This window comes from Brevibacterium casei CIP 102111 (assembly GCF_900169275.1).
GTDB lineage: Bacteria > Actinomycetota > Actinomycetes > Actinomycetales > Brevibacteriaceae > Brevibacterium > Brevibacterium casei.
This window is the reverse complement of sequence record NZ_FXZC01000006.1, coordinates 1-57,671: the sequence shown is the minus strand read 5'-3', so window position 1 is coordinate 57,671 and position 57,671 is coordinate 1. Positions and strand designations below refer to the sequence as shown.

At 67.4% G+C, this 57,671-nt stretch carries 47 protein-coding genes; 19 read left to right on the top strand and 28 right to left on the bottom strand.

Annotated elements, in window-relative coordinates; translation table 11 throughout:
* Positions 1 to 2: 2 nt before the first annotated feature.
* Complete coding sequence (locus BC102111_RS13765; protein ID WP_101624628.1) at positions 3 to 194, top strand: hypothetical protein; 192 nt, start codon at positions 3 to 5, stop codon at positions 192 to 194.
* A 177-nt stretch (positions 195 to 371) separates the two neighbouring features.
* On the opposite strand, the gene BC102111_RS13760 is transcribed toward BC102111_RS13765, so the two are convergent.
* The 7 genes from BC102111_RS13760 to guaB form a co-directional block, all read right to left on the bottom strand.
* A complete protein-coding gene (locus tag BC102111_RS13760) occupies positions 372 to 1,583 on the bottom strand; it encodes a sugar ABC transporter permease (protein ID WP_101624627.1) in 1,212 nt (403 codons plus the stop codon).
* Positions 1,580 to 2,401: an ATP-binding cassette domain-containing protein gene (locus BC102111_RS13755; RefSeq protein WP_063249377.1), complete on the bottom strand. Its 822-nt coding sequence runs from the start codon at positions 2,399 to 2,401 to the stop codon at positions 1,580 to 1,582. The genes BC102111_RS13760 and BC102111_RS13755 overlap by 4 nt, the downstream gene beginning before the upstream one ends.
* Positions 2,402 to 2,421: 20 nt before the next feature.
* A complete protein-coding gene (locus BC102111_RS13750) occupies positions 2,422 to 3,540 on the bottom strand; it encodes a substrate-binding domain-containing protein (RefSeq protein ID WP_009376209.1) in 1,119 nt (372 codons plus the stop codon).
* A 118-nt stretch (positions 3,541 to 3,658) separates the two neighbouring features.
* Positions 3,659 to 4,726: a LacI family DNA-binding transcriptional regulator gene (locus BC102111_RS13745; RefSeq protein ID WP_101624626.1), complete on the bottom strand. Its 1,068-nt coding sequence runs from the start codon at positions 4,724 to 4,726 to the stop codon at positions 3,659 to 3,661.
* A 126-nt stretch (positions 4,727 to 4,852) separates the two neighbouring features.
* Entirely contained in the window at positions 4,853 to 7,447 is a 2,595-nt protein-coding gene (locus BC102111_RS13740; RefSeq protein ID WP_101624625.1) for a GNAT family N-acetyltransferase, read from the bottom strand.
* The gene (locus tag BC102111_RS13735; protein ID WP_095376411.1) at positions 7,444 to 9,153 is read right to left on the bottom strand and encodes a lysine N(6)-hydroxylase/L-ornithine N(5)-oxygenase family protein; all 1,710 of its coding nucleotides are present in this window, start codon (positions 9,151 to 9,153) and stop codon (positions 7,444 to 7,446) included. Before BC102111_RS13735 ends, BC102111_RS13740 begins: the two co-directional genes overlap by 4 nt.
* A gap of 476 nt (positions 9,154 to 9,629) precedes the next feature.
* On the bottom strand, positions 9,630 to 11,156 hold the full coding sequence (gene guaB, locus BC102111_RS13730; RefSeq protein WP_101624624.1) for an IMP dehydrogenase: 1,527 nt from the start codon (positions 11,154 to 11,156) through the stop codon (positions 9,630 to 9,632).
* A 391-nt stretch (positions 11,157 to 11,547) separates the two neighbouring features.
* On the opposite strand from guaB, the gene BC102111_RS17585 reads away from it, so the two are divergent.
* On the top strand, positions 11,548 to 11,757 hold the full coding sequence (locus BC102111_RS17585; protein ID WP_146001431.1) for a hypothetical protein: 210 nt from the start codon (positions 11,548 to 11,550) through the stop codon (positions 11,755 to 11,757).
* 78 nt (positions 11,758 to 11,835) lie between these two features.
* Here BC102111_RS17585 and BC102111_RS13720 read toward each other — a convergent pair whose 3' ends face one another.
* Both BC102111_RS13720 and BC102111_RS13715 read right to left on the bottom strand, forming a co-directional pair.
* Complete coding sequence (locus BC102111_RS13720) at positions 11,836 to 12,498, bottom strand: GntR family transcriptional regulator (RefSeq protein ID WP_009376224.1); 663 nt, start codon at positions 12,496 to 12,498, stop codon at positions 11,836 to 11,838.
* Between the two features lie 46 nt (positions 12,499 to 12,544).
* The gene (locus BC102111_RS13715; RefSeq protein WP_101624623.1) at positions 12,545 to 13,711 is read right to left on the bottom strand and encodes a pseudouridine synthase; all 1,167 of its coding nucleotides are present in this window, start codon (positions 13,709 to 13,711) and stop codon (positions 12,545 to 12,547) included.
* A gap of 39 nt (positions 13,712 to 13,750) precedes the next feature.
* On the opposite strand from BC102111_RS13715, the gene BC102111_RS13710 reads away from it, so the two are divergent.
* Entirely contained in the window at positions 13,751 to 14,149 is a 399-nt protein-coding gene (locus tag BC102111_RS13710; protein WP_009376229.1) for an SRPBCC family protein, read from the top strand.
* A gap of 2 nt (positions 14,150 to 14,151) precedes the next feature.
* On the opposite strand, the gene BC102111_RS13705 is transcribed toward BC102111_RS13710, so the two are convergent.
* The 9 genes from BC102111_RS13705 to BC102111_RS13665 all read right to left on the bottom strand — a co-directional run bounded on the left by BC102111_RS13705 (position 14,152) and on the right by BC102111_RS13665 (position 24,289).
* Positions 14,152 to 14,796: a TetR/AcrR family transcriptional regulator gene (locus tag BC102111_RS13705; protein ID WP_180960651.1), complete on the bottom strand. Its 645-nt coding sequence runs from the start codon at positions 14,794 to 14,796 to the stop codon at positions 14,152 to 14,154.
* A gap of 247 nt (positions 14,797 to 15,043) precedes the next feature.
* Positions 15,044 to 16,636 (bottom strand): chaperonin GroEL, encoded by a 1,593-nt coding sequence (gene groL / locus BC102111_RS13700; protein WP_009376235.1) that lies wholly within the window; start codon positions 16,634 to 16,636, stop codon positions 15,044 to 15,046.
* A 33-nt stretch (positions 16,637 to 16,669) separates the two neighbouring features.
* Positions 16,670 to 16,963 (bottom strand): co-chaperone GroES, encoded by a 294-nt coding sequence (groES, locus tag BC102111_RS13695; protein ID WP_009376237.1) that lies wholly within the window; start codon positions 16,961 to 16,963, stop codon positions 16,670 to 16,672.
* 446 nt (positions 16,964 to 17,409) lie between these two features.
* Positions 17,410 to 18,630 carry a resuscitation-promoting factor gene (locus BC102111_RS13690; RefSeq protein ID WP_101624621.1) on the bottom strand — a complete coding sequence of 407 codons (1,221 nt, stop codon included), beginning with the start codon at positions 18,628 to 18,630 and terminating at the stop codon, positions 17,410 to 17,412.
* Positions 18,631 to 18,870: 240 nt separating this feature from the next.
* Positions 18,871 to 19,869, bottom strand: a complete 999-nt coding sequence (locus tag BC102111_RS13685; protein ID WP_101624620.1) for a TatD family hydrolase — start codon at positions 19,867 to 19,869, stop codon at positions 18,871 to 18,873.
* On the bottom strand, positions 19,869 to 21,584 hold the full coding sequence (metG, locus tag BC102111_RS13680; protein ID WP_063249389.1) for a methionine--tRNA ligase: 1,716 nt from the start codon (positions 21,582 to 21,584) through the stop codon (positions 19,869 to 19,871). Before metG ends, BC102111_RS13685 begins: the two co-directional genes overlap by 1 nt.
* A 275-nt stretch (positions 21,585 to 21,859) precedes the next feature.
* Complete coding sequence (gene rsmI / locus BC102111_RS13675; RefSeq protein ID WP_101624619.1) at positions 21,860 to 22,810, bottom strand: 16S rRNA (cytidine(1402)-2'-O)-methyltransferase; 951 nt, start codon at positions 22,808 to 22,810, stop codon at positions 21,860 to 21,862.
* Positions 22,807 to 23,241 (bottom strand): DUF4190 domain-containing protein, encoded by a 435-nt coding sequence (locus BC102111_RS13670; RefSeq protein ID WP_101624618.1) that lies wholly within the window; start codon positions 23,239 to 23,241, stop codon positions 22,807 to 22,809. The genes rsmI and BC102111_RS13670 overlap by 4 nt, the downstream gene beginning before the upstream one ends.
* A gap of 400 nt (positions 23,242 to 23,641) precedes the next feature.
* Positions 23,642 to 24,289, bottom strand: coding sequence for a DUF4190 domain-containing protein (locus tag BC102111_RS13665; RefSeq protein WP_232252494.1), 648 nt, complete (start codon positions 24,287 to 24,289; stop codon positions 23,642 to 23,644).
* 231 nt (positions 24,290 to 24,520) lie between these two features.
* Here BC102111_RS13665 and BC102111_RS13660 point away from each other — a divergent pair, with 231 nt between their 5' ends.
* From BC102111_RS13660 to BC102111_RS13650, 3 genes are all read left to right on the top strand, one after another.
* Positions 24,521 to 26,533, top strand: coding sequence for a phospholipid carrier-dependent glycosyltransferase (locus BC102111_RS13660; protein ID WP_101624734.1), 2,013 nt, complete (start codon positions 24,521 to 24,523; stop codon positions 26,531 to 26,533).
* Between the two features lie 83 nt (positions 26,534 to 26,616).
* On the top strand, positions 26,617 to 27,828 hold the full coding sequence (locus tag BC102111_RS13655; RefSeq protein ID WP_101624616.1) for an acylneuraminate cytidylyltransferase: 1,212 nt from the start codon (positions 26,617 to 26,619) through the stop codon (positions 27,826 to 27,828).
* A 130-nt stretch (positions 27,829 to 27,958) separates the two neighbouring features.
* Positions 27,959 to 28,846, top strand: coding sequence for an N-acetylneuraminate synthase family protein (locus BC102111_RS13650; protein WP_009376254.1), 888 nt, complete (start codon positions 27,959 to 27,961; stop codon positions 28,844 to 28,846).
* A 90-nt stretch (positions 28,847 to 28,936) separates the two neighbouring features.
* Here the strand turns inward: BC102111_RS13650 and BC102111_RS13645 are convergent, their stop codons facing one another.
* A complete protein-coding gene (locus tag BC102111_RS13645) occupies positions 28,937 to 30,565 on the bottom strand; it encodes a polysaccharide pyruvyl transferase family protein (protein WP_101624615.1) in 1,629 nt (542 codons plus the stop codon).
* Between the two features lie 225 nt (positions 30,566 to 30,790).
* Between BC102111_RS13645 and BC102111_RS13640 the strand changes: the two genes are divergently transcribed.
* The 4 genes from BC102111_RS13640 to BC102111_RS13625 are packed head-to-tail and all read left to right on the top strand — an operon-like array spanning position 30,791 to position 35,471.
* On the top strand, positions 30,791 to 31,765 hold the full coding sequence (locus tag BC102111_RS13640) for a glycosyltransferase family 2 protein (protein WP_063250664.1): 975 nt from the start codon (positions 30,791 to 30,793) through the stop codon (positions 31,763 to 31,765).
* Complete coding sequence (locus BC102111_RS13635) at positions 31,762 to 33,153, top strand: polysialyltransferase family glycosyltransferase (protein ID WP_009376257.1); 1,392 nt, start codon at positions 31,762 to 31,764, stop codon at positions 33,151 to 33,153. Before BC102111_RS13640 ends, BC102111_RS13635 begins: the two co-directional genes overlap by 4 nt.
* A gap of 1 nt (position 33,154) precedes the next feature.
* Positions 33,155 to 34,138, top strand: a complete 984-nt coding sequence (locus BC102111_RS13630; protein WP_101624614.1) for a polysialyltransferase family glycosyltransferase — start codon at positions 33,155 to 33,157, stop codon at positions 34,136 to 34,138.
* Positions 34,125 to 35,471 (top strand): DUF6716 putative glycosyltransferase, encoded by a 1,347-nt coding sequence (locus BC102111_RS13625; RefSeq protein ID WP_101624613.1) that lies wholly within the window; start codon positions 34,125 to 34,127, stop codon positions 35,469 to 35,471. Before BC102111_RS13630 ends, BC102111_RS13625 begins: the two co-directional genes overlap by 14 nt.
* Positions 35,472 to 35,515: 44 nt before the next feature.
* On the opposite strand, the gene BC102111_RS13620 is transcribed toward BC102111_RS13625, so the two are convergent.
* Positions 35,516 to 36,028, bottom strand: coding sequence for a GtrA family protein (locus BC102111_RS13620; protein WP_101624612.1), 513 nt, complete (start codon positions 36,026 to 36,028; stop codon positions 35,516 to 35,518).
* A 304-nt stretch (positions 36,029 to 36,332) separates the two neighbouring features.
* On the opposite strand from BC102111_RS13620, the gene BC102111_RS13615 reads away from it, so the two are divergent.
* Positions 36,333 to 38,471 (top strand): catalase, encoded by a 2,139-nt coding sequence (locus tag BC102111_RS13615; protein WP_101624611.1) that lies wholly within the window; start codon positions 36,333 to 36,335, stop codon positions 38,469 to 38,471.
* An 88-nt stretch (positions 38,472 to 38,559) separates the two neighbouring features.
* Here BC102111_RS13615 and BC102111_RS13610 read toward each other — a convergent pair whose 3' ends face one another.
* A complete protein-coding gene (locus BC102111_RS13610) occupies positions 38,560 to 39,837 on the bottom strand; it encodes a metallophosphoesterase family protein (RefSeq protein ID WP_101624610.1) in 1,278 nt (425 codons plus the stop codon).
* Positions 39,838 to 40,192: 355 nt separating this feature from the next.
* On the opposite strand from BC102111_RS13610, the gene BC102111_RS13605 reads away from it, so the two are divergent.
* From BC102111_RS13605 to BC102111_RS13595, 3 genes are all read left to right on the top strand, one after another.
* Complete coding sequence (locus tag BC102111_RS13605) at positions 40,193 to 41,167, top strand: methionine ABC transporter ATP-binding protein (RefSeq protein ID WP_101624609.1); 975 nt, start codon at positions 40,193 to 40,195, stop codon at positions 41,165 to 41,167.
* Positions 41,164 to 41,838 carry a methionine ABC transporter permease gene (locus BC102111_RS13600; RefSeq protein ID WP_101624608.1) on the top strand — a complete coding sequence of 225 codons (675 nt, stop codon included), beginning with the start codon at positions 41,164 to 41,166 and terminating at the stop codon, positions 41,836 to 41,838. Before BC102111_RS13605 ends, BC102111_RS13600 begins: the two co-directional genes overlap by 4 nt.
* Positions 41,839 to 41,920: 82 nt before the next feature.
* Positions 41,921 to 42,757 (top strand): MetQ/NlpA family ABC transporter substrate-binding protein, encoded by an 837-nt coding sequence (locus BC102111_RS13595; protein WP_009376268.1) that lies wholly within the window; start codon positions 41,921 to 41,923, stop codon positions 42,755 to 42,757.
* A 111-nt stretch (positions 42,758 to 42,868) separates the two neighbouring features.
* Here the strand turns inward: BC102111_RS13595 and BC102111_RS13590 are convergent, their stop codons facing one another.
* Together BC102111_RS13590 and BC102111_RS13585 are read right to left on the bottom strand one after the other, a co-directional pair.
* A complete protein-coding gene (locus BC102111_RS13590) occupies positions 42,869 to 43,807 on the bottom strand; it encodes an ABC transporter substrate-binding protein (RefSeq protein ID WP_232252495.1) in 939 nt (312 codons plus the stop codon).
* 67 nt (positions 43,808 to 43,874) lie between these two features.
* Positions 43,875 to 44,321, bottom strand: coding sequence for a VOC family protein (locus BC102111_RS13585; RefSeq protein ID WP_197907814.1), 447 nt, complete (start codon positions 44,319 to 44,321; stop codon positions 43,875 to 43,877).
* 106 nt (positions 44,322 to 44,427) lie between these two features.
* On the opposite strand from BC102111_RS13585, the gene BC102111_RS13580 reads away from it, so the two are divergent.
* The 3 genes from BC102111_RS13580 to BC102111_RS13570 are packed head-to-tail and all read left to right on the top strand — an operon-like array spanning position 44,428 to position 46,882.
* Positions 44,428 to 45,480 carry a helix-turn-helix transcriptional regulator gene (locus tag BC102111_RS13580; protein WP_101624607.1) on the top strand — a complete coding sequence of 351 codons (1,053 nt, stop codon included), beginning with the start codon at positions 44,428 to 44,430 and terminating at the stop codon, positions 45,478 to 45,480.
* Positions 45,477 to 46,271, top strand: coding sequence for an NAD(P)-binding domain-containing protein (locus tag BC102111_RS13575; protein ID WP_101624606.1), 795 nt, complete (start codon positions 45,477 to 45,479; stop codon positions 46,269 to 46,271). Before BC102111_RS13580 ends, BC102111_RS13575 begins: the two co-directional genes overlap by 4 nt.
* 47 nt (positions 46,272 to 46,318) lie before the next feature.
* Positions 46,319 to 46,882, top strand: coding sequence for an antibiotic biosynthesis monooxygenase (locus BC102111_RS13570; RefSeq protein WP_063250675.1), 564 nt, complete (start codon positions 46,319 to 46,321; stop codon positions 46,880 to 46,882).
* A 70-nt stretch (positions 46,883 to 46,952) separates the two neighbouring features.
* Here the strand turns inward: BC102111_RS13570 and BC102111_RS13565 are convergent, their stop codons facing one another.
* Positions 46,953 to 48,662: a formate--tetrahydrofolate ligase gene (locus BC102111_RS13565; protein ID WP_101624605.1), complete on the bottom strand. Its 1,710-nt coding sequence runs from the start codon at positions 48,660 to 48,662 to the stop codon at positions 46,953 to 46,955.
* Positions 48,663 to 48,796: 134 nt separating this feature from the next.
* On the opposite strand from BC102111_RS13565, the gene BC102111_RS13560 reads away from it, so the two are divergent.
* Positions 48,797 to 49,687 (top strand): alpha/beta fold hydrolase, encoded by an 891-nt coding sequence (locus BC102111_RS13560; protein ID WP_101624604.1) that lies wholly within the window; start codon positions 48,797 to 48,799, stop codon positions 49,685 to 49,687.
* A gap of 30 nt (positions 49,688 to 49,717) precedes the next feature.
* On the opposite strand, the gene BC102111_RS13555 is transcribed toward BC102111_RS13560, so the two are convergent.
* The 4 genes from BC102111_RS13555 to lhgD form a co-directional block, all read right to left on the bottom strand.
* On the bottom strand, positions 49,718 to 50,863 hold the full coding sequence (locus BC102111_RS13555) for an FAD-dependent oxidoreductase (protein WP_101624603.1): 1,146 nt from the start codon (positions 50,861 to 50,863) through the stop codon (positions 49,718 to 49,720).
* 81 nt (positions 50,864 to 50,944) lie between these two features.
* Positions 50,945 to 52,300, bottom strand: coding sequence for a sodium/glutamate symporter (locus BC102111_RS13550; RefSeq protein ID WP_101624602.1), 1,356 nt, complete (start codon positions 52,298 to 52,300; stop codon positions 50,945 to 50,947).
* A 92-nt stretch (positions 52,301 to 52,392) separates the two neighbouring features.
* Positions 52,393 to 53,385, bottom strand: coding sequence for a UDP-glucose 4-epimerase GalE (galE, locus tag BC102111_RS13545; protein WP_101624601.1), 993 nt, complete (start codon positions 53,383 to 53,385; stop codon positions 52,393 to 52,395).
* Between the two features lie 168 nt (positions 53,386 to 53,553).
* The gene (gene lhgD, locus BC102111_RS13540) at positions 53,554 to 54,762 is read right to left on the bottom strand and encodes an L-2-hydroxyglutarate dehydrogenase (protein WP_101624600.1); all 1,209 of its coding nucleotides are present in this window, start codon (positions 54,760 to 54,762) and stop codon (positions 53,554 to 53,556) included.
* Positions 54,763 to 55,306: 544 nt separating this feature from the next.
* Here lhgD and BC102111_RS13535 point away from each other — a divergent pair.
* Positions 55,307 to 57,671: choice-of-anchor G family protein (locus BC102111_RS13535; protein ID WP_146001430.1), on the top strand; the 2,365-nt coding region annotated here is incomplete at its 3' end.

The window sequence follows — 57,671 nt, the reverse complement described above, 5'->3', positions numbered from 1 at the left end:
TTATGAGATTTTCATCGCCCACTAAGTGGATCATCGCACTTCTGTTCCTGGCGGTCAGTGCGCAGGCGCTGTCCTTCGTTCCCAGGCTCCACGATGCGGCGGCGATCCTCTGGGGAGTGTCCTTCGCACTACTGATCGGCGCGCTGGCCCTGGCCATCGCACGAATGCGCAGCCGACACAGCAAGCAACGCTGAACATTCGTTACAGGAGATGCAACACTTCCTGCCCGACGGGCCCGATGAGTCACTTTTCGCCCGATCGATCTGGTCTTGAACCGACTGATCGGGCGAAAAGTGACTCAGTTCGGCCTCAGCGACTGACCCAGCCGCCTACCGGCGGCCGTCGGACCTCTGTCGCCTACCCCCCGTCGCCTACCCTCTGCCGACGTAGCGCTGGCCGCGGCGGCTGATCGCGTCGATGACGACGGCGGTGAGGAGGACGAGCGCGGTGATGATCTGCTGCGCATCGGAGTTGAAGCCGATGAGGTAGAGGCCGTTGTTGATCGCTCCGACGACGAGCGCCCCGAGTACCGCCGCCCAGGCCGAACCGCGCCCGCCGAAGAGCGAGGTGCCGCCGATGACGGCCGCCGCGATGGCGTTGAGGAGGTCCTGCGTGCCCACGAGCGTCGATCCCGCGTTCGTCGTCACCCCGGCCTTGACGAAGCCGAAGAGCGCGGCGAGGACGCCGGCGGTCATGAACACGCTGATCCGCACCCAGGTCACCCGGATGCCGGCGCGTCGGGCGGCCTCGACCTTGCCGCCGACGGCGTAGATCGATCGACCGTACTTCGTCTTCCGCAGGACGAGGTCGATGACAATGGCGATGACAAGCATGAGGAAGAACGGCATCGCCAGCCCGAAGTCCTGGTTGACGAGGATGAGGAATCCGAAGACGACCGCGGTGAGGAGGACGATGCGGATGATCACCGATGTCCAGCTCGCGCTGTCGAGTCCGGCATTGTGTCGGCGCAGCTTCGAGTGGATGATCCCGGCGGCGAAGCCGAGCACCGCGACCGCGCCGAAGACGTAGGCCCACATCGCGGGGAAGTAGTAGCTCGCGAAGTCGAAGGCGAACGTGTCGGCCATCGAGAGGTTCTTCTGCGTGCCCAGCGTAGTCAGGGTCAGGCCGGTGAAGGCGAGGAGGCCGGCGAGGGTGACGACGAAGGCGGGGATGCCGACGACGGCGAAGAACCAGCCCTGGATCGCTCCGACGACGAGGCCGAGGAGGAGCATGATCGTCAGGGCGATGAGCGGGGGCACACCCTGCCTGACGACGAGGACACCGAGCACGGAGGCGCAGAGACCGCCGAGCTGGGCGAGCGAGAGGTCGATCTCGCCGAGGAGGAGGATGAGGTTGATCCCGAGGGCGAGGATCGCGAGGTAGGCGACCTGCGTGGAGAGGTTGACGAGGTTGGCAGGGGAGATGAAGTTGCTGTTCGCCGACTGGAAGACGATGACGATGATGACGAGGGCGAGGATGACCGGGAACGAGCCGAGCTGTCCCTCCTTGATCCGCCGGACGAAGGTGCGGACGAACCCCTCCTGCGAGATCCGTTCGTCAGTGATGAACGAGTTGCGGGTCATCGGCGCTCACCCCTGCGTGCCGCCCGCTGGGTGACGACGTTGTCGTTGGCTCCCGTGATGGCGGCGATGAGGACGTCGGTACGCTCATCACCGGGGAAGTCGCCGGCGTCCTTGCCCAGGCGCAGGACGTGGACGCGGTCACACACGGCTTGGACGTCGGCCATGTTGTGGCTGACGAGGAGGACGCCGAGGTCGCGGTCGCGGAGGCGTTCGATGAGGTTGAGCACCTCGGCGGTCTGGGCGACTCCGAGGGCCGCGGTCGGCTCGTCGAGCATGACGATCGACGGTTCGCCGAGGAGGGACCTAGCGATCGCGACTGTCTGGCGCTGACCACCGGAGAGAGCGGCGATGGGCACCCGGACGCTGGGGATCTTCGCCGAGAGGCTGCGCAGCAGCTCCCACGACTTCGCCTCCATGGCGACTTCGTCGAGGACGCCTGCGCGAGTGTCCTCGTGGCCGAGGAAGAGGTTCGCCACCACGTCGAGGTTCTCGCACAGGGAGAGGTCCTGGAACACCGTGGCGACCCCCGCCTTCTGCGCGTCCTTGGGTGAGGAGAACCTCTGCGGGCGGCCGTCCATGAGGAGCTCGCCGTCGTCGGCGCCATGGACGCCGGCGATGATCTTGATGAGCGTCGACTTGCCGGCACCATTGTCGCCGACGAGCCCGACGACTTCGCCGCGGCCGATGGTGAGATTGATGTCGGTCAGTGCCTGGACGGCACCGAAGCGCTTGGATATTCCGCGCAGTTCGAGCACGGGCTGTGTGGTCGCCGACGCCCGCCCGAAGGCGGGCGTCGGCTCGTTCGTCTGTGAAGTCATCGGCGTGCGCTCAGCGTCCCCTACTCGATTCCGGCATCGGCGCAGAGCTTCTCATCGATGCCCGAGCAGATGTCCGAGGCCTTGATCTGGTCGCCGACGATGTCCTTGATCGTGTCCTTCGTGACGACCTTGGCTTCGACGAAGTCCGTCGGAGTGTCCTTGTACGTCGTCGCAGCCTTCGGCTCCTCGCCGTTGGCGAGCGCGACCGCGGCCTTCGCCGCGTACTCGGCCTGCGGCGGGATGGACTTGTAGATCGTCGCGTACTGCTCGCCCTTGAGGATGTTCTGCAGGCCGTCGACTTCGGCGTCCTGGCCGGTGACGACGGGTTCCTGCTTCGCCTTCGTCGTTGCGGCGAGCACCCCACCGGCCGTGCCGTCGTTGGCCGCGTAGATCGCGATCGGCTTCTCTCCTCCGCCTTGCAGCTGGCCTTCGACCCACTGCCGGGCGTCATCGGGGTTCCAGTCGAGGGTGTCGTGACTGGCGGCGATGTCGACGCCGGCGGCCTTGAGGGTCTCCTCGGCACCGGCCTTGAAGTCGGCGGCGTTGGGGTCCTTCGGGTCGCCGTTGACCATCCACACCGGCCCGGACTTCGGGTCGACGCCCTTGGCCTTGAGCCCGTCGAGGAGGGCCTGACCCTGAAGGTTGCCGATCTTCTTGTTGTCGAACGAGGTGTAGTAGTCGGCTCCGTCGAAGAAGCGGTCGTAGGAGACGACGGGGATCTGCTTCGCTTCGGCCTTCGCCAGGGACGACGCGACCGCCGAGGCGTCGACCGGGTCGAGGACGATGACGTCGACTCCTTCGGTCACCGCAGCCTCGAACTGCTGCTGCTGTTGGGAGGCGTCCTGGTTGGCGTTGCGGTATTCGACCGTCGCATCCGGGTTCGCTTCGGCGACGTACTTCTCGAAGTTCGGCTTGTCGAGCGACTCGTAGCGGGTGGTCTTCGACTCGGGCAGGAGAAGGGCAATGGTGACGTCACCGTCGGAGCCGGTACCGGATCCGGCCTCGTCGTTGCCCTGGCCCTTCTGGTTGCCGCAGCCGCTGAGGGCGAGCGCGGAGATCGCGACGGCGGCACCGAGGACGGTGAGCCGGCGGTGGGCGCGCCTCGGCGATGCTGATTCGCGGGTGTGGGAACTGCGCATTCTCGAAACCTTTCCTCATTCTGACAACGTTGTCAGGCTGGTAGTCATATTTCGCTCACCGATGAGGTTTGTCAACTGTCCGCGCTGAATTCCCTCCGAGGATCCGACAGCCGCCTGCTCAGCGTGCTGCGACCTGGCGCGGTGACTCCTCACCGCTGCCGCGACGGATGAGGCGGACCGGGGTGAGGCCGTTCGCCGAGGTGAGGAGGGGTATCGACCCTGTTCCGGAGCTGCGACGGTGGTCGCCCGTGAGGACCCGCACTGCCTCGGCGGACATCGCGTCGACATCCGGGTCGACGACGGTGACGTCGAGGAGGTCTGCTCCGGGGAAGTCGTCGATGCCGACGACCGCGGGCCATTGGTCGAGTCGCCGGCTCGCGTCGATCGCCCCCATCGTCACCGTCGCAGAAAGCGTGATGAGCGCGGTCGGGGCGGCCCGGGACCCGAGCAGGGCGGCGACGACGTTCTTCGCGCTCGACTGGTCGTGGGCACCCGTCTCGAGGTAGGCCCGCCAGCCGATGTCCCCGCGACCGGCGAGGACCTCGCGGATGCCTGCGAACCTCCGCGCCTGCGATTCGATCAGGGATCGGTCGCCGATGACGCCGATGCTGATGTGGCCGTGACGGACGAGCTGTTCGGCGGCTCGGCGGCCTGCGGCGACGTCGTCGGCGGCGATCGTGGTGATTCCGGGTCCGGCGACGGCGGGATCGAGGGAGACGACCCCGACTTCTCCTGGTTTCGCCGAGGCGGCCTGCCCTGGGACTCGGGCGTAGAGGTCCGCGGACTCCGGCTGCGAGCACACGACGCAGATCCCCGACATGTCCCCGCCGAGGCAGTCGTCGACGAAGCTGCGCTCGATGTCCGGGTCTCCCCCGGTCACGGTGACGACGGGACGCAGCCCGCGGTCGGCGAGGTCGTGTTCGAGGCGGGCGAGGATGCGCACTTGGAGGGGGTCGCCCATGTCGGAGAGCACGACTCCGATGTAGGGCGAGCGACTGCCCTCCCGCAACCGGCGCGCGGCCGAGTTGAGCCGAAATCCGAGCTCCTCCGCAGCCGACTCGACCTTGGCGGCGGTGGTGCTGGCGACGTGCTTCTCCCCGTTGAGCACGCGGGAGGCCGTCTTGATGCTCACTCCGGCGCGCTCGGCGACCGTGGCCAGCGTCGGCCGGTCGTGCTGCTTGACCATGTGTGCGCCTTCAGGACAGTCCGGAGCATCGGCCCCGGCAGCCGCCTCGGAGCAGGCGACCGTGGGATCGATGATAGCCGGAGGCCGGGAATTCCACCCAGCAGCGGGCAGCCTGCGGCCCGCCACTCACCGTCCCACGGGGTTGCGCATCGTTCCCGCATAGATGAGCGAATCGGCCTGGTTGCCGAGGTCGACCATCTGCGTCGTGTTGCGCAGCTGCAGACGGTTGAGGCACGAGTGCTTGAAGCGTCCGGCGCGCAGGTCGATGTCACCCGCGAGCCCACGGGCGGTCTCGGGATGCGTGGACTCGTAACGGTCGAGCACCTCGGCGACAAGCGACCAGAACCGACCGGCGGCGAGGATGCCGTCGACGTCGAGGATCCCCGCGAGGTGGCGCAGCACCCCATCGAAGACGTCGGTGAAGATCGACAGCGCCTTCTCCTCCCCCGGCACGATCGCCCGGATCCGCTCGACCTCGGTCGGCAGTCGGCCCTCACCGAGGTAGGCGACCTCCTCGCCGATGTCCTTCATCAACGCCCCGGTGACGACGTCGTCCTCGAGCACGAGGATGAGGTTCTCCCCGTGCGGCATGAACACGAGATCGTGGGCGAGCAGCGCGTGAACGAGCGGCTGGAGATAGGTCTCGAGATAGGCCCGGATCCAGTCCTCGGCATCCAGTCCCGACCGACGGATGAGTTCCCCGACGACGGGGGCGCCGAGGTGATCGCGGTGGAGCAGCGCTGCCATCGTCATCGTCCGCTCCCCCTCGCCGAGCAGCGGCAGCGGGTTCTCCCGCCACAGCCCGGCGAGCATCTTCCGGTGCGGATTCGTCTCCCGAGTGCGGTGGTAGGCGTCACCGGTGTAGCCGATCGCGCTGCGCTCCCGCAGCACCCGGAACCCGGAGGCGGCGAAGGTCGGATCACCGTCGACGAGGCGGGCGACCCAGTCGTTGATCGCCGGGGTGTCCCGCATATAGGCAGGTGAGAGCCCGCGGAGGAATCCCATGTTCTGCACGGCGAGGGCGACCTTGGCGTACGGCGCTCCGGCACGGGTGTGGTTGAAGAACGTCCGCAGGGACTGTTGGGCCTGGTGTTCGTCGAGGCCGGGACCGAGAGGGATGAGATCGCCCCGTGCGATGTCGGAGGCGAACGTGATCGCCAGCCGGTGCTCGGCCTGCCACGGGTGGATCGGCATGAGGTGGACCTCGTCGAGGCGACGCCCGGTTGCGGTGAGGCGAGCGCTGAAGAGTTCGCGTTCGTCGGCGCTGAGCACCCAGGACAGGTGCCCGCTCTCGTCGAGTCCGTCACCGAGCGCCAGATGCGCATGCTCCCGGCTCACGGCGACCCATTCGAGACGGTTGCGCCGCCCGTTCTCCGGGGCCCAGCGCCGGTAGTCGCGCAGCCCGAAGCCGATGCGGCCGTTGTTCGCGACGAAACCGGGGTGACCCTCGGTCATCGCCGCTTCGATCGTCTGGAAGTCCGCGTCGGCGAGGCCTGCGGCAGTGGGTCTCCTGCCCTCACGCGCCTCGGTGAGTTTGAAGGCCCCGCCTGCCAGGGTCGACGCGATCTCCTCGAGATACGTTGACATGAGGTTCTCCGGCACTCCGAGGACGTCCTGGAGTTCGAGGACGAACTCCTGCGCGTCGAGACCGATGGCCTGCCCGTCCCGACGGCGCACGATCGTCGTCTCGTCGATGACCCAGTGCTCGAGGGGCAGCAGCGAGGCGTCGAAGGTGTAGTGGATCGTGCCAGTTCCCGTGTCAGTGCCGGTTCCGGTGGGGATCGTGAGCACCCAGGACGCCGCAGTCCTCTCCGGCGCACCGTCCGGACCGCTCTCCTCACTGCTCGCCCCGAAGCGGACCGGGGCGATGAGGCGTTCGTGGGCGAACTCGGCGAGCGCTTTGGCCACGAGGTGTCTGTTGACCTCGGCGAACACCTCCGGGCTGAGGTGGGCATAGTCCTCCCCGTCGAGGTGAGCGCTGCCCTCCCCGCCGAGGTGGGTCCCGGCCCGCGCCGCCCCCGAGGCCGCGCCCGCGGAGTTCCCGTCGCCCGCGCTTCCCGCTGCCGCACGCACAGGCGAGTCGATGAGCTCAGCGAGCCTGCTCTCCGCGAAGTCCGCCCTTGTGCACGCGCTGACGAGCGCCGTCTTCGTCTCATTGCCCATCGGGATCTCGGCCTCGCCGATGACCTCGAACCCGGCCGCCGCGTTCTTCGCATGGATCGCCGCATTGCGAACATCGGGTTCGACGATGACACGGGTGGCACCGCGTCCGCCCTCCACCCGCGGGCGGAGGCAGAAGTCGATGACGTGCGCCATGATCCGATCGGTCAGCCCGTGGACGACGCGCCCGTCCGGTGGGGCGACGAGCAGGTGCATGCCAATGTCGCCCGGGGTCTCGGGGACCACTTCGGTGGGGATGAGGATCGCCGGCAGGTAGGTCTCGACGTAGAAGGTCAGTCTCCCGTCGACGAGCCCGATCCATCCGTTCTCATCGACCGAGGCGCGGATCGCGGCAAGGTAGTTCCGCACCGCCGGTTCGTCGAGGTCGGTCATCTGCCAGAAGTGCGAACGCGGATGGCTCAGCCACGTATGAACGTCTGCGGAGTGCCGGTCGGGGCGCAGGGGAAGGATGATGATCTCCGGCGCCGAGGTGCTCGTGCCCCTGGTCTCGGTCGTGGGGTCGACCGTCGGTGTGTCGGCCGTTGTCGTGTCGGTGCTCATGCGTGGGTCATCTCCTTGGATGGTGCGGCTGCGTCGCCGAGATGGGTGTCGTCGGGATGCGTGTCGTTGGGGTGGGCCGTGTCGCCGGGATGGGCTGGGACTCCGGGGTCATCAGGGTGCCCGGGCTGGGCCACAGCGGCCGCAGGGGACTCCGCAGGCGCCTCGGCGCTGGGGACTCCGAAGGTCTGGAAGGCGATCCGACGTTCGATCAGGTAGGGCTCCCGGCCGGTCACCTGCGCGAGCACGACCGAGGCACGCCACGGGCCGAAGCCGAGGTCAGGCGCGGTGACGCCGTGGGTGTGCTCCTCGACTCCGAGGACGTGGAGCGTCCCCGCCTCGTTGAGCGTGTAGTCGCGGTCGGCGGCGAACCGCCCCTGATCGTCGAGGCGGATCTCCTCTCGGATCGGGGTGAGGAAGTCGGGAACGCTCGCTCGGTAGCCGGTCGCCGCGACGATCGCCCCGGTCCGGCGGGTGAAGCGCTCATCGAGGACGGTGTGGCGGAACTCGAGGAGGTACTCCCCCGGGGCGCTGCGGGTGTCAGCTCCGTGCTCGTGCGGGTGCGCGGACGCACCTGGCCCATCAGGGTGGGCGGCGGCGCCTCGCCCATCAGTGTGCGCGGCGATGAGTTCGGCGTCGGTGACAAGGTTCGTCAGCAGCGATCGGCCGCCGCGGCTGAGCCGGTAGAGCGTGTCGTGGATGTCGTCGATGAGGTCTCCGCTGATGCCCTTGTAGAGGGTGCGCTGCTCGCGACCGATGCGTCCGCGCAGGTCATCGGGCAGGGCGCGGAAGTGGTCGGTGTACTCCGGGGAGGTCATCTCGAGGGTGAGCTTCGTGTACTCCATCGGGAAGAACCGCGGCGAGCGGGTCACCCAGTCGAGGCGGACACCGCGCGCCTCGGCGTCTTCGATGAGGTCGCGGTAGATCTCGGCCGCCGACTGTCCGCTGCCGATGATCGTCACGGATCCGCTCTCGAGCAGCTCCTCGCGGTGATCGAGGTAGTCCGCGGTGTGGATGACCGGTCCGCCCCTGCGAGCAGGTCCCTCGTCACCGCGACGAGTCCCGGCGGCGCTGCTGGCGGTCTCGGTCCGCTCGCCTGTCAGCAGTTCGGCGAGGGCGTCGGGCAGGACCGGCTGGGTGCCGACGCCGAGGACGACGTGGCGGGCGCGGTAGCTCTCGATGTCGACGATCCGCCCGCAAGTGTCGGTCACCTCGGCGGTGATCTCATAGATCCCATCGACATCGGTCACCGAGGTGACGGCCCGGTTCCAGCGCAGACTCCCGAGCTGCGCGGCGACCCACCGGCAGTACTCGTCGAACTCGGCGCGCAGGGGATAGAAGGATTCGCGGATGTAGAACGGGTAGAGCCGGCCGCGGTCCTTGAGGAATTGGAGGAACGAGAAGGGTGAGGTCGGATCGGCCATGGTGACGAGGTCGGCGAGGAACGGGACCTGGACCGTGGCACCTTCAATCATCATGCCCGGATGCCATCTGAACTCCGGTCGCCGGTCGAGGAAGACCGCGTCGACGTCGGGCAGCGGGTCGGACAGGGCGGCAAGCCCGAGGCCGAAGGGCCCGATGCCGATGCCGACGATGTCGTGGACACGGGTGTCAGCGGCGCTGATCTGCTGTCGACGTGGGTCGCTCACCTGGGGGTTCGATCGAGATGTGGACGGCGGTGCGTGCGTGTGAGAATGCTGGGCAGTCATGGGCGTTCGGCAGCCTCCTTCGTATGCGGACCGGGTCAACCCGATTGCATTAGGGAAACCTACCCTAAGTCGACGGAAATGTGCTGAGCAATCACCCGCGCGCGGCGACTACAGAAGTGACCTTGCCGGAATGCCCGTGCGGGAGATCCCCGCAGGCGCGCGGATCGCAGGGACCGCCTGCGCAAGGTCTCCTGCCCTGAGATCCGATCTGTGATTCCCGTCACACCCGCGCTCGTGGGCACGTCTGCGGCCGGTCGGAGCCACTCCCGGTCCGCCGCGTCGCCGCCTCGCGCCCGCTTGATTCACTTTTCGCCCGATCGGTCGGTTCGCGACCCGATGGATCGGGCGAAAAGTGAATCAGAACGGCCGCGGCACCCTGCGTGTGCGGGGTGCCGCGGCCGATCGGGTTTTCCGCGAGGCGTGCTCAGCGAAGCGCGCTGAGCGCAGCGCGCTGAGCGCAGCGCGCCCAGTGTGCCTCACTTCGAGACGTAGTTCGGGGCCTCGACGGTCATCTGGATGTCGTGCGGGTGGCTCTCCTTGAGCCCGGCCGTGGTGAGGCGGACGAACCTGCCCTTGGCCTTGAGCTCGTCGATCGTGCGCGCGCCGACGTAGAACATCGTTTGGCGCAGACCGCCGGTGAGCTGGTGGGCGACCTGCTTGAGGTGCCCGCGGTAGGCGACGCGGCCTTCGATGCCCTCGGGGATGAGGTCGGTGTCGGTGGCGATGTCGGCCTGGAAGTAGCGGTCCTTCGAGTACGACTTGCCCTTCCGCGGTGCCATCGCGCCGAGCGAACCCATGCCGCGGTAGGCCTTGTACTGCTTGCCGTTGACGAAGATGAGCTCTCCGGGCGACTCGTTGCAGCCGGCGAGCAGCGAGCCGAGCATGACGGTGTCGGCACCGGCGACGAGCGCCTTGCCGATGTCGCCGGAGTACTGGAGACCGCCGTCGCCGATGACCGGGACGCCGGCGGCGCGGGCGGCCTGCGCGGCGAGGTAGATCGCGGTGACCTGCGGGACGCCGACGCCGGCGACGACGCGGGTGGTGCAGATCGAGCCGGGGCCCACACCGACCTTGACGGCGTCGACGCCTGCGTCGATGAGCGCCTGAGCGCCCTCCTTCGTCGCGACGTTGCCGCCGATGATCTGGACGTGGGAGAACGCCGGGTCGGCCTTGATCGTCTTGATCATGTCGGTGACCCCGCGGGCGTGGCCGTTGGCGGTGTCGACGACGAGGACGTCGACGCCCGCCTCGGCGAGGAGACCGGCGCGCTCGTAGGCGTCGCCGTAGAAGCCGACGGCCGCGCCGACGCGCAGGCGGCCTTCGGAGTCCTTCGTCGCCAGCGGGTACTCCTCGGTCTTGACGAAGTCCTTGACGGTGATGAGGCCCTTGATGACGTTGTTCTCATCGACGAGCGGCAGCTTCTCGACCTTGTTGTCGGCGAGCAGTTCGAACGCCTTCTCCGGAGAGACGCCGACGGGGGCGGTGACGAGCGGCATCGGGGTCATCGTCTCGGCGACGGTGCGCGTGGGGAATTCGCTGCGCGTGACGAAGCGGAGGTCGCGGTTGGTGACGATGCCGACGAGGACGTCGTTCTCATCGACGACGGGCAGGCCAGAGATCCGGTAGCGGCCGCAGATCTCGTCGAGTTCCTCGAGGGTCTTCTCCGGGGTGATCGTCAGCGGGTCGTTGATCATCCCCGACTCGGAGCGCTTGACGTAGTCGACCTGGTCGGCCTGGTCCTCTTTGGACAGGTTGCGGTGGATGATGCCCAGTCCCCCGATGCGGGCCATGGCGATCGCCATCCGCGATTCGGTGACCGTGTCCATCGCCGCGGAGACGAGCGGGATGTTGAGTTCGATGTCCTTGGTCAGGCGGGTCGTCGTCGAGGCTTCGGAGGGAATGACATCGGTGTCGCCGGGCAGGAGGAGCACGTCATCGTACGTGAGTCCGGTGAGCGCGAACGGATCGTGTGCGGCCTGTGATTCCTGCTCGGAGTTCCCCATGAGTCCAGCCTTTCGACGCGGAAGATCAGTTGATCCATGGTATCGGAGCGGACTGTGAGGCTTCTACGGTTTCAACTACCTCGGGCTGTGAGAATGGACACCTCGCCGAGGCGGTCGATCGCTCGGCAATCCTGTCCCCGTTGTCAGTGCCGTGGGCGAATTACCATAGAGGCCACCCGCTCGAAAGGCCTGCACTCGAATGACGTCGAAGTTCTACACGGTCCTGCTCGGCGCCACTGTGCTCTGCGCGTGGGGTTCCCTCGCTGAGATCGTCAAAGCTCTCCTACGACAGCAACCGGTGGCGGGTGCCGTCTGGACGGCATTGGTCATCTCGGCACTCGGTGCAGTGGGAGTCTGGTTGCTCTTCCGGTCAAAAGGTGTCCGCCCCGAGGTGAAGAGCTTCGTCGGCAGCATTCCGCGGGGCGCGGCACTGTTGTGCACCTATGTGTTCGCGTTCGTGCTTCCCGGTTTCGTCGCTCGTGGTGCCGACGTGGTCGAGCTGGTGTTCACCGCAATCGTCGCAGCCACCGTCGTCTGGTTCGTCCTGTATCTGCTTAGGAAACGGTACTTCACCCCGCCCGACAGTCCCGAGGGCCTCTGACCCTTCATGGAACAGCCGGTCGATCGCGTCGGCACGAACATCGACACAGTCAGTCATCCGCGCGGCCGACCAGCGGTGTCAGCGACCCGCGCCGACCGAACGCGCGAGGTCGAGGGTCGAGGCCTCTGAGTCGTCGAGGTGGATGCGCAGGAGTCCTTCTGCGCCTTGGCGGTCCCCGGACTTAATCTTCTCGAGGATGTCCCGGTGCGGGTTCGCCCAGTGCGAGTGGTACTTCCCCGGTTCGGGCGAGCGGGAGAACGTCGTCGACAGGCGGGCCATGAGATTGAGGTAGAACTCATCGAGCAGGGGCGAGCCGAGGAGTCCGACGATCGCGCGGTGGAACGACGCGGAGTGCTCCTGCGCATCGGCCCAGCCTTCGTTCTCCGGGGCGTTCTCGGCGCGGACGACCGAGGCCTCGACGGCCGCCATCGCCTCGTCGGTGGCGTCCTGGGACTCCTGGACGGCGCGGATCTCGAAGACCCGGCGGGCGCGGTAGAGATCCTTGAGCTCGTCGATGCCGAAGGTGCGGACGAAGAACCCGCGGTTGGGCTCCTGAGTGAGCAGGCCGGCGTGGCGCAGCAGGCTGAGCGATTCGCGCGCGGTGTTGCGGGAGACGTTGAATTCCTTGGCCAGGGCACCGTCGCGGACCGGGGACCCCGCAGGGTACTCGCCGGTGGTGATTCGGGTCCGGACCAAGGCGACGATCGCCTCTGACGTGCATCCGGGTGCGTTCGGGCTCATACCCTCCAGGCTACCGTGTCCACCCGTCGCGCGCGGAACGCCCCCACTACGTCTGCGGCACACCCGGTGTCTCTGCGCCTGCACTGCCCGGGTCGTCGGCCGTCCCCGGCGACGAGGTGAGCGTCGGCCCCGGCCCCGGCATCGGCGAGGTTCCCCGACCGCCGTCGTCGTCAGCGCTGCCGTCGAGGGCGAGCCCCGTCGCGAAGCGCCGTAGTCGCCCATCGAGCGGGTCCGTGAAGTCGATCGTCGCAGCGAGCAGTTGGAGGGCAGTGCTGAAGTCGTAGGGATCGGGGCTGAGATCGCGCGGATAGACGGGATCGCCGAGGAGCGGCAGCCCGAGCGCGTTCATATGCACCCGCAGCTGGTGGGTCTTGCCCGTGAGCGGCTCGAGCCGGTATTCGCTCACTCCCACACGCCCCGCCACCTCGCCGAGGTGGTCGATCCGACTGATCGCATTGGCCTCCCCCGGGACTTCGAGGACCTGGCGACCGCCGGGCGGCTTGTGCAGGCGCGAGCGCCGGGTGAGCGGGAAGTCGAGGTCGTACGGTGGGCTCGAGGCGAGCGCCCGGTAGGTCTTGGTCACCTGCCGGTCCTGGAAGAGGCGCTGGTAGCGACCGCGGGTCTCCGGCCGCCGCGAGAGGATGAGGAGGCCGGCGGTGATCCGGTCGAGGCGGTGGATGGCGACGAGGTCGGGTTCGCCGCGGTCGACGCGCAGTCGGGTGACGACGCTTTCGCGGACGAACCGGCCGTTCGGGGTGCTTGCGAGGAAGTGGGGTTTGTCGACGACGAGGAGATCGTCATCCTCCCAGACGATGCTCACCTCGAAGGGGATGCGCTCCTCGGCGGGAACCGGCCGGTGGAAGAAGTAGAAGCCGCCGGGGATGACGGGATCATCCCAGTGCACTGGGGTGCCGAGGCTGTCGCACATCTGCCCGGGCAGCAACGGGCCGAGTGCCTCGGGGGCGGAAAGTGGCTCGCCGAGCCTCCCCTTGCCTGCCACGTCAGCATCGACGATCTCTGCCGCCTCGGCGGGGGTCTGGGCGACGAGGGCGCGCCGGTCGGACTCCGCGGCGGAGGGGAACTCCTCGCTCAGCCAGCGGCCGATCGTCGCCGGCACCGGGAGGTGGGCCTTCGCATGGGTGGCGAGTCCTCCGGGAGCGCGGAGCACGGTCGCCGAGATCCCCTCTCTCGGCGGTAACGGACTGCGCGGCATGCCCTTCATTCTACGAGGACCGTGTGGTCTGCTGGGCTCATGGAAGCTCACCCGCGCGACGTCGCCTGCACGATCTCCCGGCCCCTCGCCGAGGTGGCCGCCTTCGCCGGGGAACCTGCGAACCTTCCCCGGTGGGCGGCCGGACTGAGCACCGGCATCCGCAACGATGACGGCCGGTGGATCGCCGACTCCCCCATGGGCCCGGTCGAGGTCCGCTTCGTCGGCGACGTCGGCTCCGGTGTCCTCGACCACGATGTCGTCTTCCCCGACGGGACGGTCAATCGCAATCGCCTGCGGGTGCGCGTCTGCGGATCCGGCTGCGAGGTCGTCTTCACCGTCGCCCAGCACCCGGGCATGAGCGCCGCTGACGTCGACCGCGATGCCGCGGCCGTGGCCGCGGATCTCGAGCGATTGAGATCGGTGCTCGAACAGCGGTGACGTCAGCTGCCTGCGGGGACGCGGGTGAGAGGGGCATTGTCGCGGGGCAGGGCGGTCAGAGCAGCCCGTGAGTAGGACGCGATCGTTGCGATGTGCCACTGCACCTCGGCGGGGTTCGGTCGCGCCCGGTCCGGGTCGAGGAGATCGACGAGGTTCTCCGAGATCGCGCCGATGAGGGAGCGGGCGAAAATCTCGGCGGGATAGTCGCCTCCCAGGGTGCGCCGGAGTCCGGCGGCGATGACGGCGACGTACCCGCGGCGCAGGGCTCGGCGTTCGCGCTGCACGGCATCGGGGACGTCCTCGAGGAGGAGGGCATGGGCGAGTCCGCGGCCGGCGACGGCGCGGGAGACGAAGACGTCGACGACGGCGTCGACGATCTGTGCCGGGCTCGAACAGGACCCGACGGCGTCGGAGACGACCTCGAGTTCACGGCCGGCCGCACTCGCGAAGACGGCGAGGAGGAGGGCGACGCGGTTGCCGTAGAGGGTGTGGATGTGCCGCGGGGTGCAGTCGGCGGCGCGGGCGATCGCACCGATGCTCGCGGCGCCGAAGCCGCGTTCGGCAACGACGAAGCGAGCGGCGTGCTCGATGCGCGCCCGTCGCTGCGCGGTGCTCGCGCGGAAGATCGCGGTCTGTCGGAAGTCCACTCGCCCTCGCCTCAGATGAGATCATTCAGGTTTCAACAGTTCACGAGTATGGCACTCATCACAGGCGGTGGCAACGACAGGCGGCGAACTCACAGCTGGGGCCGGACGACGATGTCAGGGGGCTGGGCCGGAGTCGGTCGGCCGCCTCGGCGAGGGACATCCCGGACACACCGATGGCCCGGAACAGGCGTTCCGGGCCATCCGATGAGGGATCAGGCTGAGGGCTCAGCCTGAGCGGGGACGGAGGTCAGTCCTCGTCCTCGTCGTCCTTCTTCTCCACGACCAGGGTCTCGGTGGTGAGCACCAGGGCCGCGATCGACGCTGCGTTGCGCAGAGCCGAACGGGTGACCTTGACCGGGTCGATGATGCCTGCGGAGATGAGGTCACCGTAGGAGTCGGTGGCGGCGTTGTATCCCTGGCCGGACTCGAGGTCCTGGACCTTGGACACGACGACGTAGCCGTCCTGACCGGCGTTCTCGGCGATCCAGCGCAGCGGCTGGACGATTCCGCGCTTGACGATCTCCACACCCGTGGCACCGTCGTAGTCGAGGCCGAAGTCCTTGCCGTCGAGCACCTTGGCGGCGTGGATGAGAGCCGAACCGCCGCCGGCGACGACGCCCTCCTCGATGGCAGCACGGGTCGCGGACACAGCGTCTTCGACGCGGTGCTTGCGCTCCTTGAGCTCCACCTCGGTGGCGGCGCCGACCTTGATGACGGCGACACCGCCGGAGAGCTTGGCCAAGCGCTCCTGCAGCTTCTCGCGGTCCCAGTCGGAGTCGGTGTTCTCGATCTCGGAGCGGATCTGGGCCACACGCCCGGCCACAGCGTCATCGGCACCGGCACCATCGACGATGGTGGTGGTGTCCTTGGTGACGGTGATCGTGCGGGCGTTGCCGAGCTCGTCCAGGGTGACCTGGTCGAGCTTCATGCCCATGTCCGGGGTGACGACCTGGCCGCCGGTGAGGACGGCGAGGTCCTCGAGGATGGCCTTGCGGCGGTCACCGAATCCGGGAGCCTTGACGGCGCAGACGTTGAGGATGCCGCGCAGCTTGTTGACCACCAGCGTCGACAGTGCCTCGCCCTCGATGTCCTCGGCGATGATGAACAGCGGCTTGCCAGCCTGCTGGACCTTCTCGAGGACAGGCAGGAGCTCCTGGATGTTGGAGATCTTGCCCTGGTTGATGAGGATGAGCGCATCGCCCAGGATGGCTTCCTGACGGTCGGCGTCGGTGACGAAGTGCGGGGACAGGTAGCCCTTGTCGAACTGCATGCCCTCGGTGATCTCCAGCTCCACATCGGAGGCCTGGGATTCGTCGATGGTGATGACGCCGTCCTTGCCGACCTTCTCGAAGGCATCGGCGATGAGTGCGCCGATCTCCTCGGACTGGGCGGACAGACCGGCCACGTGGGCGATCTCCTCGGAACCGGCGACATCGCGGGAGATGGAGCCGAGTTCATCGGAGACGGCCTCGACGGCGGTCTCGATGCCGCGCTTGAGGGCACCGGGAGCGGCGCCCGCGGCGACGTTGCGCAGACCTTCGTTGACGAAGGCCTGGGCGAGGACGGTCGCGGTGGTGGTTCCGTCACCGGCGATGTCGTTGGTCTTGGTGGCGACTTCCTTGGCCAGCTGTGCGCCGAGGTTCTCGTAGGGATCGTCGAGCTCGACCTCACGCGCGATGGTCACGCCATCGTTGGTGATCGTGGGAGCGCCCCACTTCTTGTCGAGAACGACGTTGCGGCCACGGGGTCCGAGCGTCACCTTGACGGTGTCAGCGAGAGTGTTGACACCCTTTTCGAGTGAACGACGGGCCTCGTCGTTGAATTCCAGATTCTTAGGCATTCGTCCTCCTGTCTTGAGAGTCGTTCAGGGGATTCAGCCGATGACGGCGAGCACGTCGCGGGCCGAGAGGACGAGGTACTCCTCGCCGGCGTACTTGACCTCGGTGCCGCCGTACTTCGAGTAGATGACCTTGTCGCCGACAGCGACGTCGACGGGAACGCGGTTGCCGTTGTCAGCAACGCGGCCGGGGCCCACTGCGACGACTTCGCCTTCCTGCGGCTTCTCCTTGGCAGTGTCGGGGATGACCAGACCGCTGGCAGTGGTCTGCTCGGCTTCGACCTGACGGATGACGATCCGATCTTCGAGTGGCTTGATGGAGACCGACATATCGGGCTCTCTCCCTTCGCTGGGTTCGATACTGGTGGAGTCAGACGGCGGCGTGCGCCTGAGGAACCTCTCGTCGTCGCGGGTGCCGAGGAGTTCGACCGTCCGATGAAACTGGCACTCACTGAGTGTCAGTGCTAATGCGACTCTATGACTCCTTTAGCACTCGGTCAACTCGAGTGCCAAGATTTCGCGGGGCTCTCGGGGAAAGCTCAGCCTCGGGGTGCGCGGACCGCCACCTCGGCGGCCCGCACCCCCGCCTCGGCGGCCAGGGCACGCCACCGCAGGGCCACGGCCCGAGCACCGCCACCTCGGCGGGACGCGCAAGCCCGTGAATGCGCGAGAGGGACCCCGGACGGATCCGGAGTCCCTCATCGGTGCGCTCATCTCGGCTGCGACCGCGGACGGTCGGCTGGTGCCGGCGCTCGGTCAGCGCCGCAGCGCTGCGCTCAGGCGCAGGCCCACTGTCCCCAGCCGGCCTTGGCCTGGAGCTTCTTCGCGCGGTCGAACTGCTCGCGCGGGCTGGCGTCGATCGGGTTGCCCGAACCGCCCACGCTGCGCCACGTGGCGAGCTTGAACTGGAAGAGGCCGAAGTGGGCGTTGTTCTGCTTGTTCACGGCGCGCGGGTTGAAGTTCGACTCGCACTTGGCGACCTGGTACCACTTGGAGCCGGGTCCGCCGAGCATCGCCTTGATCTCCTCGGTCGTCATCGAACCGCCGCCACCGGAGCTCGAGCCGCCGTCGTCGGAGCCGCCGCCGGAGCCGCTTCCGCTGTCATCGGATCCCGAGCCCGAGCCCGAGTCGTTCGAGGAGGGCTTCTCCTTCTTCTTCGTGCCCTCGACGACGACCTTGGCCTTCGGTTCGGAGAGGACCTTCTCGCCCTTCTTCTCCTTCTCGACCTCTTCGCCGTTGACGATCTTGACCTGGTACTCGACTTCCTTCTGCCCGGCCTTGCCCTTCTCCTCGACCTTCGTCTCACCGACGAAGAGGGAGTCCGACTTCTTCTTCTCGACCTTGGGCTCGATGTCCTGCTTCTCCTTGACGGTCTTGTTCTCCACCCGGTTGACGGTGAGGACCTGACCGTCGGTGACGGATGCGCTCATCGGCACGGAGAGGTAGTCGTCCTTGTCGAGCTTGATGTCGGCTTCCTTGAGGGCGGCGCCGGCGGTGTCGACGGGCGCGGTGACCTTGTGGTCCTTGCCGTCGGCGACGACGGTGAGCGCCTTCGCGGTGGTGACGTCGATGCTCGTCTCGCCGTCGACCTTGAGCTTGTCGGTGGCCTCGGCGCTGAGCTCGGCATCCTTGGCTTCGACGCCGAGGTCGGCGAGAGCCTGCCCGACGGTGTTCGCGTTCGTCCACTCGTCGGTCTTCTTGCCGTCGACGGTGAGCGCGACGTCCTTGGCGGTGTTGACCGTGACCGTCATATCGCGGTCGATCTTCGTGTTCACACCCGGCTTGACCTCATCGCGCTTCTCGAGCTCGATGTTCTGGCTGTCGAGGATCTCACCGACGGTTCCCCCGAAGGTGCGGATCTCTTCGGCCTTGCCGTTCACCTCGAGGGTGACGGGCTTGTTCATGGTGAGCACGGCACCGGTGCCACCGACGAGTCCGGTGATGACGACCGCCTGTGCGGCGATCTGCACCTTGCGGTTCTTGAGAAAATCAATCACAGAAATATCCCCGAGCAGAGTTGATCAGCTGTTTGCGACTCATCCACTGTAACCGATTCGTTACATCGCTTGCAAAAGATTACGAAACCGTAACAGGAATCTCTCAGACTCCCGGATTTCCGGGGTTCACAGCAGTCGGCATCCGTCCAGGTCAGACGTCATCCACGGCACGACCGACGACCGTGATGTGACGTCCATAACGACCGTGATCTTGGCCCTCACCCTCGCCGAGGCGGGGGCTCAGTCCCAGCTGCCGAGCGCGGTCTCCGCGTTCGCCCACACCGCCTCGGCGAGGTCACCGGCGTCCATCCCCCGCACCTCGGCGAGCATCCTGGCCGTTATCGGGGTGAGGTAGGGGCCGCCGGGCTTGCCGCGGTAGGGATGAGGGGTGAGGAAGGGGGCGTCGGTCTCCGTGAGGAGGAGCTCGAGCGGGGCGCTCGCGGCGGCACGGCGCAGCTCATCGGCGTTCTTGAACGTGATGTTGCCGGCAAACGACATGAAGTAGCCGTGCTCGGCGCATTCGCGGGCCATCGCCTCGTCGCCGGAGAAGCAGTGGAAGATCGTCACCTCGGGCGCCCCCTCCTCGCGGAGGATGCGCAGGACGTCGGCATGGGCCTCGCGGTCGTGGATCTGCAGGGCACGGCCGGTCCGTTTGGCGATCTCGATGTGCGCCCGGAACGACCGCTGCTGCTCGGCGATGCCGTCCTCACCGGTGCGGAAGTAGTCGAGGCCGGTCTCCCCGACCACGCGCATCCGGTCCTCACTCGTCACAAGCGTCTCGATCTCGGTGAGCGCATCGTCGAGGAGGCCGCGCTCTGCCAGCCGCGGGGCCTCGTTCGGATGGAGCGCCGCTCCCCCGAGCATCCACGTCCGCCCGGTGACAGGCGGTGTCGGCACCCGGGCGGCGACGGCCGGGTCGACGTTCGCCGCGGCGGCCAGGGCCGCATTCCCCTGCCCTGCGTACTGGGAGGCGACGAGCGCGGTCGTCCAGCGGGCGGCGGGCAGGTCGCAGCCGATCTGGACGATCCGGCGCACTCCGGCCGCCTCGGCGGTGTCGAAGAAGAAGTCGAGATCGGGGAACTCCTCGTCCTCGGACGGGGTGACGTCCGGGGAGGGTTCGCCGGCACCGAGCGGCAGGCGCACGCCCGTGCCGATGTCGAGGTGGGTGTGGGTGTCGACGATCGGGTGGGGCAGCGGTTCGGGCACCGGCGGGTACGTTCCGGCAGCGCGCGAGGCCATTACTCCGTCTCCTCCACGAACTTCGGGAACACCGGTTCGGGCTTGGGCAGCGGGGTGCCGGGCACGAGCGGGAAGTCGATGGCCGCGAACGAGCGGGGATCGACGTCGGCGGCCGACACCCCGCCCTCGGCGGTCTCAGCGGCGGCCGGGGCGATGCCGGCACCGGCGAATCCCGCTCCGGCGGCGACGCCGACGGCGGCACTCGCGGTCACGGTGTCCATCACCTCGGCACCGGTGCCGGTCTCGATCGCGGTGGGCAGGACCTTCGCGCCCGCCTCAGCGGACCCTTCGGCGACGCCGAGGAGGTCGAGGATCCTCCCTGCGGATTCGGGCATGACGGGCTGGATGAGGATCGAGACGATGCGCACGACCTCGATCGTCACCCAGAGGACGGTGGCCATGCGCTCGGGGTCGGTCTTCTTCAGCTTCCAGGGCTCCTGCGCGGAGAAGTAGCGGTTGGCCTCGGTGAGCACCTTCCAGCACGCGTCGACGTAGAGGTGGAGGCTCTGGGTGTCGACGTGTCGGCGGGCGGTCTCGAGGGTGCCGCGGGCGAGGGAGAGCAGGGACTCGTCCGCCTCGGTGAGGTCGCCGGGCTGCGGCACCTGTCCGTCGCAGTTCTTCGCGATCATCGACAGCGAGCGCTGGGCGAGGTTGCCGTACTCGTTGGCGAGGTCGGCGTTCTTGCGGGTGATGATCGAGTCCTTCGTGTACGAGCCGTCCTGGCCGTAGGAGAACTCGCGGAAGAGGAAGAAGCGGACGGTGTCGAGACCGAACGCGTCGACGAGGTCGATGGGGTCGACGACGTTGCCGACGGACTTCGACATCTTCTCCCCGGCGTTGAAGAGGAAGCCGTGGGCGTGGACGCGACGGGGCAGCTCGATGCCGGCGGACATGAGGAACGCGGGCCAGTAGACGCTGTGGAAGCGGATGATGTCCTTGCCGATGATGTGGACGTCGGCGGGCCACCACTTGGCAAACGCCTCGGTGTCGTCGGGGAAACCGGCGGCGGTGAGGTAGTTCGTCAAGGCGTCGATCCACACGTACATGACGTGCTTGTCGTTGCCGGGTACGGGCACGCCCCAGTCGAAGGTCGTGCGCGAGATCGAGAGGTCCTTGAGGCCGGAGGCGACGAACGAGGCGACCTCGTTGCGGCGGGAGTCGGGGCCGAGGAACTCGGGGTGATCGCGGTAGAGCTCGAGGAGGGGCTCCTGGTACTTCGAGAGACGGAAGAAGTAGGACTCCTCCTCCGTCCAGGTCACCTCGGTGCGGGTCTCCTTCGACAGGCGCACGCCGTCGACGACCTCGGTCTCGTCCTCGGTGTAGAACGCCTCGTCGCGCACCGAGTACCAACCCGAGTACGAGTCGAGGTAGATGTCACCGGCCTCTTCGAGCCGACGCCAGATCTCCTGCGAGGCGGCGTAGTGGTCGGGGTCAGTGGTCCGGATGAACCGGTCGAAGGTCGAGCCGAGCGCGAGCTGCGTGTCGCGGAAGTTCTTCGCGTTGTCGTCAGCGAGCTCCTTGGGCGTGATCCCCAGCCTGTTCGCCGCCTGGAGCATCTTGAGGCCGTGCTCGTCGGTGCCGGTGGCGAAGAACACGTCGTGGTTGTCGAGGCGCTTGAACCGCGCGATCGTGTCGGCGGCGATGTACTCGTACGCGTGCCCGATGTGGATGGCCCCATTGGGGTAGGCGATGGCTGTTGTCACGTAGTAACCCATAGGGCATTCAGTCTAGATGACGCGCGACGCACCGCTTGCCGCGGTTCGGCTCGTGGGCGGGGGCGACGTGGGGACGCGCGGGGTGGCGGTGTGCCGGGGCCCGCGCCTCCGAGCCGAAAGCCCTCCGCCCGAAGTGAGTCACTTTCCGCCCGTTGGGTCGGTTCGAAACCCGACCCAACGGGCGGAAAGTGATTCAGAACAGACCCGAGACCCCGAGCCGACCACACCGACCCGAGCACGGGTCGACTCCCAGTCGCCCGCACTCGAGTCACCGCTCAGTCACGGTGGAGCCAGGCCTCGTAGATCTCGCGCTTGGACAGACCGAAGCGCTTGGCGATCTGCCCGGCCGCCTCCTTCGCCCTCACCCCCGAGGCGACGAGGGTCTCCATCTCGCCGAGGTGATCCTCCGGAGCCGTCTCCACCTCGGTGGCGCCTGAGAGGACGAGCGTGAGTTCGCCGCGCAGCCCGTCTGCGGCGAGGTCGCGCAGCGACCCGACGGTTCCGCGCAGGGTCTCCTCGAACGTCTTCGTCAGCTCCCGGCTGATGCTCATCGGGCGGTCGGGACCGATGACGGAGAGCAGGTCGTCCATCGTCTCGGCGATGCGGTGGGGGCTCTCGAAGAAGACCATCGTGCGCTTCTCACTCGCGAGCTCCTCGAACAGAGCAGTCCGCGCCCCCGACTTGCGCGGGATGAAGCCCTCGAAGCTGAAGCGATCACTCGGCAGACCCGAGACCGCAAGCGCCATGAGGACCGCGGACGGTCCGGGTGTCGCGGTGATCGGCAGCCCCGCCTCGGCGCACGCTTTGACCACCCGATACCCGGGGTCGGAGACGGCGGGCATGCCGGCGTCGCTGAGGAGGACGACGGTCTGACCTGCGCGGATGAGGTCGACGATCTCCGGTGCCCGCCCCGCCTCGTTGTGGTCGAAGACGCTGATGACGCGCTTCGTGTGGCTCAGTCCCAGCCGCTGGGCAAGCGAAAGGAACCGACGGGTGTCCTCGGCGGCGATGACATCGGCGGTTTCGATCGCCTGCCGCATCCGCGGTCCCGCATCGCCGAGGTTGCCGATCGGAGTCCCGACGAGGATGAGTCGCCCGCCGGCCGGGTCGAAGTCGGGGGCGTCGCGGTCGCCCGCAGGCCCGAGATCGTCGCTTTCACTCAGCGGACCGAGAGCTGTGTCCGTGTCGTCCGCGTGAGGCGCACCCGAGGTGGGAGAGGGGCTCAACTGTAGGACGTGGTTCCGGCGAAGAGCCCGAAGCCGAGGACGGCGACGAAGAAGAAGATGTAGACGACCCAGAAGAGGATCCACAGTGCGGTGCCGATGTAGCCGACCCAGAGGGCGGCAACTGCCATGCCGTCGCCGCGTTCTCCGCGTTCCCGGATCTGCTTGCGGGCGATGTGTCCCATGACGATGCCGGCGATTCCGGCAAGGAAGATGCTCGAGACGACGCCGAAGATCGAGGCGACGAGCGCGATGATCGCGAGAGTGTTCGTCGGTGGCAGAGCCTGATAGGCGACTCCCGCGCTGCCGTAGCTCGACGCGGAACTGTAGTTCGCCGGCTGGTAGCTGTTCGATCCGTAGTTGTCAGCGGGTTGCCCGGACTGGGGCTGCTGGTAGTACATGTCTGGGTTGTTCCAGTTGTTCTGGCTGCTCATGGCTTCTCTCCTCGGGGTCACCACCAACGGTACAGAGACAATCATCTCGGCAAAAGGCGAGCGTGTTGCAATCCTGCATCGTCGTCGCAGTCCACACATGCGAACACAGCACAGTTCACCGTGACGAACACGGGCGGGAGCGCGCGCCGGTTCCGGTTGACGGCAGAAGCACACGTGCACGCCAACCAGATCAGAATGCCGTCCAGGTCGGAGTGCAGACCGGATTAGGGCGCCGGCAGCGCCGAAACGCACGTGTCACTGATTCGCCGCGGCTCCGTTTCACGGCACCACAGCGCGTCACAAGTCCAGCTCACCACAGGGAGTCACTGGCCCTGGGCGCCGTTCGTCGTCCCGACATCCTCGCCGGTCCGCCCACCGGTTCAGGACGTCATGCGCCAGATCATGAGGTCGTCGACAGCAGCGCGAGAATGCCGACGCCGACGACCGCGGCAACGATGATGGCGAGGAGGCCGAGTCCGATGCTGATGTACCCCATGATGAGGCCGGCCATCGCCTGCCCTCGGCCGTCTTCGCCGGAGCGTTTGATCTGGCCCAGGGAGACGTGGCCGAAGATCACCGCGAGGAACGGGGCGATCCAGAGGAACATGAGGATGAAACTGAAGAACCACCCGATGAACGGGATCATCGACAGCAGTCCGCAGACGAACCCGCCCGCCAATCCGATGATGCCCATCCACATCGCCCAACCGGCGAGGCCGTTCGACTTGCGGTAGACGACCATCGGCGTTCCGTACGTGCCGTAGGTGACCGGCTGGCTGTAGGACGCCGACTGAACCGAATACGGCTGCCCGCCCGATGGTCCCACCGAATCGAGGTACTGACCGTAGTCGGTGTACTGCCCACCGCCGTACCCGGCCTGCGACGGGTCGCCATACCCGCTCTGACCGTATCCGGCCTGGCCGGAGCCGTACCCGGCCTGACCGGAGCCGTAGGGCGACGGGGAGGCCCCAGCCCCCGAGCCGAACTGCTGCGACCCCACCTGCGGAGGATCGCTCGGGCGGTAGTCCGGGTTGTTCGACACTCTCATCACCGTCTTCGCTCGTGTGCTGGGGCGCTCGCACCCGTACCGGTGCGATAGCCGTAGTCTCCACCCTAACCGCCCCGGCTCTCCCGCGGTACCGTCAGCCCGGCCACTCCGCTCCGCGTGCACGGAGCTCAGCACGCCCGGAGAGGTCTTGCTCCGCTCCTGGCACTCCTCGGACACGACGCATCCGAGGCTGAGCGGCTTCCGAGTGTCCGCACCCTAGACTTGGCCGTGATGACAGCACCCGCAGATCCCCCGACGCCGAGGCGACCGACCGATCCCCGATCCGGTTCGACCTCCCCGTCCGCCCCGCACCCGACCGCGGGCGCCGCAACCGACTCCGCCCCCACGGCCACCGCCACGAAGGACCGTCAGCCCGCGTCGGGCCGGATCGCCAAGGAGGAGCGGGCCCGACGCCGCGAGCAGATCCTCGCCGGCGCCGCCGCGCTGCGCCGGAAATCCTTCACCGCCGGCATGTGGGCGACGCGGGCGCCGGTCTGGATGTGGCCGACCCTCATCGTCATCACCGTCATCAGCGGCATCCTGCGCCTCTTCCGGCTCGAATTCCCCGGCCGCCTCATCTTCGACGAGACGTACTACGTCAAAGACTCGTACTCGATGATCACCTACGGATACGAGCGCTCCTGGCCCGAGAACGCCGACGCCTCCTTCAACGCCGGCGACCCGAGCGTCATCGGGTCGGCGCCGGCGTACGTCGTCCATCCGCCGCTGGGCAAATGGGTGATCGGGCTCGGCATCGATCTCTTCGGCGCCGACGATTCCTTCGGCTGGCGATTCTCCGTCGCCGTCGTCGGCACGCTCACGGTCTTCCTCATGGGGCTTGTCGCCTGGAAGCTCTTCCGCTCCGCGTTCTTCGCGTGTGCGGCGGCGGTCCTCATCTCGATCGACGGCGAGCACTTCGTCCATTCCCGCACGAGCCTGCTCGACATCGTGCTCATGGCCTTCATCCTCCTCGCCTTCTGGTTCATCCTCCTCGACCGCGAGCAGGTGACGAAACGCCTGGCCCGCTGGGCAGCCGACACCACGGACGGCGTTCCCGTGGCCGCCCGCGGCCGCCGGTCCGCCGATGCCGAGCGCGCGGACCTCATCAACTTCGGCCCCCGCCTCGGCGTGCGCCCCTGGCTCATCGCCGCCGGCATCGCACTGGGCATGGCGACGGGCGTGAAATGGTCGGGCCTCTACGCGCTCGCGGCCTTCGGCATCCTCGTCGTCGCGTGGGACGTCCACTCGCGCTACCGGGCCGGCGTCGTCCATCCGTGGCTCGGTGCCCTCATCCGCGACAGCGTCCCGTCGTTCCTCAAGCTCGTGCCCACGGCGCTCATCACCTATATCGCGACGTGGACCGGGTGGATCCTCTCCGACGACGCATGGAACCGGCAGTGGGCGGCCGAGACCCCCGGCTGGTGGCAGGCCCTGCCCTCGTGGCTCGACTGGCTGCCCTCGCTCGCGCAGTACCACTACACCGCGTACTCCTTCCACGTCGGCCTCGACGCCGAGCACCCCTACATGTCGAACCCGTGGGGCTGGATCGTCCAATGGCGGCCGACCTCGTTCTACTACGAATCGCTCAGCCGCGGCGACCTCGGCTGCGCGGCGGCGAAGTGCTCCTCGGCGATCACCTCGGTGGGCAACCCCGTGATCTGGGGACTCGCCCCTGTCGCGCTCCTCGTCGTCCTCGCCGCGTGGATCGTGCGCCGCGACGTCCGCGCCGGGGTCATCCTCTCCGGACTCGCTGCGACCTGGCTGCCGTGGTTCGCCTACCAGGATCGGACGATCTTCACCTTCTACACGATCGTCATGGTCCCCTTCGTCGTCCTCGCGCTCGTCTACTGCCTCACCCTCCTCTGGGGCCGTCGCACTCCGAGCCCTCCGTTCGCCCCGCAGATCCGTACGTCGACCACGCCCGTCCCCTCCCCCGCCGAGGCGGGTCCCGCCACCGAGCCGAACCCGACGTCCGCCGCCGCTGCCTCTGGTCCCGCCGAGGCGCCCGCCACCGACTCCGACGCACCGACCACGCCACCGACCGACGACCAGCCTGCGTCGCCGACGCACCGCGGGCGCCTGGGCTCGCGCCCCCCGGGGCCGCTGCTCGGCCGCCGACTCGCCGTCGGCGCAGTCCTCGCCGCAGCCGTCCTCGCCTTCGCGTACTTCTGGCCGATCTACACCGGCGAGGTCATCCCCTTCGAGGCGTGGAACAACCGGATGTGGAACGTCACCTGGCGCTGATCTGAACCGGACATGACCTCGTCGTCTGTCCGACACCGATCGTTCACCTCCCGGACACGACCCGTCGTTAGCGTCGGGGCATTGTGACTGACGAAGCGACACTGAACCACCCAGCACCCACCTCGGCGAATCCCTCTTCGGATACCGGCCCCGGACCAGGGGTCGTCGCCATCATTCCCGCCCGTGGAGGATCCAAGGGGATCCCGCTGAAGAACCTCCAGAAGGTCGCCGGCGTCTCCCTCCTCGCCCGTGCGATCAACGCGGCGAAGGCCACGCCGAGCATCGACCGGGTCGTCGTCTCGACCGACCATGAGGGCATCGCCGCCGAGGCGGTCCGGGCCGGCGCCGAGGTGTCGCACCGTCCCGCAGAGATCGCCGGGGACACGGCGACGAGCGAATCGGCGATCATCCACACCCTCGGCGACCTCGGTGAGGACTACGGGGTGACGGTCTTCCTCCAGTGCACCTCGCCGTTCATCGACTCGGCGTCGATCGACAACGCCGTGTGCCGAGTCCGCGACGACGAGGACGACGTCGTCTTCTCCGCTGTCGAGGACCACTCGTTCCTCTGGCGCCTCGGCGACGACGGGGAGGCGGTCTCCGTCGGCCATGACAAGGCGTTCCGTCCGCGGCGGCAGGACCGCCCCAAGCACTACAACGAGACCGGAGCGTTCTACGTCATGCGCACCGCGGGACTGCTCGAATCCGGGCACCGCTTCTTCGGCCGGGTCGGCATCGAAGAGGTTCCGCCCGAGCATGCGAGAGAGATCGACGACATGTCCGACCTCACCCTCGTCCGCGCGATCGCCTCGACGCAGGAGACCGCGCAGGTCATCGACGTCGATGCGCTGGTGACCGATTTCGACGGGGTCCACACCGACGACGGTGCCTACGTCGACGAGGACGGCAATGAGCACGTCCGCGTCCACAGGGGCGACGGAATGGGGGTCTCACGCTTGGCGAAAGCAGGTTTCCCTGTCATGATTCTCTCAAAGGAACGCAACCCCGTGGTCACCCGCAGGGCGGAGAAACTTCATATTGGCGTAACCCAGGGTGTCGACAATAAGTCGGAGGTCCTGCGGTCGTGGATCGACGAGCAGGGCCTGGACGCAGCACGCGTGGCCTATGTCGGCAACGACATCAACGACCTCGAAGCCTTCGACGTCGTCGGCTGGCCCATCGCCGTCGCGGACGCCCACCCCAAGGTGCTCGCGGCAGCCCGAGTGGTCCTCGACCGACCGGGCGGGCGGGGTGCGGTCCGGGAGGTCTGCGACCTCATCCCGGTCCGCGCCTGAGGCCGCCGTTCGGCTCGGCGCAGAGCCGAAGCCGCCCGGGCCCCGTCCCCCACCGACAACTTCACACGGAACAGCACCACCCACCCCAGCGCGGAGGCATCGCACCGCGTTCGAAACGAAAGCAGGACTCATGACTGATCACATCGCCCCCGTGGCCATCGGCGACCAGCTCGTCGGCCCGGACCAGCCCGTCTACATGATCGGCGAGATCGGCATCAACCACAACGGCGACGTCGAGATCGCCAAGCAGCTCATGGATGCCGCTGCCACCGCAGGCGCTCAGGCCGTGAAGTTCCAGAAGCGCAACCCCGATGTCGCGGTCCCCGAACACCAGAAGTCGAAGATGCGTCAGACCCCGTGGGGCGAGATGACCTACCTCGACTACAAGTTCCGCGTCGAGTTCGAGAAGGACGAGTACCAGGAGATCGACCGGTACGCGAAGGAACTCGGCCTGCAATGGTTCGCCTCGCCGTGGGACACCGACTCCGTCGACTTCCTCGAGAACGAGTTCGACGCCCTCACCTACAAGGTCGCCTCGGCGTCGCTGACCGACTTCGAGCTGCTGCGTGCGATCGCCGCGACGGGCAAGCCCGTGCTCTGCTCCTCGGGCATGTCCGACTGGGCGACGCTCGACGCCGCCGTCGAGGTCTTCGACAAGGACCGGCTCGTCCTCATGCACGCGACCTCGACCTACCCGCTGCCGCCGGAGGAGGTCAACCTCCGCGCGATCCCGGCGATGGTCGAGCGCTACGGCGTGCCCGTCGGCTACTCCGGCCACGAGCTCGGGCTCGAGATCTCGTTCGCCGCGGTCGCCCTCGGCGCCGTCACCGTCGAACGCCACATCACCCTCGATTCGACGATGTGGGGCTCGGACCAGTCGGCGTCGATGGAGCCGCGCGAATTCTCCTCGCTCGTCAAGGGCGTCCGCGTCCTTGAGAAGGCCATGGGCGACGGCGTCAAGCGCGTCATGCCCGGCGAGGAGTCGAAGATCGAATCTCTGCGCAAGGTCACTGCCTGAGCTGAGGCACTGAGCTGAGGCACTGAGCTGAGGCACCGCACTCACGGAACTGCCCCGAAGCCGCACGGCTCCGGGGCAATTCTGCGTCCGTCACCGGGTGCGACCCAGGCGCCGCACGCGCCGCCTCAGTCCCTTCGCCGCCTTGGCCATGGCCGAACGCGCCTCGGCCTGTGCCGTCCTTCCGGCCAGCGAGCGCAGGTCGTTCTCGGCACGTTCGGCACGCGCACGCAACCCGTCCCGCTCATGGGCGAGTTCCCTCGTCGCCGCCGTCGCCTCGTCGACGGCCGACTGCGCGGTCTCGAGCGCCGCCTGTGCCGTGTCGCGTTCGGAAGTGACCCGCTCGAGCGTTGCGCGGTCGGCACCCGCCTCTCGGCGCACCCGGGCCAGCGCCCGCGTCTGTGCGACGCCTGCCTCCTCCGATTCGGCGACCGCCGCGAGGTGGAACTCCTCTGCGCGCACGTGGTCTGCGCTCCGGGTCCGGACCGCTCGCCGCGGCCGACCGGACTCCCCCAGAGCTTCCCCGATGGCCCGATGATTGTCCCGGGTCACCTCGCAGAACCGCTCCCTCGTCGCCGCGAGGTCCTCCTGCAGGTCGACACCGTAGGAATAGGCGTCCATCACCGCCGCAACGATCCGGTCCGCGAGAACGCGGGCGCGTCGGCCGACGCTGCCGTCGCTCGTGTCCGCACCGCACGCGCCCGTGCCTCGCGCGACGTCAGCGCCCAGCCTTCCCGCCTCGGCGGCCCTTTCCTCGGGACCGCCCGCGACCATTCCTTCGGGTCCGACCGGGACGACGAACTCGGGATGGCCGATGTCGTGGGCGAAGTACCCGAGCTTCGCGTGGAGATCGAGCGAGAGAGGGATCGAACCGACCCCGAAGGGGATCATCTGCGCATGACCCCGGCCGCCGAGGACGTAGGGAACGGAGGAGAAGAGTGTGAACCCTGAGAAGAAGCCGATGTCCGCACCCCACAGGCGGATCTCCTCGACCTCGGGCACCTCCGCGCGGAGACGGCGTGACACCTCGGCGTCGTCAGGATGGAAGGGCACACTGAGGACTCTCCAACCGTCCGCGACGAGCGCGCGGGCGCTGTCGACGACGGCCCGGTGGATCACCTCGGCGTCGTAGCCGGCCGCCTGCTGTCGGCCGTGGACGAGCATCTGGATCGCGATGAGCTTCTCTCGGGGATCCGGTCGGCTCCCCTGCAGCGGTTCGTAGAGCAGACCACCCAGGGTCGTCGGACACGGCTGGAAGTCGATCGGCACCGCTGAGGGACCGAGAAGCGCCGACATCGACGCGATGCTCCCCGAGTTCCGCAGACCGAAGAACACCGACTGCTCACGGACCTGCTCGACGTGGGTGCGGAGAAGATCGTCGAACTCCGGTTGACCGGGGAACCGATTGTCACCCACGGCGTAGACGATGAGGGGAACCTCGATCCCAGCCAGCGTCTCGGCGGAGATCTTCCACTGCCACCCGGAGAGCCGATTGGGATTCGTGTCCTGGAGGAACAGTCCCCCGCCGCCGAGGACGACGGCATCGGCGCGGGCGTTGATCCGGTCGACCAGGCCGCCGTCGACCTCCCGCCGCAGAGCCGCCGCCGAGGTGAACGCCGCCTCACCGTCGAAGGCGCGGAAGGCGTCGCGGACGACGGGGAAGAGCGCTTTGTCCCCGTAGTTGCCCCAAGTCGGGATGTCGAAGTGGAAGAGATCCGCCATAGAACGACTGTAGTGGACCCGACCGAATGGCAGATGAATGCGCCAGGCCGCTGTCTGCCACCGAACCGTCGACCCAGACAACTGGAATGCGAACTTCGGGTGAATAGCACGCGCAGTCTGGTTCACCGGTGAGTCACCGCGAGTTACCCGACCCTGTCTACCATCGTCTGAGCACATGCACGCGTCGTGCTCCCCCGCGGCCGTGCTCAGCAGCGAAAGGACCCCATGACCACTCCCCTGACCAGCGTCATCATTGCGGCGAAGAACGCCGAACAGACCATAGGGAGCAGTCTCAAGAGCTTGACCATGCAGGGGTTCGCCCCCGATGAGCTGGAAGTCATCGTCGTCAACGACGGCTCGGAGGATCACACGGCCGACGTCATCGCCGAATACGAGAACAGGCTCAACCTGGTGACCATCGAGAATCCCGCGTCGCTCGGAGTCTCGGCATCCCGCAACCTTGCCCTCGAAGCATCGACGGGTCAGACGATCACCTACCTCGATGGTGACGACTGGTATGCGCCGGGACACCTAAGGAAGATGACTGACGCAATCACCGGGCTGGGTGTCGACTTCGTCAAGATCGACTACGTGCTCGTCGAAGGCACGAAGCGCAGCCTCAGTCAGGCGCCCTGTGCCGTCCGGAACCGCGCGCTCAACCCGCGCGACTACATCATGCCGGCGAACATGCCGACGATGGTCGACTATCCGGCCTGTTGGACGGGCATCTTCACCCGCAGCATGGCCGATCGCGGCCTGCTCACCTTCGACCCCGCGCTGCGGACCTGCGAGGACAGGCCGTGGACCTGGCGGCAGCACCTCGAGTCCGATTCGTTCGCCGTCATCAACTCGGCAGGTCTGTGCTACCGCAAGGGGATGTCGACCTCGCTGACCTCGATCTACGACGAAAGGCAGCTGGACTTCATTCCGGCGTTCCGGACCGTCTTCGCGATGCTGGAGAACGACCCGGAGATCGACGAATTCGAGACCAAAGCGGTGAGGAACTTCCTCTCGATCCTCTACCACCAGCTTGTCAGGCGATCGGACCAGATGACGACCGAGGTCAAGCAGAAGCTCCTCGCCGGGGCCACGACGAACGTGAAGATGATCAAGCCCGAGTTGGTCGAGAGGGTGGTCGAAAGATTCGGCGACGACCGGGTTCCGGTCATCGCCCCGGTACTCAGGAGGGCACAGGCATGACACAGCTCATCCAGATCTCGACGCTGTATCAGCTCGCGAACGTTGCTGCGAACATCGATGCGGGCCACTTCGGGCCAGCTGACGAACGCCGCATCCTGGTCGTCGCCAACAACGCCTACGCGCCCGAGATCACACCCTCGGCGACAGATCTTCTCGGCTCCGCGACCCTGCTCAGCCGCTTCGACTCGGTGGTCGACTGGAACGCGGCCATCTGGCCGAGCCACCCCAAGCAGTTCGGGGTCTCGCCCACTCGCGCACCGATCATGCGTGCGCTGCTCGAGCGGCTGTGGTCGTTGTCGCCCGACGAGGACATCTCACTCGTCGTCGAATCGCTGCCCGGTCATCCTGCACACGCACTCACTCAGGTCTTCGCCGACGCACTCATCTCTGTGCACTCCGATGGCCTCATGAGCTATGGCCCCATCCGCAACCCACTCGGACGCCCGCTGTGGCAGCGCCTCGAGAACGCCCACTACACCGATCTGCTGCCGGGGGTCATGCCACGCCAGCTCGCCGAACATGCGCCCAATCGCATTGCCCTGACCGTCGACGAGCTGCGACCGGTCATCGAGGAGATGGCTCGTGAATCCGACGAAGCGCTCGAGGCCTCAGGCCTATCGGAGCCGATCGACGACAGCGCCCTCGTTCTCGGCCAGTATCTCGCAGAGATCGACCTCATCACCGAAGAGGAGGAGATCCAGCTTCACCTCGACATGCTCGACGAGGTGAAGACGCGCGGTGTGAGCACGGTGATCTTCAAGCCGCACCCGACCTCGGCCCGAACGGTCGTCGAACCGCTGAGGCGTCGCGCCGAGTCCCTCGGCCTGCGCTTCGTCCTCGCCGATGTTCCCGTCCTCGCCGAGGTGGTGGCCTCGAGGACGCAGCCCCGTCTCGTCGTCTCGTGCTTCTCGACCGGACTGGTGACCACGCAGGCACTGTTCGGAACCGAGACTGCGGCCGTCGGCACGGAACTGCTCCTCGAACGCATCGCCCCGTATCAGAACAGCAACCGCATCCCGCTGACGATCGTCGACGCGCTCAACCGCGGCGGCTACTCCCTCACCGACCGTCCGAACGGCCGCGGTCTTCGGGACTTCAACGCCCTCATCGACGCCGTCACCTATTGCATGCAGTCGAACATCATGGCGCATCTGCGGGAGCCGGCGATCAGCTTCCTCACGCGTGCCCTCGGGACCGACGACATGGTCTACTTCAAGCGCAAACGCCTCACCCGACTCGACCTGCCGGGCAGCCTCGAAGCGTCGAGCCGCGGGCGGGTCCTGAGGACGGGGAAGCGCTTTCTGCGCAAGAACGCTAAATCGGCGCTGTCGAAGCTCGACAAGCGCGGGATCAAGATCGACGTCGCCAAACTGACCGGACGCCGCTGAGATGCCGCGAACGGCCATCGCCTTCGTCGAATCGCCGTTGCAGTTCCTCTCTGCCCTCGAAGCCCACGACCCCGAGGGCGACCTCCTCATCCGGGCGCGGGCGAACGCGAAGGGGATGTCCTCGTTCCTCGACGCCTTCGACCCGGAGTGGCTCCCCGCGAACGTCCGCCTCGAACGCCAGGGGGCGAAGCCGGGGATCCTCCGGTCCCTCAACCCCTCGGTCATCTACCTCGGCGACCCGTGCTCCGGACAGATCCACAAGGCTCTGTCCGTGGCCTACCTCGAGCGGAAGATGCCGCACATCGTCCTCCTCGACGACGGGTTGGCGACCTATTCGACGATCGAGACGCTCGCTGCCAAGCGCGGGCCGCTCGTCCGTCCCAGGCAGAAGCTCAAGGCCCACCGGGCTGTCATGGCCGCCTACATCGCCGACCGTCTGCGCGGCCTGGCGGGTTCCGGACGGCTGCGGTGGCACACCGCGCTGCCGGTGCCGAAGGGACTGCGCACCAAGTTCCTCCGCGCCGGGGGCGAGATCACCCGGCATCGCTTCGAGCATCTGCAGTCGCTGCCGACCGGGGGCGGTCACTCTCGTGACACACCGGTGATCGGCTCCGCTCTCGTCGCCGACGGGCTCATCAGCGAAGCCGACTACCGCAGATGGCTCGACGGTCTCACCGCCGCCGGCCCGATCACCTACTACCCGCACCGGCGTGAGACCGATGAGTTCCTCGAGCGCCTCGGTTCCGACGATCGGGTGCGCATCAAGCACGTGGGGCTGCCGATCGAGCTGCGGCTGATCAACCTTCCCCCGGGATCCGTCATCCGCAGCCTGCCGAGCACGGCCGCGGTCTCGCTGTCGGTGCTCAATCCCGATGTGCGCATCGACGTCACCGAGATTCCGGCGGAATGGTGGACCGGCGCCTCACCCGATAGTCTGCGGAAGTCCCTCAACGCGCGAACGGTCACCGGTGATGTCGATTCCTGATTCCCCCGTCCCCCCACTGGAGCCGGACACGGCCTCACTGCCGGTCGCCGACACCGTGGTGCCGTCGCCCGCTGACAGCCCGTCGGGGGCAGCGCATGCCCTCGACACCGACGAGCAGACGATCCCGTCCGGACACGAACCGATCAGCATCGTCTCCGTCTCCGACAGCGAGTCCTACCTCAAATGGGCGACCCAGCTGCTGAGCACACTGCCCGATGTCGAGGCACACGTCTACATCGTCGACAATCCGATCCTGCCGACCGACGAGCAGATCGCCAACGCCGTCGCCGACACCGCATGGGAAGGTCACACCATCCCTGTCGTGTCCCGCAGCGAACTCGGAGCAGTGATCTCCCATCATCGACCGGACATCGTCCTCGGTGCCGCGACGGGCCCGATCGTCGCCCAGCTCTTCCTCACCGCGAGCGCCCTCGAACGACGACCCGCACTCATCTCCGGGCTGCCGGGGATGGGTCTGCCGGCCAGCGGCAAGGGGATGAACTACCGGCGGCTCATGGACGCCTTCCTTGCGCACTCGTTCACCGAGGTGAGCGAATACCGGGCAGTGAGTGCGATGCGACGAGTCCCCGCCGAGATCCTCCTCGGCAGGCTTCCGATGCTCCGCTCGGAATCGCTTCCCGAACCGCCGGCCCCACAGTCGCTGGCCGCAACCCCGCGAACGCTCGTCTTCGCCCCACAGGCGAAGGTGCCGGCGAGCGCCGCGCAGCGGGAGGCGATCATCGCCGCTCTCGCGGAGTTCGCCGAGCGTCATCCCGAGTCGCGGGCCATCGTCAAGATGCGGTCGCGTCCCGGTGAGCATGAGACCCATCACGAACAGCATTCCTACTTCGACATCGTTGCCGACTTCAAGAAGCGCGCAGTTCCCGGGGCCGAGCGGCTCGAGATCGGCTACGGCCCGCTCACTGCGTTCCTCACCCCCGGTGCGGCCCTGGTCACCGTGTCGTCGACAGCCGCTCTCGAGTCGATCGATCGGGGGATCCCGACGCTGCTCATCTCCGACTTCGGGTTCGATCGGGGACTGCTCAACGAGGTCTACGCCGGTTCGGGCGCCGAGGGGACCCTCGCCGACGTTGCGGCCGGGCGGATCGGCTTCCCGGATCGGGCGTGGCTTGCGGAGAACTACTTCCACACCGACGACGGAAGTCTGCGCCGCAGCCTCGGCCTGCTCGCCGTCCGCTCTCGACAGGGGCAGCTGCCCGACAGACGGAGGTCGGTGTGGAAGCAGAAGCGCATGCTCATGCGTGCCGAGGTCCGCACGTTCACGCCGACGCCATTCATCCGGGTGTACCGGAGGATCCGCTACGGCCGCTGAGCGAGCACATCTGCCGACGAACATCGGGCACAGGCCGTGCGATCTCAGGCCCGGTCGTCGGTGGCGGTTCGGGATTCGTCCAACTCGACGACCACCTCGGCGGGTGGGGTGGAATCCTTGAACACCCACGTCCGGTAGGCATAGAAGCGGAAGGCCGTCGCCAGGGCGATGCCGATGACGTTCGTCGAGATGTTGTAGGTGAGCTGATCGCGCATGCCGAGCAGATACCACGTCACCCCGAGCGGGGCGACGGTGATGACCATGCCGACGAGGTTGACGACAATGAAGAGGATGATGCCGCGGAGATTCGAACCCGTCGTCCGGTCGCCGTAGGTCCACAGCCTGTTGCCGATCCAGACGACGATCATCGCCACGATCGTCGAGACGATCTTCGCCTTGATCGGGCTTCCGTCGAGGAGCGCGGGGATCGGCCCCAGACCATACGCGAGGACGTTCGAGAGCCCCACATCGACGACGAAGCCGACACCGCCGACAGTGAGGAACTTGAAGGCTTCCACCGCGAGGCGCCGCAGCCGGGCCGATACAGACTCTTTCATGACAGCACTACTCTAGAGCCCAAGCTTCATGACTCGCTGAGCGTCCTCAGGTGTGTCTCGACGTTGTGCCCGCGCAGTGCCGAACCCGATGACGATGAAGAGAACCGCCCGCCAGATACTCGACACAACCCGCCTATCCGATGGCCGCCTCGCGGTCGTGCACTCTCGCGACTCGAGGCCCGGGGCTCCCGCATCTCTATCGACAAGCGACAATTTGCGCACAAGGGGGCTTGTGCTCCCGGCGATGCGGACCTACTCTCAGAAATGGAACCTCGCTCACACAGGAGTAGAAGGAGACGGCGAAATGGCAGACGATCGCCCAGGCGTACCTGGAAATCCGACCTCAGCCGAGCCCACACCCGAAGAACCGACGACCCCCCATCCGCCGCTGCCGCCCAAACCCGATCAGAGCGGTCCTCGGCCGACGACGCCGACAGGGGTGCCCAGCAAGGACAGTCAGGCGGACCAGGCTCAGCAAGGTGACTGGCTGACTAGCGCGCAAGGGGCACGGCTGGTCGACACCGATCATTCGCTCAAGGCCGGCCCCCGAGGACCGGTCCTGCTTCAGGATCACCACCTGCGCGAGAAGATCACTCACTTCGACCACGAGAGGATTCCCGAACGAGTCGTCCATGCCAGGGGTGCGGCGGCGCATGGAACGTTCGTCTCCTATGGCACCGCGAGCAACGTGACAAAGGCGGAGTTCCTCCGCAAGGGCGTCGAGACTCCGGTGTTCACGCGTTTCTCCTCTGTGGTCGGCTCCCGTGGTTCAGCCGATGCCGTGCGAGACACCCGAGGCTTCTCCACGAAGTTCTACACCTCTGACGGCGTCTTCGATCTCGTCGGCAACAACATCCCGGTCTTCTTCATCCAGGACGCCGTCAAGTTCCCTGATGTCGTCCATGCGGCGAAGCCTCAACCCGACCGTGAGATCCCGCAGGCGCAGAGCGCGCATGATACGTTCTGGGACTTCGTCTCGCTGCACACGGAGGCGACCCACCACACGATGTGGCAGATGTCCGATCGCGGCATCCCACGGTCCTTCCGCACAATGGAAGGCTTCGGAATCCACACATTCCGAGTCGAGAACTCAGACGGGGACACGTCGCTCGTCAAGTTCCACTGGAAGCCGACCGCCGGGGTGCATTCGCTCGTCTGGGAGGAGGCTCAGATGGTCAACGGCATCGACCCGGATTTCCACCGTCGAGACCTTGCCGACACGATCGAAGCAGGGGCCTTCCCCGAGTGGGAGCTCGGCATCCAGGTGTTCCCCGACACCCCCGAGGAGACCTTCGAGGGGATCGATCTCCTCGATCCGACGAAACTCGTACCCGAAGAGCTCGTCGCCGTCCAACCGATCGGCAAGCTCTCTCTCAACCGCAACCCGAGCAACTACTTCGCCGAAACGGAGCAGGTGGCGTTCCATCCTGGACATCTCGTACCCGGCATCGATGTGACGAACGACCCACTTTTCCAAGGAAGGCTGTTCTCGTATCTCGATACGCAGATCTCTCGCCTCGGCGGACCGAACTTCAGCCAAATCCCGATCAACCGCCCCCACTGTCCGGTCAACGACCTCTTCCGTGACGGTATGCACCAGACCGCCGTGCACACCGGGGTCGCCCCGTACAAGCCCAACACCTTGGACGGCGGGAACCCCTTCACTGCCGACCCGGATGACGACCATACGTTCGTCGAGATCGCCCAAGAGCTGCCGAAGTCGGTCAAGGAACGCCGCTCCCCGGTCTCGTTCGACGACCACTTCACGCAGGCCCGCATGTTCTGGCTCAGTCTCACACCCGTGGAACAGTCGCACCTCGTCGACGCCTTCACCTTCGAGCTCGGAAAATGCTGGGACGAGACGATCAGGCAGCGCGAGGTCGACGTACTGGCGGCAGTCGACGCCGAACTCGCCCAACGGGTCGCTTCGGGTCTCGGGCTGAGTCCGGGAAGGCCGAACACACCCCCTGCCGACGACGTAGCCGCCAGTCCCGCACTCTCCCAGATCGGTGAGAAGTGGCCGGTCGACGGCCGCAGAGTCGGAATCGTCACCGGGTCGAAGACTGACCCGAAGCACGTCGTCACGGCTCGCGACTTCCTGGTCGAGGCGGGGATGGTGCCGATCACCATCGCTCCTGTCGGCGGTCGGGTCGGAGATGTCCCCGTCGAGCGGACCTACCTCACCGCTGCCTCAAGTGAGCTTGATGCGCTGCTGCTCCTCGACGGCGTCGACGCCGACCCGGTGGTGGGTCTGCTGCTTTCCGAAGCGTGGCGGCACCTCAAGTTCATCGCTGTCGCTGGTGGTGCGGACGCCCTTCTCGAGGAGTATGGGGTCCCTGCTTCCGACTCCGGCATCTTCACCGGCGCTCAGGTCAAGAGCCTTCTGACGAAGCTGAGAACCGGATTGGAAGAGCATCGAGCCTGGTCACGGGCTGACAGCTGATCCGCTGCGGTCCTGAGTACGGCCCTCGCTGGAACCCGTGTGACACGGGTGACAGCGAGGGCCGTACTCAGCGTCCCGGACGCTCAGCTCACTTCACGTACTCGGGGAACTCCGCAGGTGTGCCGCGCTGGGCGGCTGGGCTGATGTCGATGCCGTAGTCGCGGGCGAACCTGACCTCGGACCCGGTGTAGACGCCATCGACGCCCTCTTCGAGGGTGAAGACGCGGGCACCGCGCAGTTGGTTCCGCTTCTCCCCCGGCAGCCCGTAGGGTCCGAAGCCGGTCGACGGAGAGTAGCCGAGTTCGATGCCGAAGTAGTTACCCGAATAGGTGTTGATGTGGTCGTGACCGACGAACAGGCCTTGCACATCGCCTCTCGAGAGCATCGCGTTGAACATGCCGGAGTTGAACGGCCCCGGGCACTCGTTCTCGTTCCGCTCGCCGACGATCGAGTGCTTCTTCTTCGCCGCCGGGTGGGCGGACTCGCCGCGGAAGTCGATGCTCGAGTACCACATCATCCGGTGCTCGTGGAGCGCGATGTGCTGGAAGACGAGGCCAGGGACGAGACGGCCGGCGCGCTCTTCGAGGGCTCGTGACGCCTGGGCGTACCATTCGATCTGGTCGAAGCGCAGCCAGTCCCAGTTCGGGTAGCCCTCGAGGCTCTGGCCGGCGATCTCCTTGGGGGCGTAGCGGCCGGAGTCGAGGAGCCAGATGGCGAAGGCGTCATCGTCGCCGGTCGACGAGGAGACCGTGACCACCTGATTCGAGGTGCCGGTGACGTCGGCGCCGGTGGTGTTGAGGTTATAACGGTACTGGCTGATGAAGTCGATCATGTCCGCTTCGTCGAAGCCCGTCTTGCCCGTGCTGTCCTCATCGTGGTTGCCGAAAGTCAGCGCCCAGGGGATCTGCCGCTGCTCCATCGGCAGGACGACGTTGTTGATGGCCTGTTTGACCTCGGTGACCGTCTTCGGGCCGCCGTCGATGACGTCGCCGTTGATGACGACGAAGTCCGGCTTGGCATCGTCGAGGACCGCATTCTGCAGTTCGGTCGTGCGCACATCCGTCGTGTGGGAGTCCTGGGTGTCGTTGAACTGAACGATGGTGAACGCGCCCGACGCGGGGAACGCGAGCTCGCCGCGCACGATCCCCTCCTCGGACCTCCCCTTGTCCTTCTTGGCCTTCTTCGGCTTCTTGTCCTTCCACGGCTTCGCCGCCGCAGGTACCGCGCCGATGCCGGCCAGTCCGGCGCCGAGCGCCGTCACGCCTGCGGCTTGGAGCATGCCGCGCCGGTTCCACGCCGCCGAGCCCTTCGAGCGCTCGCTGTCTGCTCGGCGATCCTCGGTGCCGTTGGGGGTGTCGTCGTTCATTCTCCGCCTCTCTGTCGCGTTCGGCTGCGACGCGGACATGCGCACAGCCACGACGATCGAGACTATGGACGGACAATGTCATCGGATTGAACCCAGAGGTAACTTCCGCGGACGAAACCACGACCCCAGATGTTCACTCAGGGCGCGCGACCGCCTTCGACACCCCTCGCCGCTGAGGTCTTCGTCACGTTCGGCTCGCTATGCGTCCTTTTGTGTCATGGGCACCACAGCCTCATCACACACCTTGGCATGCTGAATCGTCCGCACATGTGCCCTCACCCGGTGCCTGTGCGCCCCGACGAGGGAGCAGGCCACCGCCTGCCACCCACCCCAGACATCCCAGGAGGAGAGGCCCGTGATCGAACTGCGCGGTCTGCGGAAGGTGTTCGGCAACACCGTCGCGCTCGAAGAGATCGACCTCAGCGTGCCTGCGGGAGAGATCCACGGCATCGTCGGTCGCTCCGGCGCCGGCAAGTCGACGCTCATCCGCTGCCTCACCGGCCTCGAGCGTCCGACCTCGGGCACGGTGTCGATCGACGGCACGGATCTCACCGAGCAGACGGGTGCCGGGCTGCGCCAGGCAAGGCGCAACATCGGCATGGTCTTCCAGCACGTCAACCTCCTCGATTCGCGCACCGCGCTCGACAATGTCGCCCACCCGCTGCAGATCGCCGGTGTCGGCAAGGCCGAACGTCAGGCGAAGGCCCGGGAGCTCCTCGAGTTCGTCGGCCTCGGTGACCGCCTCGACAACCATCCCGCGCAGCTCTCCGGCGGTCAGCGTCAGCGCGTCGGCATCGCCCGTGCTCTCGCCGCCGAACCGAAGGTCCTCCTCTGCGACGAGCCGACCTCGGCCCTCGATGCCTCGACGACCGAGCAGATCCTCGGCCTCATCCGCTCCCTGCGCGACCGTCTGGGCATCACCGTCCTCATCATCACCCACGAGATGTCCGTCGTCCGCGAGATCTGCGACTCCGTGACCCTGCTCGCCGATGGTCGGGTCGCGAAGACCGGGAAGCTCGCCGAGGTGATCGCCGAACCGGGTTCGTCCCTGGCCAAGGATCTCGTCCCCCTCCCTCCCGTCAGCCTCGGCGACGGTGAGTCCGGGATCGTCGAGGTGGCTCTGGCGGGCACGACGCTGCCGCGGGTGCTCACGTGCGCTGGCAGCGTCGACATCGGCGCCGATGCGATCCTCGCCGGTGCCGTCGAGACCGTCGAGGACCGTCAGGTCGGTCGCATCCGCTTCTCCGTCTCCGGTCCCGACCAGGCGGGGGAGCTCATCGCCGCCTTCGACTCTGAGGGCATCCACGCCGAGGAGGTGGCAGCCAAGTGAACGATCCCATATGGTTCGACAACCCCGCGATCACCGACCAGATGTGGCCGGCGACGATCGAGACCCTGCTCATGACCCTGTGGTCGACGGGGCTCGCCGTCCTCCTCGGGCTGCCCCTGGGGATCTGGCTGTTCACGACGTCGAAGGGCGGGCTCAACTCGCACCCCGTGCTCTACCGGGTGCTCTCCCTCATCGTCGACATCACCCGCTCGATTCCCTTCATCATCCTCATCATCGCCCTCATCCCGTTCACCAGGTTCATGGTCGGCACGGCGCTGGGGTGGCAGGCCACCGTCGTCGCGCTCACGGTCGGGGCGATCCCCTTCTATGCCCGCCTCGTCGAGAACGCCCTGCGGGAGGTCTCCGAGGGCAAGGTCGAAGCGGCGCTGATGATGGGGGCCTCGAACGGCCAGGTGATCCGGCAGGTCTATGTCCCCGAAGCCCTGCCCGGGCTCATCGGAGCGGCTACAGTCACCGCGGTCACCCTCGTGTCGTACACGGCGATGGCCGGAGCGGTCGGCGGCGGCGGGCTGGGAGCGCTCGCGATCTCCTACGGCTACCAGCGCTACCAGTCGGACACGATGCTCGCCTGCATCATCGTCCTCGTCCTCATCGTCGCCCTCATCCAGTTCACCGGCGACCGGATCTCCCGCCTCGTCGACCACCGCTGAGGCGGCCCGACCCGCACCCTCCCGTGGTCACACCGCGGACCCGACAGACCTTCACCAACGAACGACACAATCAAGGAGAGTCATGAAGACCACGCTCATCGCAGTCGCCGCGGCAGCGACCCTGGCCCTGACCGGCTGCGGCCTCGTCGGCGGCGGCACCGACACCGTCGGGCAGAAGGACGGCGACGTCACCAAGCTCACCGTCGGCGCCACCCCGGTGCCACAGGGCGACATCCTCCGCTTCGTCGACGAGAACCTCGCCGCCGATGCCGGACTCGACATCGACGTCAAGGAGTACACGGACTACACCCTGCCGAACAAGGCGCTCTCCGACGGCGACATCGACGCGAACTACTTCCAGCACAAGCCGTACCTCGACTCCGAGATCGACGGCCAGGGCTACGAGATCACCGGCTTCGAACCGATCAACCTCGAGCCCTTCGCTCTGTTCTCGAACAAGGTCAAGGACGTCAAGGACCTGCCCGAGGGCGCGAAGATCGGCATCAACAACGACCCCGCCAACCAGGGTCGGGCGCTGAAGATGCTCGAAGAGGCCGATCTCATCACGCTGAACGACGGCGTCGACGCGGTGAGCGCGAAGCTCTCCGACGTGCGTGACAACCCGAAGAACATCGAGTTCGTCGAGGCGGACGCCGCCCAGCTCGCGCGCACCCTCGAAGACGTCGACGCCTCCGTGATCAACGGCAACAATGCGCTCGAGGCCGGCCTCAGCCCCGCCAAGGACGGCATCCTCATCGAATCGGCCGAGAACAACCCGTACGGCAACTTCCTCGCCGTGCGTACGGAGAACAAGGACGATGAGAACATCAAGAAACTCAACGACCTGCTCCACACCCCCGAGGTGAAGAAGTTCATCGAGGAGAAGTGGTCCGACGGCTCGGTGCTCCCGAGCTTCTGATCGGCTGAGCGGCTGGGCCTCACTTCGCCCACCCCGCACCGAGAGAGCGCCCGTACCGACGGTGATTCCCGTGTGGAATCCGCCGCTGACGCGGGCGCTCTTTCGCGTCGGTCAGCCGAGCGCGGCCTGCACGTCGTCGACGATGAGGTTGCCGCCGATGACCCCGATGCCGACCATCCATGTGTCGTCCTCGACGGGGAACACCTTCCCGGCCGCGACAGCAGGCTGTCCGCCCCACAGTTCGGTGACCGTCGACTGGGTCGTCGCCTCGGCGTCGGCCCCGGCCCCGGTGTGGAAGACGACGTCACCGTCGATGAGCTCATAGCGCTCGGGACTGAGCTCCATCATCGAGTACTCGTTCCAGTCGCGGACCCCCAGGTCGAAGCCCATATCGGTGAGGATCGAGCCGGAGAACGTCTCCGGTCCGTAGAGGCGGAAGCTCTCGGTGCGGAAGCGTACCATCGAAGCAGTCGTGCCCTTCGCACCGACCTCCGCGCCGACAGCGGAGGCCCGGGAGGAGAGATCATCGAGAAGTGTGTCCATCTCCTCGGCCCTGTCCACGGCGGCGGCCGTCAGCGTCGCCTGCTCGGTCCAGTTCGTTCCCGAATCAGCGGCGAAGACGGTCGGAGCGATGGCGGAGAGCTGATCGTAGACCTCCTCGTGGCGGACCTTCGAGCCGAGGATGAGATCGGGGTCGAGCTGCGCGATCGCCTCGAGGTTCGGCTCCATGATCGTCCCGACCGATTCCGTTCCACTGAGGTCAGCGGCAAGATAGTCGGGGAATCCCGTGCCCTCCCGGACCTCCGAGGCTCCGACGGGCGTGACGCCGAGGGCAATGAGGGCGTCGAGAGCCGGAGAATCGAGGGCGACGACACGCTGCGGCGCGCCGGCGAACTCCACCTCGCCCATCGCATCGGTGACGGTATAGGCTGCGGCGGATTCGGAGGCACCCTGTCCGCTCGCGGCTGCCGTGCAGCCCGAGGCAAGAAGAGCGATGCCGAGCATCGAGGCGGACAGTGTCAGGAGGCGGCGAACGCGATTCGTCTTCACAACCTCTGGATCCTAATGAGTTTGGATAGCCTAACCAAATCGCTCGCGAGCATCTCTCCGCCCGCCATCAGGGCACCTTGGCAGGGCACCTGGTCCGCAATCCTCGGGCCCTCAGTGCCGCCCGGCCCAATGGGGGGCTGCGCATGAGCCCGAGGACGTTGCCGAAGGGGTCGATCACCGAGGCGGTGACGAACTCCTCCCCGCGCGGGGTCACCGGTGAGTGCACCGAGGCGCCCCGTGAGACGAGGTCGTCGAGCGTCGCATCGACGTCGTCGACGTGCCAGTACGTCACCGAACTGCTGCCCGGTGCTGTGCCCTCCGGCGCGAAGACCCGGCTCATGATGCCCAGTTCGTCCTCGTCTGGTCCGATGCGGAACTCGATGTAGGCCGGCTCGCCCTCGGGCGGCTGTAGGAAGTACGGTGAGATGCCGAGGACGTCGGCGTACCAGTCGGCCGCCGCGGCGACGTCGTCAGCGGTGAGGACCATCGTCGTCAGACCTGTCAGAGTGCTCATGTCGTTCTCCTTAATCGGCGTCGTGTCGACGCGGGTGTGGGGTCATCGTCGATGATTCCGCCCAAAGTGCTCATCCTCTGACTACTTTTCCTGGAATACTCGGACCATGCGCGCGGACAGACTTCTCGCCCTCCTCCTCTTCCTCCAGAGCCGGGATCAGGTCACCGCCGCCGAGGAGGCCACCGAACTCGAGGTCTCCCTCGCCACCGCCCGACGCGACCTCGAAGCGCTGTCGGCCGCCGGAGTCTCGGTCCACGTCCGGCCCGGGCGCGGAGGCGGGTGGGGGCTGCTCGGGGGTGCGCGTACGAACCTCACCGGGCTCGGCGGGCCCGAAGCGCGGTCGCTCTTCTGGATGCTCGGCACGGCCGGGCTCTCCGACCCCGACACCCGGCTCGCCACGCGCAAGCTCATCCGCGCGCTTCCCGAGAGCCTGCGCGCCGAGGCGGAGGTCCTCGCCACGACGATCCACTACGACCACACCCCGTGGAGTCGGACGCCGATGAGCGACGACGCGTTCCGGGACAGACTCGAGGCTCTGCGCGCCGCTCTTATCGGTGACCGCCTCATCGAGGCCGACTACACCTCACGCGAGGGCACCGGCCGCCACACGGCCCTGCGGCCGCTCGGACTCGTCGCGAAGGCCGGCGTCTGGTACCTCGTCGCCGACCCTGCGGACACCGCGGACACCGCAGACGGAGCTCGGACCTACAGGGTCGACCGCCTCGGCGGTGTCGTCGTCGGACCCCCGCGTCCCGAGGATGACCCGACGAGGACGGGTCGCCCGCGCGATTTCGATCTCGCCGGATTCTGGGCCCGCCACGTCGCCGATGTCGAATCCCTCCGCTCATCGGTCACGGCACGGATCCGCTGTCCGGCCTGGACGCTGCCGATCCTCGAGGCCCAGTTCGGTCGGTACCTCACGGTCGTCGCTGAGGACACGGACACCGTCTTCGTGACGGTGGGCGGCAACCTCGTCGTCGCCCTCGCCGAGCAGCTCGCCGGCTGGGGACGGACCCTCGAGGTCCTCGACCCGCCGGAGGTCCGCACCGAACTCGCCCGCATCGGCGCCGAACTCACAGACGCCTACTCGCACTCCCCCACCGATGACACAATGCGAAGACACCCGCATCCGACTCGACCCACCCGGGAGGCACCATGACCACGACGATCGGAATCATCGGCGTCGGAGAGATCGCCTCGGCGATCGTCGACGGACTGTGCGCCGACGACGCACCGACTGCGCGAGGCACCGAGGCGACCGCGCCCGACATCGTCCTTTCCCCACGCAGCCGCGAGCGCGCCGCCGACCTCGCCGAACGTCATCCGCGCGTCGAGGTCGCCGCCGACAACCAGGACGTCGTCGACCGCAGCGACCTCATCATCGTCTCCGTCCTTCCCGACCAGGTCGACGACGTCCTCACCGCCCTCGAGATCCCCGCCGACCGCACCGTCGTCAGTGCGGTGGCGGGAGTGCCGTTCGACAGGCTCCGCGCGCTCCTGCCCCACGATCCCCGTATCGTCCGCGTCATCCCGCTGCCGGCCGTGCGCGAACGCCGCGGGGTCACCGCCGTCTTCCCTGCCGAGTCGGCGACCGTCGAACTCTTCGACCGCCTCGGCGGCACCGTGGTCGCCGAGACCGAGGCGATGTTCAGCACACTGTCGGCGACGACGGCGACGATGTCCGCGCACTTCGCCTTCCTCGAGGTCATCACCGACTGGCTCATCGACCAGGGTTGGGCGCGCACCGATGCTGAGACCATCGTCCGCGGACAGTTCGTCGGTCTTGGGACGACACTGGCAGAGACCGATACGCCGATCTCCGAGCTCGTCGCCGCCCACGAGACTCCCGGCGGACTCAACGCCCAGCTGCGGGCCGCGTGGATGGACGAGGCCACACGGGCACGGCTCGCGGGCGCGCTGACGGCAGTGCTCGAGCGGGTGAGAGGCTGACCGACCCCGACGCAGGTCACATACGGCGGGTCCCTATAATCGCAATCATGCCTCAGCCGTCTCCGATCACCGTCTCGATCACCCGCACCGTCCTGCCCGGACAGCACCGCCGCTTCAACGCGTGGGTCCAGGCAGGACAGGAACTCGTCCGCGAACGCACCGGCTACCTCGGGTCCGGATGGGTGCGGACCTCTCCGGACTCCGACGAATGGCACGTGCTCTACCGCTTCGCCGACGCGAAGTCGCTCAAGGCCTGGGACGAATCCGACGACCGGCAGTGGTGGATCGACAGCGCCGCCGAACTCGTCGAGACGACCAAGGTCGAGCACCGCACGGGCATCGAGGGCTGGTTCGAACCGCAGGGGGAGAACGCGGTGACGATCCCGGAGACCGTCGTCCCGCCGAGGTGGAAGCAGGCCGTGAGCATCTTCCTCCCCTTCTTCCCCCTCAGCCTGCTCTCGACGTTCCTCCTCATGCCGCACCTCGAGAGTTGGCCGCCGGTGCTCGCGGTCCTCCTCAACATCTGCATCCTCACCCCGCTGATGACCTACATCTTCCTGCCCGTGAGCACCCGGCTGCTGCGCCCGTGGCTGCAGAAGCCCCGGAACTGACGACAGGCGCGCAGGGCGGCGCGGACCGCGCCGACTCCAACCAGCCGGGTGAGCCGGGGACGCCGATCGCTCAGAACAGCCCGGTGATGTCCCCGTCCTCGGTGACGTCGATCTTCAGCGCCGAGGGCTCCTTCGGCAGGCCGGGCATCGTCATGATGTCCCCGGCGATGACGACGACGAATCCCGCCCCCGCCGAGAGCCGGACGTCCCTGACCTCGATGACATGGCCTGTCGGGGCACCGCGCAGGCTGGGATCGGTGCTCAGCGAGTACTGGGTCTTCGCGACGCAGATCGGTGCGTCCCCGTAGCCCTCCTCGGTGATCTGCTTCAGCTTGCGCTTCACCTTCGCAGGGATCTCGACGTCGGAGGCGCCGTAGATGCGCTGGGCGATCGTGCGGATCTTGTCCTCGAGCGGCTGGTTCAGCTCGTAGCTGTACCGGGCCCGCTCCGCCGGGTCGCCGTCCCCGGCGTTCCGGGCAGCCTCGACGACCGCCTCGGCAAGGCGGAGCGCACCCTTGCCTCCGTCGGCCCAGTGGATCGATTCGACGGCGGCGATACCGAGCGAGTCAAGGTGCTCGATCGCGGCGGCCATCTCCTCATCAGTGTCCGAGGGGAAGCGGTTGAAGCACACGACCGGGGTGAGGCCGTAGATCTCGCGTAGGTTCGTGCAGTGGTGGACGAGGTTGCTCATCCCCTCGAGCACCGCCTCGGTGTTCGGGGTCTGGACGTCCTTCACCTCAACGCCCCCGTGGTACTTCAGGGCGCGGAGGGTGGCGACGACGACCACGGCCGATGGCCAGATCCCGGCGGCCCGACACTTGATGTCGAGGAACTTCTCGGCCCCGAGGTCGGCACCGAAGCCGGCTTCCGTGACGACCCAGTCGCCGAGGGTGAGCGCCGCCTTCGTCGCGAGCAGGCTGTTGCATCCGTGGGCGATGTTGGCGAACGGCCCGCCGTGGATGAACGCCGGCGAGTGCTCGAGGCTCTGGACGAGGTTGGGGGCGAGCGCATCACGCAGCAGCGCGGTCATCGCGCCTGCCGCACCGATGTCGGCCACCGTGACGGGGGTGCGGTCGCGGGTGTGGGCGAGGACGATCCGTCCCAGCCGTTCCTTGAGGTCCGCCACCGAGGTGGCCAGGCAGAACACCGCCATGACCTCGCTGGCGACGACGATGTCGAAGTGGTCCTCTCGGGGCACTCCCCCATTGAGTCCGCCGAGGCCGATCGTGACGTTGCGCAGGGTCCGGTCGTTGAGGTCGACGACCCGGCGGATGTGGACGCGGCGGGGGTCGATGTCGAGTTCGTTGCCGTGGTGGATGTGGTTGTCGAGCATCGTCGCGGCGAGGTTGTTCGCGGCGGCGATCGCGGCGAAGTCCCCGGTGAAGTGGAGGTTGATGTCCTCCATCGGCACGACCTGGGCGTATCCGCCGCCAGCTGCCCCGCCCTTCATCCCGAAGACCGGTCCCATGCTCGGTTCGCGCAGGGCGAGCACGGCCTGACCGATCTCCGGATTCGTCTTCGCCAGTTCGTTGAGACCGTCGGTGAGGCCGATGCTCGTCGTCGTCTTGCCCTCCCCGGCCGGTGTCGGGCTCATCGCGGTGACGAGGATGAGCTTGCCATCCGTGGCCGACTCCGCGGCCGCGTCGAGGACATCGATGGGAACCTTCGCCTTCGTCCAGCCGAACGGGACGATGTCCTTCGGATCGAGGTTCAGCGCGGCGGCGATGTCGACGATGGGATCGAGCTCGGCGGCGAGGGCGATGTCCAGATCAATGCTCATAGTGCCCATCATGCCTGCCATAAGTCGTTTTGTGACAGCCGACACCCGGGGAATCTCCCGCACGACACCTGAGTCCCCTCTCCCCCTGTCCGGCACCGTGATCTCGTGTCAGTCCGAGGGTCTATCGTCAGACCATGGACGAGGAACGCCCGCCACCCGAGTTCGTCTCCGTGACCGTGCGCGCCGATGCCCACTCGCCGCCGACGACGGCCGAGATCGCCACATGGCAGCTGGGCCCGGCGAGCGGGGACGGCCGCGACGACGTCGTCATCTGCCACGGCACTCCGTGGTCGTCACGGATGTGGTGGCCGCTCGCGCGCACCCTGAGCTCGACTCACCGTGTGTTCCTCTGGGACATGCCCGGCTACGGTGCCTCGATCACCACCACCGCCGAGGCGGGGGTCCCCGTCGATCTCGTCGCCCAGCGCCGTCGACTGGCCGAGCTCATCCGCCGGTGGCGTCTCGAGCGACCGCACGTCATCGCCCACGACATCGGCGGAGCCGCCGCCCTCGGTGCGCATCTGCTCGAGGGAGTCGAGTTCGCCTCGCTCCACCTCAGCGACATCGTCACCCTGCCCCCGTGGGGCTCACCGTTCTTCAGGCTCGTCGCGGACAACGAGTCGGTCTTCGCCGCCCTTCCCCCGCCGCTGCATCAGGCACTCGTCCACGCCTACATCACCGGCGCCGGCGGACCGGAACTTTCGGAGGAGTGGGTGGATGAACTCGCTCGACCGTGGTCGACTCCGGACGGGCAGGCGGCGTTCTATGCGCAGATCGCCGCCCTGTCACCGGTGGACACGGAGCCGATCTCCGAGCGCCTCGGCCAGGTCCGCTGCCCCGTGCGGGTCGGCTGGGGCGAGGACGACCCGTGGCTCCCCGTCGAGCAGGCGGGCCGCCTCGCCGAAGCGCTTCCCGGCCCGGTCGATGTCACCCGCTTCCCCGGGGTCGGGCATCTGGCCGTGCTCGAGGCTCCCGAAGCGTTCGCCGCTGAGGTGACCACGTGGCTGACGATCAGCTCGGCGTGAGGTCGCCGGGAGCTCCGCTCCCGACGAGCACTACCGGGCATGGTGTGCGGCGCGGAACTCCTCCGGTACCCTGCCCTGTCCGGTGGCGAGGTCGGCGGCGAGTTCGCCGATCATCGGGGCGAACTTCGCTCCGTGACCCGAACACGCGGAGACGAGGACGACGCCGTCGGCGGAGTCGATGAGGAAGTCCTCGCTCGGAGTGTTCGTGAACAGGCAGGTCGTTTCCGCGTAAGGCTCGGGGGCGAGGCCGGGCAGGTGCTGTCGGACGTAGTCGGTCATCCGCTCGCGCATCTCGGGGGTGATCCGGCCGTCCTGGTCGAGCGCGGAGGGGATCACCCTGCCCCCATTGAATTCCGCGAGCTTGAGCCCCGAGAAACCGGCGTCGCGCCCACCCGGCAGCCCATAGGTGAAGATCTCCCCCGATTTGTGGATGAACGTCGGCCACGCTGCCGCAGGCTGTCCCGAGTCGTCTGCGTTGCGATAGGGGAAGTGGAAGGCCTGCTCCTGCCGCACGTCGAACCTCGGCAGCGCAGCCCGGAAGCCCTCCGGCAGACCGAGGTGAGGGAGGAGGGCCGGCAGGAATCCGCCGGCTGCGACGATGACGGTGTCCGCGTCGACGGCACCCCCGCTCGCCGAGGTGACACGGAAGCCGCCCCCGGACCGTCGTCCCACCTCGGCGACGGTCCAGTCCTCGAGGACGCGGACCCGATCGGTGGCGACGGCGAGGTCGAGCATCGCCGTCACCGCGGTCTCGGCGTCGATGACGCCGGCTGCGGGATGCCAGAGGACCTCGGTGTCGAACCTCATCTGCGGCCACCGCGCGGTCGCCTCTGCCGAGGAGAGCACCTCATGTTCGATGCCGACGGTGTCGAACACGGCGGCGAGCTCGCTCACGTGCCTGACCTCGCCGTGGTCGACAGCACCCGTGGCGGTGATGAGCTCGACACCGGCGGCCTGTTCGATGTCGGCCCACAGCGCGCGGGAGGCGACGACGAGGTCGACGTAGAGGCGCTGCGGATAGGCGAAGCGCAGTATCCGCGCCGAACCGTGCGAACTGCCCAGCGCAGTGGCCGGTGTGTGCTGCTCGAGGACGGTGACGTTCTCTCCGCGGTCGGCGAGCGCACGTGCCGTCGCAGCACCGGCGAGTCCGGCTCCGATGACGATGTGCTCGGTCATGGAGAGCCTCCCCTTGGGTGACGACTGCGGCTGTCCTTCGAGCCTAGTCCGTCTGGCAGGATCCGGCGAACGCGGATCGCACTATGCGGTCGGCACGAGCTCCCGCCTGTTCGCGGCCATGATCGACAGGGCCACGGCCGCCGCGGCCACGGCGATGGCTCCCCAGATGCCGACGACCGCCCAGGCCGCACCGGCGATGACGAGCAGCGGGGCGAAGGTCACCGCGGCGATCTCGACGGGGATGACGGGCAGGTAGGCGAGCGAGAAGTCCTCGAGGGTGCGCGACTTGAGCTTGGGGTCGACGATGCGCAGCAGGGCGATGCCCGTGGCCACGGCTCCCGTCGCCCAGCCCCAGGTGAAGAGCTGGCGCTCGAACCACCCTTCGCTCATCACCCGCGGGGCGACGACGAGGCCGAGGAAGAGGCAGACGGCGAGTCCGACGATGAAGAGGATGAGCAGCGACAGCCACTGGTCGGCGACGAAGCTCGGGACGACCGAGGCGATGCCGCAGACGATGAGGACGTCGGTCGCGGTGCCGGAGATCGAATTCTGCGTCTCCTTGTCGATGAACTTCGTCGTCTTCGTCGACACGAGGATGCCACGCAGCAGCAGTCCGACGATGAAGGCGATCGAGAAGAGGGGGAAGGTCACCGCGGGCATGAGGTCGCCGAGGATGAGGTTGACCCCGTACGCACCGGCCGCGACCGCGACGATGATGCCGGCCTGGAACGTCAGGGATTCGATCGCGCTGGCGGAGAACATGTGCGTGCCGATGCGCGGCTTGTCCTCGTCGTGGTCGAGGACGCCGGTGCGCAGTTCCGTGGGGACCGTGCCGATGCCGGCGAATTCGCGCGCATAGCCCTTCTTGGCGCCGAACTTCGCCTGGATGATCCCGCCGATGATGCCCGTGAGCATGCCGACGGTCGCGGCAGTGAAGGCGAGCGACTGCACGGAGGGGTCGCCTGCCTCGGTGAAGACGGTGCCGATCGCCGCCGCCGAGCCGAACCCGCCGGCCCATCCGGCGAAGAGGAGGAGTCCGACATGGTCGGGTGCGCCGAGGAGGGGGCCGAGGAGGAAGAGGACGAGCCCCATGCCCAAGGCCGTCTGGGTGGCGTAGATGAGCACCCCGTAGCTGGCGAAACCGGCGACCGAGCGGCCGATCTTGAAGATGTTGAAGTCGCTCGTCAGCGACAGGCACGCGAAGACGACGACGATGAGCAGGGAGCTGTACGTGCCGAGCTGGTCGGAGAAGGGCAGCCAGCCGGGACCGTTGGGTCCGAACGCGAGACCGATGAACCCGGCGATGACGCCCGCGGGGACCATCATCGTCTGCAGGACCCGGATCCGGGCACGGAGGATCGTGCCGATGACGAGGAGGCCGCCGATGAGTCCGGCGTCGACGAGCAGGGCGTACGGGGTGAAGGGTGTGGGATCCACGGGGCGGGTCTCCTAGCTCAGGGCATGCCTGAGGGCATGGCGGTGCGATGGGCGGCAGCCGGGGGGCCGACAGGCAGGCGCGGGGCCGGTGCCTACTTCGGGTCGGGCAGCATTCCCGCGGCGGCGACGGCGCTGCGGACGATCTCGGGCAGACCGTACTCGGCCTTCCAGCTGAGCAGGGCCGAGATCCGGGTGACGTCGGCGACGAGGGCAGGCGGGTCACCGGCCCGCCGCTGCCCCATCTCGGGGACGATCTCACGTCCGGTCGCCTCGGCGATGGCATCGATGACCTCCTTGACGGAGGCTCCGGTGCCGGTGCCGACGTTGAACACGGTTTCGGTGGTGTCCCCGGACTTCATGTAGTCGAGTGCCGCGATGTGGGCCTCGGCGAGGTCCTTGACGTGGACGTAGTCACGGATGCACGTGCCGTCGGGAGTGTCGTAGTCGTCGCCGAAGATCACGGGGGCCTTGCCGGCGGCGAGACGTTCGAGGACGATCGGGATGAGGTTCATCACCGCGGTGTCGGCGAGTTCGGGCCAGCCCGCGCCGGCGACGTTGAAGTAGCGCAGCTTGACGGCGTTGAAGTCCTTGCCGCGCATCGTCGCCGAGGTGATCGCGTTGTCGATCATCCATTCGCCGATGAGCTTGGTCTCCCCGTACGGGTTGATCGGTCGGCAGTCGAGGTCCTCGGGAACGAGCGCGACGTCGGGCATGCCGTAGGTCGCGGCCGAGGAGGAGAAGACGAGCGAGTCGATGCCGGTGCGGTCGACGGCAGCGAGCACGTTCGCCAGCCCCCCGATGTTCTGTCGGTAGTAGTGCAGGGGCAGTTCGACGGATTCGCCGACCTGCTTCTTCGCGGCGAAGTGGATGATCGAGTCGACGCCGTGCTCCTCGATGGCGGCGACGAGGCGGTCCTCGGCGTCAGAGGCTGCGAGGTCGAGGTCGAGCACGGGCAGTCCGTCGACGCGTTCGGCGATGCCCGTCGAGAAGTCGTCGACGACGAGGACGTCGTCACCGCGCTCCGTGAGCAGCCGTACCACGTGCGAGCCGATGTATCCCGCACCTCCGGTGACCAGAACCGCCATGCATCTCCTTCTTCGCTGTGTCAGTGACCGGCATCCCGGGTTGCGCCTCGGCGATGCCGGGTCAAGCTTAGACGGGCCAAGGGTCCGGGCGCCACGTGCGCTCCTGACCAGCGCTGATTCGGCGTTCGGGTGCCTTGTCCGCGGCCGGCGGGGTGACCGGTGCGGAGATCAGGTGTCGGTGACCGCGGCCGTGACGAGGTGTTCGGCGATGGCCAGCGCCGAGGTGGCTCCCGGGGAGGGTGCATTGCGGACGAACATCGTCGGTCCGGCCCGGTCCATGACGAAGTCGTCGACGAGGGTGCCGTCGCGGTTCATCGCCTGGGCTCGGATGCCCCGGGTCGCCCGGTGCCCGGTGGCCCCGGCGAGCTCGGGCACATAGCGGGCGGCTTCGGCGACGAAGCGCTCGGTGGAGAGGACGCCTCCGATCTCACGCCAGGCGGTGGCCATATTGCCGGCGGCGAATCGCCAGAAGCCTGTGTCAGCGGCGACGGCAAGCGAATCGCGGAGGCTGAACCCGAGCCCCGAATAGCCCTCCCGGGAGAGGGAGAGGAAGGCGTTGGGTCCGATCATCAGGCCGCCGTCGATGCGGCGGGTGACGTGGACGCCGAGGAAGGGGTATTTCGGGTCGGGGACCGGGTAGACGAGGCCGTTGACGACGTCGCCGGCACTGTCGTCGAGGATGAAGTACTGGCCGAAGAACGGCACCACCGAGGGCTGGCGGCTCTCTCCGGAGCGGGCGGCAAGTCGGTCGGATTGGAGGCCCGCGCAGGCGATGACGGCATCGAATTCGTGGGCGTCCCTGTCCGAGCGGACGAGGGCACGCTCCCCTCGCGGTCCCCGACGGCGCTCGATCCGGGACACCCGCGTCGAGAAGCGCACCCGACCGCCTCGGCGTCGGAAGTCGGCGACGACTGCTGCGGTGAGTCCGGGATAGTCGACGATCGCCGTGTGGGGTGAGTGGAGGGCGGCGACGCCGCGAACGCCCGGTTCGACGGCACTGAGCTCATCGGCGTCGAGCATCGCGACGTCGGGGACGCCGTTGGCTTCGGCCCGCTCGAAGATGGAGCGCAGCCGCGTGACCTCGACGTCATCGGTGGCGACGACGACCTTCCCGCACTCGTCGACGGCGACGTCGTGGGCGTCGGCGAACTCGCGCAGCAGGGTCACCCCGCGACGGCACAGCGTCGCCTTGAGGCTGCCCGGTTCGTAGTAGAGACCCGCATGGACGACACCGGAGTTGTGTCCGGTCTGGTGCGCGGCCGGTCCGCTCTCCTTCTCGTAGAGGGTGACATCGACCGCGTCGTCGCGCAGGAGAAGCTCTCTCGCGACCGCGGCACCGATGATGCCCGCGCCGATGACGGCGACACGTCTGCCCATGGGCGCCCTCCTGCGGCGGCTCGGCCGCCCTCGATCGTCACGGTTCTCGCACCCTATCGAAGGATGTCGACATACGCGATGAACGCCTCGCAGACTGGACTCCTCTCGCGGGCGTCACCTCTGTAGTTCTCATTAACGGCGCTTAAGACGGAGGTTTGGTCAGGACAGTCCGGCGGGACCGATCTGCCTTCTGAGCGCTCATCCACGCGTCGGACGCGGCCCGAATCTGCCGTCGCATCGCCACTCCTGCCAGGCAGGAAGAGGGGACTCGGCGGCCAGGTGCTCACCGATCGACCGAAGCCGCCCAGCTGGGTGTCCGGTGAATCTCGCCCGTAGTTGAATTCATAATTACTACCCACTACACCTCTGCTGGACTCTGCACTTTCTACCTTCCGGTAACAGTAACGGATTTATAACGTTATGAATTACCTCGTGATTACTTTTTCATGACTCCGTAATCTCGTGATGGAACGCTCGGCAGACTGCCGGTGCGCACTCAGCCAATGCTCAAGAATCAACGCCGATCTCTTCCGAAGTGGGGGCCATGACGACTCGCAGCCGATCCAGCAACCGACGTCGCGCCACGCTGGGCGCAGTCGCCGCCGCCACGGCGGTCGGCCTCACCGTTCTCATCACCGCGCCGGGGACCGCTGTGCCCGTCGACCCGGATGAGCTCGCCGAGGCCCACGGCCAGCTGATCGACACCGACATCATCAGCGCCGACCTTCTCGACGTCTCCTCCGCCCGAAGCACCTACCCGTCGAGTCCGACCGCGGATCACACTCCTTTCGATGTGGCCGCACTGCAGGCGCTCAACGTCCAACTCCCGAACGTCTCGCTGCCGCTGATCAGCGGTGACGATGGAAACGGTCTGCTCCACCTCGGCGAGGTCGGCGCGTTCAACGCCTTCGGTCATGCTCCGTCGTACGACAGCGCAGTCGCGAGTGCAGGCGCAGTGGGCGAGGACGGGGCGATCAACGTCGATCCTGCCAACCCCGGCGCTTATGGCAATGCTCGGGTCAGTCTCACTCCCCTGCTGCGACAGCTCGGGCTCAGCGATGTCACCGACGAGGTCGTCGATGACCTCAGCCTCGAACTCGGTGCGCTGGCCTCGCGTGCCGAGGCTGACTCCGAGACCGTGAGTTCGGATTACGTCGTCGCAGACGGCGTGCTCACGCTCTCCAGCCCTGCCCTGGCGGACCTCTCGGATGCCCTCGAGACTGCTGTCGACGGCTCCGGCAGCGCACTCGAGGATGCCATCGGCGACGAGGGGCTCGCCGGCGAACTCGCGAAGATCGGTGTCAACGTCAACGCAGGCATCGCCTCGGTGAGGGTCGGCGGAGCGGACACCACAGTCAGTGTCGAGGTCAGGGATGTTCTCAACAGCGTCGTCGAGAACGCCGTGCGGGACAAGCTCGAGGACAAGTCGGGCATCGTATCGATCGACATCGCAGAGGGGGACATCGCGATCGATCTCGCGAAGATCGTCGAGGGAGGCAACGGCGAGGATCTCAATGGACTGGCGCCGAACACGAAGGTGCTCACCTCGAGCACGATCTCGACGATCACGACAGCCGTCGCCGATGCTCTCGGGGCGCTCAGCGGTCGTGTCAACGAGACTCTCACCGAGGCACTCAACGATGTGCACGTGAAGATCGAGCTGCCCGGACGGATCTCGGCCCTGGGGGTTCCCGCGGTCACCGGCACCGTGACTGTCGACGCGACTCTGGGGCAGCTCGCGGGAACCGATTCCTCACAGCCCACGGTGACGACCGATCTCTCGTTGCTCGGAGTCCCTGTCGGGACCGTGCTGGGCGCGATCACCACGCCGGTGATCGATGCGGTCCTCGCGGTGACGAAACCGGTCGTCGGTTCGATCATCACCGCGACCGCCGAGGAGGTGTCGGGCTCCGTCACGGGACTGATCGATCCCGTCCTGAGGACTCTCGACCCAATTTTCGGGGCACTTGACGAAGTCATCGACCTCACCATCAACGAGCAATTCACTACGCCGGTGCCACAGCAGGGCGATCGGGCGGAGGCGTTCGCAGCCGCGGCGGCACCGCGGGACATGTTCACGGTCAACGCGGTCAGCCTCGAGGTTCTTCCCGGCGCCGACGCGGTCGACGTCAACCTCGCGTCGTCGTCGGTGCGCACCAGCGCCGAGGACGAAGCCGACCCGGACGCGAACACGAACGCCGCGGCATCGGCGTCCGCGTCAGCCACCGCCGACGACGACGGCAACCCCGCAGCCCAGGCTGCCTCGGAGGCCGCAGCCGACAACGATGCGAACACGACCGCGTCGGCAGCAGCTGACGTCAACGCTGAAGCGGCGGCCGAATCGGCAGCCACCGAGGATGCGTCGTCGCAGGCTTCGGCCGATTCAACGACAGATCCGAGCGCCTCGTCGACAGCGGCGTCGCAGGCTGCGGCGCAGGCGGACAACACTGACGACACCAATGCGGAGGCCTCTGCAGCCGCTGACGCCGGACCTGCGGCCGCCGCAGAAGCCGCGTCGACCGCTGACTCGTCGAATGAAGCCTCGGCGCAGGCTGCGGCCGATGCCGACGCTTCGACGGATCCGGACGCTGCGGCAGACCCAGACGCGGCCGCCGACCCGGATGCAACCGCAGATCCGGACGCCTCGGCGGACCCGGACGCAGCCGCGGATCCAGACGCGGCCGCCGACCCTGATGCAACCGCAGATCCGGACGCAGCCGCAGACCCGGATGCGGCAGCCGACCCCGATGCCTCGACTGATCCCGACGCGACGGCAGATCCAGACGCGGCAACCGACCCTGACTCAGCCGCGGACCCGGATGCCTCGACAGACCCGGATGCCTCCACCGATCCCGATGGCGCAGTCAACGTCAACGCCGCCGCTTCCGCCTCGGCATCGGCCACCGCCG

What these genes read in the sequence shown, in the direction of transcription:
- BC102111_RS13765 (WP_101624628.1), top strand. Translation starts at nt 3, where the DNA reads ATGAGATTTTCATCGCCCACTAAGTGGATCATCGCACTTCTGTTCCTG.
- BC102111_RS13760 (WP_101624627.1), bottom strand. Translation starts at nt 1,583, where the DNA reads ATGACCCGCAACTCGTTCATCACTGACGAACGGATCTCGCAGGAGGGG.
- BC102111_RS13755 (WP_063249377.1), bottom strand. Translation starts at nt 2,401, where the DNA reads ATGACTTCACAGACGAACGAGCCGACGCCCGCCTTCGGGCGGGCGTCG.
- BC102111_RS13750 (WP_009376209.1), bottom strand. Translation starts at nt 3,540, where the DNA reads ATGCGCAGTTCCCACACCCGCGAATCAGCATCGCCGAGGCGCGCCCAC.
- BC102111_RS13745 (WP_101624626.1), bottom strand. Translation starts at nt 4,726, where the DNA reads ATGGTCAAGCAGCACGACCGGCCGACGCTGGCCACGGTCGCCGAGCGC.
- BC102111_RS13740 (WP_101624625.1), bottom strand. Translation starts at nt 7,447, where the DNA reads ATGAGCACCGACACGACAACGGCCGACACACCGACGGTCGACCCCACG.
- BC102111_RS13735 (WP_095376411.1), bottom strand. Translation starts at nt 9,153, where the DNA reads ATGACTGCCCAGCATTCTCACACGCACGCACCGCCGTCCACATCTCGA.
- guaB (WP_101624624.1), bottom strand. Translation starts at nt 11,156, where the DNA reads ATGGGGAACTCCGAGCAGGAATCACAGGCCGCACACGATCCGTTCGCG.
- BC102111_RS13720 (WP_009376224.1), bottom strand. Translation starts at nt 12,498, where the DNA reads ATGAGCCCGAACGCACCCGGATGCACGTCAGAGGCGATCGTCGCCTTG.
- BC102111_RS13715 (WP_101624623.1), bottom strand. Translation starts at nt 13,711, where the DNA reads ATGCCGCGCAGTCCGTTACCGCCGAGAGAGGGGATCTCGGCGACCGTG.
- BC102111_RS13710 (WP_009376229.1), top strand. Translation starts at nt 13,751, where the DNA reads ATGGAAGCTCACCCGCGCGACGTCGCCTGCACGATCTCCCGGCCCCTC.
- groL (WP_009376235.1), bottom strand. Translation starts at nt 16,636, where the DNA reads ATGCCTAAGAATCTGGAATTCAACGACGAGGCCCGTCGTTCACTCGAA.
- groES (WP_009376237.1), bottom strand. Translation starts at nt 16,963, where the DNA reads ATGTCGGTCTCCATCAAGCCACTCGAAGATCGGATCGTCATCCGTCAG.
- BC102111_RS13685 (WP_101624620.1), bottom strand. Translation starts at nt 19,869, where the DNA reads ATGGCCTCGCGCGCTGCCGGAACGTACCCGCCGGTGCCCGAACCGCTG.
- metG (WP_063249389.1), bottom strand. Translation starts at nt 21,584, where the DNA reads ATGGGTTACTACGTGACAACAGCCATCGCCTACCCCAATGGGGCCATC.
- BC102111_RS13670 (WP_101624618.1), bottom strand. Translation starts at nt 23,241, where the DNA reads ATGAGCAGCCAGAACAACTGGAACAACCCAGACATGTACTACCAGCAG.
- BC102111_RS13665 (WP_232252494.1), bottom strand. Translation starts at nt 24,289, where the DNA reads ATGAGAGTGTCGAACAACCCGGACTACCGCCCGAGCGATCCTCCGCAG.
- BC102111_RS13660 (WP_101624734.1), top strand. Translation starts at nt 24,521, where the DNA reads ATGACAGCACCCGCAGATCCCCCGACGCCGAGGCGACCGACCGATCCC.
- BC102111_RS13650 (WP_009376254.1), top strand. Translation starts at nt 27,959, where the DNA reads ATGACTGATCACATCGCCCCCGTGGCCATCGGCGACCAGCTCGTCGGC.
- BC102111_RS13645 (WP_101624615.1), bottom strand. Translation starts at nt 30,565, where the DNA reads ATGGCGGATCTCTTCCACTTCGACATCCCGACTTGGGGCAACTACGGG.
- BC102111_RS13640 (WP_063250664.1), top strand. Translation starts at nt 30,791, where the DNA reads ATGACCACTCCCCTGACCAGCGTCATCATTGCGGCGAAGAACGCCGAA.
- BC102111_RS13635 (WP_009376257.1), top strand. Translation starts at nt 31,762, where the DNA reads ATGACACAGCTCATCCAGATCTCGACGCTGTATCAGCTCGCGAACGTT.
- BC102111_RS13630 (WP_101624614.1), top strand. Translation starts at nt 33,155, where the DNA reads ATGCCGCGAACGGCCATCGCCTTCGTCGAATCGCCGTTGCAGTTCCTC.
- BC102111_RS13625 (WP_101624613.1), top strand. Translation starts at nt 34,125, where the DNA reads ATGTCGATTCCTGATTCCCCCGTCCCCCCACTGGAGCCGGACACGGCC.
- BC102111_RS13620 (WP_101624612.1), bottom strand. Translation starts at nt 36,028, where the DNA reads ATGAAAGAGTCTGTATCGGCCCGGCTGCGGCGCCTCGCGGTGGAAGCC.
- BC102111_RS13615 (WP_101624611.1), top strand. Translation starts at nt 36,333, where the DNA reads ATGGCAGACGATCGCCCAGGCGTACCTGGAAATCCGACCTCAGCCGAG.
- BC102111_RS13610 (WP_101624610.1), bottom strand. Translation starts at nt 39,837, where the DNA reads ATGAACGACGACACCCCCAACGGCACCGAGGATCGCCGAGCAGACAGC.
- BC102111_RS13595 (WP_009376268.1), top strand. Translation starts at nt 41,921, where the DNA reads ATGAAGACCACGCTCATCGCAGTCGCCGCGGCAGCGACCCTGGCCCTG.
- BC102111_RS13585 (WP_197907814.1), bottom strand. Translation starts at nt 44,321, where the DNA reads ATGAGCACTCTGACAGGTCTGACGACGATGGTCCTCACCGCTGACGAC.
- BC102111_RS13580 (WP_101624607.1), top strand. Translation starts at nt 44,428, where the DNA reads ATGCGCGCGGACAGACTTCTCGCCCTCCTCCTCTTCCTCCAGAGCCGG.
- BC102111_RS13575 (WP_101624606.1), top strand. Translation starts at nt 45,477, where the DNA reads ATGACCACGACGATCGGAATCATCGGCGTCGGAGAGATCGCCTCGGCG.
- BC102111_RS13570 (WP_063250675.1), top strand. Translation starts at nt 46,319, where the DNA reads ATGCCTCAGCCGTCTCCGATCACCGTCTCGATCACCCGCACCGTCCTG.
- BC102111_RS13565 (WP_101624605.1), bottom strand. Translation starts at nt 48,662, where the DNA reads ATGAGCATTGATCTGGACATCGCCCTCGCCGCCGAGCTCGATCCCATC.
- BC102111_RS13560 (WP_101624604.1), top strand. Translation starts at nt 48,797, where the DNA reads ATGGACGAGGAACGCCCGCCACCCGAGTTCGTCTCCGTGACCGTGCGC.
- BC102111_RS13555 (WP_101624603.1), bottom strand. Translation starts at nt 50,863, where the DNA reads ATGACCGAGCACATCGTCATCGGAGCCGGACTCGCCGGTGCTGCGACG.
- galE (WP_101624601.1), bottom strand. Translation starts at nt 53,385, where the DNA reads ATGGCGGTTCTGGTCACCGGAGGTGCGGGATACATCGGCTCGCACGTG.
- lhgD (WP_101624600.1), bottom strand. Translation starts at nt 54,762, where the DNA reads ATGGGCAGACGTGTCGCCGTCATCGGCGCGGGCATCATCGGTGCCGCG.